The following is a 56,952-nucleotide window of genomic DNA, read 5'->3' as shown; positions in this document are numbered from 1 at the left end:
GCTCTTCCCGGCACTCGAGCACCAGGCGGTCTGCCCAAGAACTGACATCCTTGATACCCGATGCATAATCATTGCGGAGAGTGGGCAGGAGAACGTTATGCAATTCATTGATGTCGTATCCTATGTCGTCAAGCGATACATCGCGCCAATCCCTCCGGCTCATGCCTCCATTTACGACAAAGGCCAGACGCAGCTTGTCGGCAACAAGGGATAGGGCTCTTGGCAACCCATGGCAATCGAAGAGGTCACGGGCCGCCCTGCGCGACAGCAGGGCAACGGCTTTACCCGCCATAAGCTCATGTTTGTCCAGTACAGCGATGCCACCTACTTGATGATCGCCTAGGGCTTGAGAATCAATAGTATTTGGATCCCAAAGAGGGATTCTCATAAGGAAGTTGATGTCGAGTTCGAGAGAGCCTCCTCTCCCCAGCGTGCTATCAAACCTCAATAACCACTTACCTCCCGCATGATCGCTTGGTATGCGCCTCACCCGGAATCCCTCGCGGCCGCAGATAGCCTGGAGGGTGCGTTCGACCAGGGGCCGTTCCTCCAGCATGACCCCCCTTTCCGGAGAGCCGATGTAATTGAGGTCGATGTCCACGGAAAGGCGGGGCAGTTCCATGATAAAGAGGTTCAGTGCCGTTCCTCCCTTTAAAACCAATCTCGATCTCAGGAACGGATTATCCTTGATCGCCTCCAGGAGATACAGCAACCTGATGCTCTTCTCCAGGTAATCCTCGCGGAAGCCGCTCGAGGCCACCGCCCGCGCAAGCCCTTCCCGGGAAAGGATCATGTGACCTCCTCCCATACCTTTTCGTAAACTGGCCTGGGAACTGCCAGGTTCCAAGCGGATACGAATTTGCCGGGCTGGCTTCCTGTGCGCTCCATTTTGCGGGGGGAAAGGGGCATCTTTTTCCTCAGGCGATCGAGATGCGAGTCATCCACCATCAGGCGTTCCTTGTTCTGCTCTAAGTAGAAGCCGACTTTTGCCACCGTCGTGGAGTTGTCGAGGAGCAGGGCGTACCTCACCACCTCTTCCAGTTTCAGATAGTCCACGAGGTCCAGGCTGCGCCATATCTCTTCCCAGCCGCCCCCGAGGTCGGGCCGGTCGAAAACGTCGACCATGGTGCGCTCCAAGCCCGTGACCTTCACTCCAAGACCCCTTCGGTCTTCTGCATTTATACCGAACGACTCTTTCCTCTTCTTGAGCAGGGCTCCCGGGAAGGGGACGCTTCTAAAAACGTATCCCCTCCAGGATAGTTCTTTTCTCTGAACCCCAGACAAGTATATGAAGCGATTGTGAACGGAATAGGCAGAACCGTAGAATTCCAGGGCCGTATGATATGAGAGCACTGCATCCTCCGCCATCTTGGCCGCAAGAAGGAATGGATCGGGAAGGAAGCTGTCCGGCTCCATGCCTAGGGGTACCACGGCGTAAAGCCCCCGCTTGACCCCGAGTATTCTCCCTTTCTTCTTGTAATATGCGAGGAGGTTTTGCTGCGTCCACTTGTTCACCGATGCGTTCTCATCCAGGAAAGCCTTGAACTCTGTAAGGGTGAACACCGGGTGCCGTTCCAGGAACTCATTGACAACCATCTCTTTCATCCTTTACGTATCATGCTTTTATAATTAATAATATTAGCTATAAAGACATGTTTTGTAAAGGTTCTTATCCGAATATCTTGGACACTCAGCAATTATCAGAAAATAGGCACAATCTGGACACAGCCGGGAATCGGGCGGTTTCCAAGCTCCTATGTATTTTGCAGCCTTTAGCCGAAAAAACGCCGCTTAAGATATACATAGGCGGAGAGCAAAGAACACCGTTCCGCCAGATATTTTGCCAAGCACAGCGCCTTTCGAGGCATGTGAGTCTTCTGATCTACTCGTCATAGAGAACCAGACAAGTCATTTATATCAGCCGGATATTGCATATAATTCCAGGTATCCACAATCCTCACAACGATATATCGAGATATCATGTCGATTGCTTGGAGCTCCCTTCATGGGGAAAGGAGCATCATCTGATGGAACCCACTGGTATGGAGAGGGACCATATAACGTTCGCTCTTTGAGCGACCCCGGGATCATAGCCCCGCCGCACTTGGGACAATTGCTTGATTCAGGCATCGCCGAACCTCCTTTTTCGGTTTTTAGGCAGCCACCGCATTGGCGTTTCCAACGAAATCCAAGTTCGTTCTACCAGTAACTATATTCATGCAGTTGCATTGGATTGCGTGAGAATTGTCAAGCTTCAATATCCCTTAGGATGGTGAGTATGTCGGCCTTGAGGGCAGGCAGATCCTTCTCCACGGTCGACCATACTTCATCGGCATCAACGTTGAAATAATCATGAACCAGGTCGTTGATCTCCATGCTTTCTTACCCATCGATTACTTTGCTCTCCGCTCTGCGATAATTATACCAATTCTATATGACTGTCAGGCCGGCCAGGTTGGCCATCGAAAATGGGCACGTTTTAAACACAGTGGGCAATCCCGTCATTTCAGGATGCTGACGACATCCAGCAGATCATCCTTGAATTACCAGCTCAAGAGCTGCATCTGACAAGAAGAGAGGCCACATGCAACAAGGGTACCCGTGAAGCACACCGCCTTTCGGGCAGGACGGGCCATATATAGCCACTGAAGCCAGACGCATAGATAAAGACGGTCCCACGGCATATAATCTATACGGCCTGCCGCCGCTTGCTCCACTTCATAGAGGATGTGGATGAGGGCATCCCCCTCCTTCAGGTGTTTCATATCTCGCTCCATACCTGTTTTACAAGAGGTTGGTTCGGCGCTTGCAGGACGTCCGCTCTACTGTCATCGCCCTTGAGATAGAGATCGAAAAAAGCCACTGAGTAATCCTTGTAAGCCTGGGCCTTCTCCTGGAAATTCTGCTTGAATTTGGGTAGCCGGAATCTAGCAAGGATAACGCGGGATTTCAGCCACATGTCGCAGATCACATAGTGATCGGTGTCCCGGATGACCACGAAATGTTTGGGGCCTGGCGCGCTGTCGTACACCTCTTTCTGGCGGTAGAAAGTGGCTTCCCATCTCTTATCATCGCCGGTAAGGAACATCAACGGTACCTTGATCTCCCTTGCGTTATCCGGCGCATCGTGGTGGAAGATCGGCGAAGCCATGGGGAGTATCGCCTTGATCCTTTCGTCCCGCAGCGCGTAGGGGCTCTCAAGGGATCTGGCGGACCGGGTGCAGACGGGGTCATGATCGGCGATGCACCCACTGTTGATATCGGAGTCGCCGGCACATAAGCTCTCGTCGTACTTGAGGGACATGCCCCCGAGTAGGAGGGTGGTCCACGCCCCGAGGGAATGACCGGTCATGCCTATTGTATCGAGGTCGATCATGCCGTACAGCGGCGATGAGGCGTCCCCGTTCCATATAGCGGCATTGTCGATCGCCAGCCTCGCCTCATGCGGCCGGTATTTCAGCCCGAACTCGGTACTGCGAAAATGGCCGCTGAACATCACGAGGACCGTTACGCTCGGATCGCCGGTGACGAACTCTTTGAACATCCTCGGAAAGTATCGGAGGAGGTTTTTCCAGTTCCCGTCCCGGACGACCAGGTCCAAGTGGTTTGCATCCAGGTGATCGACGGCGGCGACGACATAGCCGTGGCTAGCCAGGTTCTGGGTATAGAATACCGAGGCGTCCGCGGGAGCGGTCAGGGCCGGCGAGTAGAGTATCATGGGGTAGGGCGCGCCCGACCTGTCGGGCGGGGCCTCCAGCACCGCCGACCCTCTCACCGCGGATCCCAGATCATCGCTCCGGAATACATGGGGCTCGGCTTTCTCCACCTCCCGGGCGGGATACCAGATGACCACGCGCAGGTCGCGTCCCTCGAACTCCAGCCACTCGGTCCTTACCCCTACCTTGAAGGGGCCGTCCGGGGTGGAAGTATTGACTATCTCGGTCTCCCTCACGGGCTATCCTCTCCTTTCCGTCGGTTGCAGGCGGGGGAATAGAGATAGAGCGTTCTCGCCATAGACCGCTCTCAGTTCCCGCTCGTCGAACCCGTCGTAGTCCTCCAGGCCTGAGATGGTGATCGCGGTCGCCAGCTCGGGAGCGAAAGGATAATCGCTACCAAAGACTATACGAGAGCTATCCACCAGCTCCTGCAGCGAACGGAGGGCGGCGGGTGACGCCGAAAGGGCGGTGTCGTAGTAAAGGCGGCCGAGATAGGCCGCGACTCCCTCAGGCACTTTCTCCTGCAGGCCGGGAAGAAACTGCCCCAGGGACAGCCTGAACACCAGGTAGGGAACAGTCCCACCGGCATGAGCCACGATGAAGCGTATGTCCGCGCATCTCTCCATGGTTCCGCCGAAAAGGAGGTTGGCTATTGCCCGGGTGGTATCGAAGACGAACTCCACGAGAAAATATGGCAGGTCCAACTCCGGGACATCGCTTCCCGGCGGGACGCTGGGGTGTATGAACACCACGGCCCTCCGCCTGTTCAGCTCGGCGAATATTTCATCGAAGCAGGGGTCGCCAAGATATCGCCTGCCGATGCTCGCGAGCAGGGAGACGCCGTCGAGCTGCAGGGTATCGAGCGCATACTCGAGCTCCGCCATCGCGGCATCCAGGTCAGGCAGCGGGAGCACGGCGAAGGCTCCCCATCGCTTGTCTTCTCCGCGACAAAGCTCCGCGGCATATTCGTTGCACATGCGGGCGAGGTCCCTGGCAAGCCCCATGTCCCCGAAATATACTCCCGGGCATGAAACCGATGTTATAGCGGCCTCTATACCATGCCGGTCCATGAGCGAGAGGGAGACCTCCGGGCTCCACTCGGGAAAGGGACGGCCCGCGAACTCGGTTATGCCTCTCTTGTTCAGGGCGGACAGGTACTCCGGGGGGAGAAGATGGTGATGAACATCCAGTCGGCGCTCTTGCCTCATCACGTCTTGATCCTGCGCTTCGATGCGTCCACCCCCAGCAGGCCGGCCAGGTTGAGCCCGAAGATCTTGGCGCGGTCCTCGTCGGTGAGGGCGGGATAGCCGTAATCCTCCTGCATGTCCTCGGGGAACTGGAACTCGCGCAGGCCCATCACCGCCGTCTTTATCTGCACGCCGAAGCCGGCATAGTCGCATCCCCAGATGATGCGGTCCGGGCCCACGAAGCGCATGGCCTCCCCCAGGATCTTGGCGAACTTGCGCGGCGCCCCTATCGCCCAGGGGATGAGCAGGCTGAGGCAGGGGTAGACGTTGGGGTGCCCCATGGCCACCATGTTGAGGTCGTCGCAGTAGGGGTAGCCCATGTGGAAGGCGACGAGCTTTAAGTCGGGGAAGTCCCGGGCCACGTCGTCCAGCTGCAGGGGCAGGGCGTACTTGCTCTTTCCGGGGGGCACCCAGCAGAAGCCGGTGTGGATGTCGAGCACGATCTGGAGCTCCTCCGCCTTCTCGTAGAAGGGCCAGAGGTCGGGGTCGTTGATGTAGGTATCCTCGGGGGGATAGAACTTGAATATCTTCGCCCCCCGCTCCTTCACCCAGTACTCCAGCTCCCAGATGGTGTTCTTCACGCCCTTGAACTTGATGGGGCTGATGTTGGGCTGGTACATGAAGCGGTCGGGGTGGGCGTCCACCACCCTGGCCATGGCCCCGTTCGACATCCAGCGGCTGGTGTAGCCGGTGGTGTCCATCATGGACTCGGGCAGGCAGCAGGCGATGTCCACCCCGTACTTGTCCATGTACTCCAGCAGGGCTTCGGGGTCCTCGTCCTTGTTCAACTCCTTCGGTTCCAATCCCTCGAATACGGGGGGCTTCAAGCCCAACAACAAGGGACGCCTGATGCTCTCTATCGCCCGCCACCACATCTGCACCCCGGGGAAGTGGTTGATGGGCTCCATCTCCCCCAGCAGGTGAGCCTCGGGGTCGATCTTGAAGAAACCGTCCTTCTCGAATCCGTCGCTCATGATCTACTCCTTTTATCCTGAGGCGATTAACAGCCCCCGACTCTTGCCGGTATCCTCCCTATCTCTTGCCCGGGCCGCGGAAAGGTCTCCAGGCCTTCTCGATAACCGGATATTCCGGCTTCCACCAGGGCCGGTCCAAGGCCGGCATGTCACCGGCGAGCATGCCGCGCGGGATGATGATCTCGTGTTCCGCGCGTGGTCCGATCATGTACTCCGGGTTGGCGTACTCACGGCCCAGTTCCGGGTTGTACGGACATGCGATACCGGCCCCGGCCAGGGATATGCCAAGACAGGTGTGGCAGTAACGGCACCTGTTGATATCATCGGGGCGGTTCTCCGTTACCTTGTTGGGGTACTCGGGGTCGATGAACAGCTGGCGTCCCAGGGCCGAGAGATCGAACATCCCGTCCCCGATATCCTTGTCCGCCTTGACCGGGTCGTGCTGGGAGGCGACCATCACCGGGATCTTGATGGCCTTCTTGAAGTCCCTGCCGTGTTCAGGAATATGCTTGGCCCGGTCTTTGTCGGGGACGAGGTGCCCGCCCTCCTCGTATCCGCCGCCGTCGGAGAGGCTCAGGTAATCGATACCGCGTTCCTCGAGGTCTCTACCGACGTCGATCATCTCCTCGCGGGTAAGACCTCCCTCCATGTGCTCCTCGGCACTGATGCGCACCCCCAGGGCGACGCCCGAGCCTACCGCATAACGTACCTGTTCGGTGACCTCGTTCAGGAAGCGCTTGCGGTTTCTCCATTCCCCCCCGTACATGTCCGTCCGCTTGTTGGAGAAGGGCGACAGGAACTGGTGCTCGAGGTATCCGTGCGGCGCGTGGATCTCGATGGCATCGAACCCGGCGATGACCAGCAACTGGCAGCTGCGGGCGAACTCCTTCTGTTCGCTGTGGATCTCGTCGATGGTCATCTCCCGGGTCATCTGGCCCACCAGGAAGGAGCGGGGATGCTCGATGTTCCTCCAGGAGATCTCGATGGCCTTGGGGCCTTTTTCGAGCGCTATCTCATAAGGAAGGCCCCCGGTGGCAGCGGGAGCGAGCTCGTGGTGGTCGGCGGAATGTCCCTGGCGTCCGAACCCGATGGTGATCTGGGCGCAGGCGTTCGAACCGAAATAATGGATGCGGTCGGTCAGCAGCTTCAGCCCCTGGATGTGCCCGGGATGGAAACAGTACAGGTTGCGCCCCCATACGAATTGCGATGCCAGTTTTGTCCCCATGATCGCGCCGGTGATGACCATTGCCGCCCCGCCCTTAGCCCGCGCGGCGTAATAGGAGATCATCTGCTCAGTCGCCTCGCCATTGTGGCCGGACAGGGTGTCGTTCATTGGAGCCAGCACCATACGGTGCTTGAGCTCGACCGGACCGATCTTGATCGGCTTGAGCAGGTTTTTGAAGGGATTGTCTTTCTTAGCCATGATAACCTCCTGAATCCTTATCCGATTTTCTTTTCCTGGTCGCCCCAGAAAGCTTTCTTTATATCCTTTCTGACGATCTTTCCGATCGGGGTCTTGGGAAGGGAATCCCATATCTGCACGGCTTTAGGGCATTTATAACCGGCGAGACCCTTCTTGCAGTGAGCGATGAGCTCCTCCTCGCTGGCGGAGGCCCCCTCCTTCAGGGCGACCACCGCCTGGACCTTCTCTCCCCACCTCTCGTCCGGCGCGGACACCACCGCGGCTTCCAGTACCGCCGGGTGCTCGTAGAGCACGTCCTCGACCTCCTTGGGATAGACGTTCTCGCCGCCGGTGATGATCATGTCCGCCTTGCGGTCCATGAGGTATATGTATCCGTCCTCGTCGACCGTGCCCATGTCGCCGGTATGCAGCCAGCCGCCCCTGAGCACCTGCGCCGTGAGCTCGGGGTTCTTCCAGTAGCCCATCATGATGTTCCTGCCGCGGGCCACGATCTCTCCGATCTCGCCCACCTTGACCGGCTCGTCGTTCTCATCCACCACCCTGGCCTCCACCACGTGGGCCTCCTTGCCGGCGCTGGTAAGCCGCCTGGTAAGCCTTTCATCCCCCTCGAGCACGTGGTCCTCGGGTATGAGAAATGAAACCACCGGCGCCGCCTCGGTCAGCCCGTACCCCTGCGCGAAGATGTTGCCGAACTTGTTGATGCACCGCTTGAGCACATCGGGCGGGAAGGGGCTCCCGGCATAGGTCATGATCCTCAGGCTGGAGAGGTCGTACTCATCGACCTGGGGGAGGTTCAGGAGCCAGCCGTAGATGGTGGGTACGAGGTTGATATGCGTGCACTTCTCGTCCTGGATCAGCCGCAATATCTCCACCAGGTCTGGCCGGGGCATTATGACCACCTTGCCCCCCATCATGAGCAGGCACAGGGCAGGCCACAGGGAGATATGGAACAGGGGCAGGACGAAGCAGGTGGCGTCGTCGGCATCGAAGCCCGACACCAGGATGCAGCCGTAGGCCGCGGTCATCAGGTTGCGGTGGGAGAGCATGACCCCCTTGGGGAGCCCGGTGGTGCCCCCCGTGTACATGAGTATCGCCATCTCGTCCTCGTCCACATCGATCCAGGGATCGTCGGGTGAGGCACCGGAAAGGAGGTCCTCGTAGTAGAGGTAGCCTTCGCTTTCCTTGTCCAGCGATATCCATCCCCTGATCTTCTCGAGCTCCTTCTTCAAGCCGAGCGACCGCTCCTCATACCCTTCGCCTGCCAGATGGAGGACAGCCTCGCTGTCGTTGACGATATGGACGATCTCCCCGTCGGAAAGGCGGAAGTTCAGTGGGGTGACGCTCATCCCGGCTTTACCTGCCGCGAAATAGACCTCCATGTATTTGAAAGTGTTCTCTGCGAGTATGGTCAGGCGGTCGCCCTTCTTGAATCCGAGGCCCAGGATGGCATTGGTGAGGCGGTTCACCCGTTCCTCCATCTGCGCGTAGGTGATCCTGACATCCCCGAAGACCATCGCCTCCTTGTGTGGATAGAGCGTATTCCCTTTTCTTGGCACATCCCCTAATGTATACATCCAGGTCCCCTCCTTTTTCCCTCAGCAGTCTCAATATGATTTAGGCAGGCCGCAGCTCTGAGCGATATAGTTCATGCTCATCTCGTCGGAGATGGGGCTGAACATCATCTGCTTGTAGTCCCGGAAGTGCCGCTGCATATCGTATTCCATGGTGAAACCGTACCCGCCGAATATCTCCATGCCGTGGAGGGCCGCCTTCTCCGAGGCGCGGCAGGCCACGATCTTGGCCATGGTGGCCTCCACGTCGAAGCGTTCCCCCGCGTCGCAGAGCCACGCGCACTTGTAGATGAGGTTGCGGGCGTTCTCGATCTCGATGGCGATATCCGCCAGGTAATACTGGATGATCTGGAACTGCCCGATGGGCTTGCCGAAGGCCGTGCGCTCCTTGGCGTACTGCAGGGCGTCGTCGAAGGCCGCCTTGGCGATACCCAGCGAGAGCATGGAGGTCCCGATACGTTCCGGGTTCAGGGTCCCCAGGATGTGGTACCAGCCCATGTTCTCGGTCCCCAGCAGGTTGGCCGCCGGGACCCTCACGTCCTCGAAGAATATCTCCGTGGTGCCGCAGGCGTGTATGCCGACCTTGCGGACGAGGTTGATGGTGATGCCTGGGCTGCGGGCATCGACGATGAAGACGGAGAGGCCCTTCGAGCGTTTGACTTCCTTGTCGGTGATGGCGACCAGCAGTATCCAGTCCGCCACGTGGGCACCGGAGATGAACATCTTCGCGCCGTTCACCACGTATTCGTCCCCGTCCCTTTCAGCGGTGGTGGCGATGGCGCCCAGGATATCGGTTCCCCCGGCGGGCTCCGTCAGGGCCATGCACCACTTCTCCTTCCCCTCGGCGATCGGCGGGAGGTACGTCCGCTTCTGCTCCTCCGTGCCGAGCTCGGCAACGGGCCTGCCGCCGAAGGCGGGCGTGAGCCCCATGGATATGGCCATGGCGACGCTCGCCGTGGCCAGCTCCTCCAGGGCCACGCAGAGGTCGAACATGCCCGCGCCCGCTCCTCCATATTCTTCAGGGATGGAGATACCGAAGAACCCGAGGTCCGCAATCTTCTCGACCATGTCCTGGGGGGGGAAGTCGCAGTTCTCGTCCAGCCACCGCACATACTCCTTGGTGATCTCTTTCCGGCAGAACTCACGGAACGTTTCCCGGAGCATCTTCTGTTCCTCCGTCAGCAAGAAGTCCATATACGCTCCCTTCTCAGTCCTTCTTCTCCATGTCCTGCATCATGCGGATGGCCGGCTCCAGGTACTTGCGCGTCTCCTCCGCGCCGACCAGGGTCATGATGGTGCCACGCTCCAGGGCCAGGGCGGCGTCTATGGAGGCACATGCCAGCGAGTTGTTGACGATGTTCATCCCGGCGCGTACGGCCGCCTTTGACTTGGAGGCGACGCTGCGCGCCATGTTCATGGCCTCTTCCTCCACCTTTTCCACCGCGACCACCTTGTTCAGCAATCCCAGGCGGTACGCCTCCTGGGCGTCGATCATGGCCCCGGTGAGGAGAAGCTCCTTGGCCTTGCGCACCGGTATAGCCCTGGGCAGGCGCACGGTACCTCCCCACCCGGGAAGCAGCCCGATGTTTATCTCAAGCACGCCGAACAAGGAGTTCTCGCCCGCCACGATCATGTCGCAGCACAAGGCCAGCTCCAATCCGCCCGCCACGCAGGCACCCTTCACCGCCGCTATCCACGGAAACTCCGCCGTCTCCAGGGCACGGGTGATGGTCCCGCCGTCGTTGCGAAGGTACGCGTAGGCCTTCTCGACCTCCTGCAGGGTGTCGAAGATGGGGAGGTCCGCGCCGGCGCAGAATGCTTTCTCGCCGGCGCCGGTGATGATGGCGCAGCGTACCTCGGGCTCCGCGTTCATGCGCGGCACCGCGTCCTTGAGCTCGGCGATGAGCTCCGCGTTGAGGGCGTTGCGCTTCTTGGGTCGGTTCAGGGTTATCTTCCCGATATCCTCTTCTATCTCGTAGATGAGGTATTGATAATCTTGCATACCCGCTCCTTTCTCGCGCCGTCTACTTTTTGGCCGGCTTCCATTTGGGCAAGGTGATATCGCCGGAAACTTCCTCGAAGACCACCTCCAGCTCCATGCCGTTTACGAGCTTTTCGAGGTCGCACTCAACGATGTTGGAGATCATGCGCACACCTTCCGGGAGGTCGACCATGGCCAGGACATACGGCATATCATCCCAGAAGGGGAAGGGCACCCCGAAGTGGTTCACGGCATATGAGTAGAGGGTCGCCTTGCCCGAAGCCTCGATCCATTCATGCTCGTCCGCCTGGCAGGCAGTGCAGTACAGGTAGGGCGGGTGGTCGATATTGCCGCACGCGGAGCATTTCTTGAGGACAAGACGGTGCTCCTTCGCCGCGTCCCAGAAGGGCTGCGACCACTTGGTCGGGACGGGCAGCGGCTTCCGCATCTCCTCGTCGGAAAGGCCCAGCAGGTCCTTGATGCTCACCTTTTCTTCGCTCATCTCACGATCCTCCTAATATCTTCAGATCAACACGTTCTTGCCGCCGCCTCCTGCTCAACCAGGTATCTCGCTGCCCAGGACGGTGAAGTGGCAGTCCATGAAGGCGCCGCCGCCGGTGTTCTCGATGAGGAACTTCGCCCCCTCCACCTGGGCCTTGCCCGCTTTGCCCTGGAGCTGCCGCACCGACTCGGCCAGGAGGGCGATGCCCACCCCGGTCCCTGTATGCCCGAAGGAGAGAGCCTCCCCGTTGGTGGTCACCGGGTACTTGCCGCCGGGCGAGGTCTCGCCGGATTCCACCAGGGCGCCCGACTTCCCCGGCTCGCAGATGCCCAGGGCGTCCATGACGATGAGTTGCAGGGTGGGGTAAGAACCGTAGACCTGGTAGATGTCCATGTCCTCAGGCCCCAGGCCGGCTCTCTCGTAGGCGGCGTTGGCAACCGGTGCCATGTTCTCGCCCATCTTGCCCAGGTCCCTGGACTTCGACCTCGTGATGGTGCGGTGGGAATAGCTGGAGGAATCGCTGAGGATATATACCGGACGGTCGGAAACCATTCTAGCCTTCTCAGCCGTGGTCATGACGAAGGCGGTGCCCCCGTCCCCCAGCACGTTGCACATGAAGGCGGTGAGTGGATAGGCCACCATGCGGCTGGAGAGCACCTTCTCCACCGTGATCTCCTTCTGGTTGAACATGGCGTTGGGCTGCAGCATGGCCCATTTGCGGTTGGCCACGCACACCGCGGCCACCTGCTCCATAGTGGTGCCCGTGTAGGCCATGTATCCCTGGGTGACCATAGCCGCCAGCGCGTTGTAGGTCATCCCGTATGGGACCTCCCACTCCACATCCGAACCGGCGATTGAGAAATACTTGGCCTGCTCGTTGGGGGTGAAGGTCGAGAAGCGCTGAGCGTGCACCACGAGCACCGTGTCCGTCTCTCCAGAGCTGAGTATGCCCTCCGCGGTCTTCCTGAGCGAGAAGCTGGATGCGCCCCCCGACGAGGTCATGCAGGTTATCTTGCAGCCCCTGGCGCCGATGGCCTCGGGGAGGCGCCCGAAGACCATCTCCGTGTTGTAGTCGTTGTCGGGATTGGACATGATGTGCTGCGCGCAGACCACCGCCCCTATCTCGTCCTTGTCGATCCCCGCATCGCGGATGGCATCCCGGGCCACGGTGTACGCGATCTCGAACTCCGAGCGCGCGGGGTAGTTGCCGCAGGGCACCTCGCCGGTGCCGATGATAGCGAATTCGCCCTTTTCCATGTGGGCCTCCTTCCCTCCGGCGTGAAACCTTCGAAAATAACCGGCAATTTCGGGTAATTCCATGTACTATAAATAGTACGGTACGGTACATTACTGTAGTTTATAAGAGCTTTGGCTATATGTCAAGGGCATTGTTTACTGCTTTTAAACCCCATTCTATATGGTAATTTACTTACTTTCCCATCTGTCTAGATAGTATTTAGCGCTTGACTTTACAGTGCATATAGCTCTTAAATAAGTATAGTCATTGTCTGTTGTGAGGAGTCGAATTGGAAAAGCATAAATACCTGACCATAAGCGAGCTCGAGAAATCGACGGGCATCCCCAAATCCACCATAAGGTATTACGTAAGGGAGGGCCTGATAGCCCCCCATGTGCGGACCGGAAAGACCATGGCCTATTACACCGAGGAGGAGGTGAAGAGGCTCGAGCTTATAAGGAAACTGCGGGAAGAGGAGAAGATGCCGATAAGGTTCATCAAGGATGAGCTGGCTCGTTTTGAGGCGGAGAAATCGCAGCCGGAAAACAAGGGCAAATCTATCGACAGGAGGCAAGAGATAATACATACAACGGCGAAGCTCTTCACGCAGAAGGGTTACGATAAGGTCAGCATCCAGGATATCGTCGGCGAGTTACAGATGAGCAAGTCCACGTTCTACACGTATTTCAACAATAAGGAGGAGTTGTTCCTGGAATGCACGGACTATATATTCCACCAGATGTTCAACGAGGTATGGGATGGGATCAGGCAGGAAAAGGAGGCAGTCCCCCGACTGCTCAAGAGGGGGGATGCTTTCATCGACGCCTATCCCAAATGGCGGGACATGATGAACCAACTGAGAGGGATAGCCGTTTCCGACAACCAGACCTTTGTGGAGAAGTATAAGGAGAGCCTCAACTATATCGTGCAGCCGGTCATATGGGATATCAGACAAGCAGTGGAACAGGGGGAGATAAAGGAAGATGCCAACCCCGAGATCCTGGGTTTCGCATTCATGGGAATAGGGGAATACATGGCCGAGTTATATCACATGTTCGGCAACTACGATAAGCAGGAATGCCTGGATCAGATAGAGCAGATCTTGAAAGGCCTTAAGAGAACCGACTTGTAACGGTTGCGCAGCTTTCAATGGCGATGAAGGCAATTCCCACTCTCCGGAAATGGGCACAAGTTGGACACAGCCGCAAGATCGGCCTTTCTCGGGTAGCTCCAGGCATATTCTATTCCAAAAGGCATATTTCCAGTAAAACAGTGTCTTAGCAAAGGGAGCCGAGTTAAGACCCAGGGGGCTTGCGGCAAAGCACACCGCCTTTCGGGCAGGACGGGCCCTGACCCTGATCATCGCGACCAGCATTTTGTCTTTATGAAAATGGCAGGCGAAGAAATAGCCGAAGATTCCGTGGCTTCAGTGGTGCTGGATCAACGCTATCTGGGCCCCGTTCGGGTCTTCCAGGAAAGCAAGGGTCCCAACGGTTATCGGTATGGGTTCCATGGTGATCTTGGCCCCTTTAGATCTGAGTTCCTCCACTGTGGCGCGTATGTCTTCGACTTCCATTCCCACCGAAAACAGGCCTGTTTCTCGGGGATTCTCGGTATCCTCTATGAGTTCTATCATCGCATCCCCTTCCCCCTTCAATAACGTGATCGTCAACCCAGGGCGGGGATTGTGCCGGCTTTCTACTTCAAGTCCCAAGACTTCCGTGTAGAACCTGGTCGACTCATCCATGTCCGCAACAGCCATGGTGGCATATCTGATCTTCATGGTCGATCACCCTTTCTATTAAATGCACACACGATATTATTCCCTCAGCAGGCGGTATAATATATGCGTTCCCAAGGTCCACGCAGTCAACCCGATATCATGACCCAGTACGTTATTCGGTACGCCGCGACACGGTAACAGGTTAAAGGAGGGGGAGATGCCGGAGTTTTCTGAAGAACTGGTCATACGCCTGTACAAGACCATGTACACCATCCGCGGCTTCGAGGAGAAGGTGAGCGAATACGCCCGTACGGGCATGGTGCCGGGTTTCATGATCCACCTCTCCGTGGGCCAGGAGGCCGTGCCGGCCGGGGTATGCGCCGCCCTGCGCGAGGACGACTATATCGTCAGCACCCACCGCGGGCACGGACATCTCATCGCCAAGGGGGCCCGCACGGACAGGATGATGGCCGAATTGAAGGGCAAGGAGGCCGGGTACTGCCGGGGGCGCGGAGGTTCCATGCACATCACCTCGGTGGAGGTGGGCGGGCTGGGGGCCAACGGTATCGTGGGGGCCGGTCTGGTGATAGCCCCGGGTGCCGCCCTGTCGGCCAGGATGCGGGGGACCGACCAGGTGGCGGTCTGTTTCTTCGGGGACGGGGCCTCAAACCAGGGCACCTTCCACGAGGGCCTGAACCTGGCCGCCACCTGGAAGCTCCCGGTAGTCTTCGTGTGTGAGAACAACGGATACGGTTTTTCGACTCCCCAGAGGGCGCACCAGTCCATAGGGCGCATCTCCAGGCGGGCGGAAGCTTACGAAATGCCGGGCATCACCGTGAACGGCGACGACGTCATGGAGGTCTTTCTCGCCGCGTCCTGGGCGGTGGAGCGCGCTCGGAGCGGAGGAGGCCCGACGCTGCTGGAGGCCACCACCTGCCGCTGGCACGGCCACTTCGAGGACGACGATGATGATTACCGCAGCGCGGAGGAGAAGGCCACGTTCCCCGCCCATGACCCCATAGCGCTCTTGGAGCGCCGCTGCATAGAAGAGGGGCTGTCTTCCACCGCACAACTTGAGCGCATCCGCTCGGAGGTGGAGGAGGAGATCGCGCGGGCCTGCGCCTTCGCCGAGGAGAGCGAGGAGCCCTCCCCCGAGGACGACGCGGGCCTCGTCTTCGCGGGGGGTGAGCGGTGATGGCGGAGACCATGGCTGCCGAGACCGAGTTCCTCACCTACTTCCAGGCCGTCAGGCTGGCCCTGAAGGAGGAGATGGAGCTGGACCCGTCCGTCTTCCTCATGGGGGAGGACATCCGCTTCAGCATCTTCGGCCCCACCAAGGACCTCCACCTCGAGGTGGGCGAGTCGCGGGTGCTGGACACTCCCATCACCGAGAGCGCCTTCGTGGGGGCGGCGGTGGGCGCGGCCATCACCGGCATGCGCCCGGTGGTGGAGATCATGTTCGCCGACTTCATGACCGTGTGCATGGACCAGATCATAAACCAGGCCGCCAAGATCCGCTTCATGACCGGCGGGCAGGTGAAAGTGCCCCTGGTCATCCGGGCCCCGGGGGGCATGCTCACCTCCTCCGCGGCCCAGCACTCGCAGTGCCTGGAGGCCTTGTTCATGCACATCCCCGGGCTGAAGATATGCGTGCCCTCGGGTCCGGTGGACGCCAAGGGGCTGCTCAAGTCGGCCATCAGGGACGACGACCCGGTCCTCTTCTTCGAGCACAAAGCCCTCTACTTCGCATCGGAGGAAGTGCCTACGGACCCCCAGTTCACCGTCCCCATGGGCCAGGCCGCGGTACTGCGGGAGGGCGAGGACGTGACCGTCTTCGCGGTGTCGGGCATGGTCTCCTCGGCCGTGAGCGCCGCCAACTCCCTGGCCAGGGACGGCATCAGTGCGGAGGTCATAGACCCGCGCACCCTGGTACCGCTGGACAAGCAGGCACTGCTCGCTTCCGTGCGCAAGACGGGCCGGCTGGTCACCGTGGAGGAGGGGTGCCTAACCGGCGGGGTGGGGGCGGAGATCTCCGCGCTGGTCACCGCGGAAGCCTGGAGCGACCTCAAGGGGCCGGTGGTGCGGGTGGCGGCCAAGGACCAGCCCGTTCCCTTCTCCCCGGTGCTGGAGGCGGCCTGCGCGCCCACCGCGCAGACCATCGCCGCCGCGGTGCGGGAGTGCGTGGAGAAGAACAGGTAGGACCTCGTATATAATATGGGACGTTGACCGCGTAGAGAGGGAGGCCATGCCGTCCATATCCATACGGGGATTGAAGAAATACTACGGCGACATCAAGGCCGTGGACGGGATAGACCTGGAGATCGAGGAGAAGGAGATCTTCGGCATCCTGGGGCCCAACGGCGCCGGCAAGACCACCACCCTGGAGATGGTCGAGACCCTGCGCGAACCCGACTCCGGGCAGATCGAGGTCATGGGCCTGGACGTGCGCGCCGACCCCCGGGCGGTGAAGGAGATCATCGGCGTACAGCTCCAGACCACCGTCTTCTTCGACGAGCTGACGGTGCGCGAGACCATCGACCTCTTCGGCGCCTTCTACCCCCGCACCCTTCCCGTGGACGAACTCATCGCCCTGGCCGAACTGCGGGATAAAGCGGACGCGCGGGTCAACTCGCTGTCGGGGGGACAGCACAAGCGCCTGTCCATAGCCCTGGCCCTGGTCAACGACCCCGGCATCGTCTTCCTCGACGAGCCCACCACCGGCCTCGACCCCCAGGCGCGGCGCCGCATCTGGGAGATGGTGGAGCACCTGCGGGAGCAGGACAAGACGGTGGTCATCACCACCCACTACATCGAGGAGGCCGAGTACCTCTGCGACCGCGTGGCGGTGATGGACCAAGGACACATCATCGCCCGGGGCACCCCCGACGAGCTAATCAACGCGTACGTGTCCGACAGCATCATCACCTTCCGCCTCACCCCGCCGGTGGAGGAGGAGGTAGTGCGGGGACTTCACGGCGTCATCGGCGTGGATGCGGACGGCGGGGATTACAGGGTCACCACCGCCGTGCCCCAGGAGACCCTCATCGGCATCGTGGCCATGGCCCACGAGCTGGGGGTGCAGGCGGACGACATCAACATGAAGCGGGCCACCCTGGAGGACGTCTTCCTCAAGATAACGGGCAGGAGGATCCGGGAGTGAGCAAGTTCTTCAAGATCTTCGGTTACAACGTGAAGATGACCCTGCGCCAGCGCGAGGCCCTCTTCTGGCTCTTCCTCTTCCCCGTCCTGCTCATGGTCATCCTGGGTTTCGTCTTCGGCTCCAGCGGGGAGGTGAAGCTGAAGGTCGGGATTGTGGACCTGGACGGTTCGCTTCAGAGCCAGATCGTCATGGGCGCCTTCACCGGAGATGATCCCCGCATCAAGGAGGGATTGGTGGTGGAGACGGGCAGCGAGGAGGAGGAAAGGGCCGCCATCAAGGACGGCGACCGTAACGCCGTCGTCATCATACCAGAGGGGTTCGGGGAGAAAGTCGCGGCGGGAGAGCAGGCGGAGGTGACGATCATCGTCAACCAGTCCGAGGTCTCCACCGCCCAGATAACCACGGCCACGCTCAACGGTATCCTCTCCTCCCTCAGCGGGGTCCTGTACAACCTCGACGAGGCGATGTCCGGGTCCCTGCAGATGATAGCGGTCAACGAGGAGGCGGCCCAGGACGTCAAGGACTTCGAGTACATCGATTTCATGGTCCCCGGCATCCTGGCCATGGTGCTCATGTTCGGGGGGCTGGCGGGCTACAGCCTGGAGATAGCCTCCTACCGCGAGAAGGGCATCCTGCGCCGCATCAAGGTGTCGCCCCTCTCCCTGGCCACCTACCTCTCCAGCGGCATACTATCGGTGCTCATCTTCACCCTGGTCCAGTCCGTACTGCTGCTACTGGTGGGGGTCTTCGCCTTCAACCTGCACATCAACGGCAGCTATCTCTACATTTTCGTGCTGGTGATCATCGGCGCCCTTTCCTTCCTGGCCCTGGGCTTCCTCATCGCCTCCCTGACCAAGAACATGCGCAGCGCCGGCCTGGCTTCCCAGGCCATCGCCATGCCCATGATGTTCCTCTCCGGCATATTCTTCTCGGTGGAATGGGTGCCCGCTCCCCTCAAGGTCATCGCCCAGTGCCTGCCCCTCTATTACCTGGGCGACGCCCTGCGCCAGGTGATGATCGACTCGGCAAGCCTGATGGACGTGTGGGTGGACATATTGGTGCTGGTGGCCATGGGCATCATCGCCCTCCTTGCGTCGATCAAGTTCTTCCGCTGGGAGTGAGGGGGCGGCATGCCGTGAAGCCCAACGCGCTCATCATCATCGAAGCCGACAACGTGGCGGTGACCCTGGAGGACGTCGCGAAGGGCGGGAAGGTTTGCCTCCCCGACGGGCGGGAGATAACGGCCGCGGACGGCATCCCTTACAGCCACAAGGTCGCCCTGCGGCATTTCGAGCGCGGCGAGGACATCATCAAGTACGGCGAGGTCATCGGGCAGGCCAGCCGGGACATCCCCGAGGGGGACTGGGTGCACACCCACAACCTGGTGGTCGAGGATTGAGGGCGGCGGGTGACAGAGATGGACGTGGACGGCTTCGAGGGATATGCCAGGCCGGACGGCTCCGCCGGGGTGAGGAACCACGTCGCGGTCATCCCCTCCGTGGCCTGCGCCAACGGGGTCGTCGCCGCCATCGCCAGGGAGCTGCCGGGGGCGGTACCGCTGCCCCACGGCCACGGCTGCGGCCGGGGCGGCGAGGACCTGGGGCTCCACTTCAAGACCCTGGCCAACCTGGCACGCAACCCCAACGTCTATAGCGTCCTCGTGGTGGGCCTGGGGTGCGAGGTGATCAAGGCGGAGTACCTGGCGGAGCGGATGTCCCACACCGGCAAGCCGGTGGAGTACTTCAACATCCAGGACGTGGGGGGCTCGCGGCGGGCGGCGGCAAAGGGAGTCGAGATAGCGCGTGGCATGCTGGACGCGGCGGCGAAGCAGGAGAGGGAAACCTTCCCCTTGAGCGCCGTGGTCCTGGGCCTGGAGTGCGGCGGCTCCGACGCCTTCTCCGGCGTCACCGCCAACCCCAGCGTAGGGCTGGTCGCAGACTGGCTGGTGGAACGCGGCGGCACGGCCATCTTCAGCGAGACCACGGAGATGATCGGCACCAGCCACATCCTGGAGCGCCGCTCCCGCAACGAGGATGTGGCGCGCGAGATCGCCTCTCGAATAGCGGCGGCGGAGCGCCGCGCCCACGAGATCCTTGGCCCCCTGGCCAGCCAGGTCATCGCGCCCGGGAACATTGACGGGGGCATGAGCTCCATCCGCGAGAAGTCCCTGGGATGCATCCTCAAAGGTGGCAGCTCGACCATCAACGAGGTGGTGGATTACGCCGAACCTCCCCGCGAGAAGGGCCTGGTGATCATGGACGGTCCCGGTTACGACACGGAGAACATCGCCGGCCTGGCGGCGTCGGGATGCCAGCTCATGATCTTCACCACCGGACGCGGCAACCCCATCGGGTTCCCCCTGCTGCCGGTGATCAAGGTGGCCAGCAACGGCCGCCTCTACCGCGCCATGGAGGACGATATGGACGTGAACGCCGGCGCGGTGCTGGAGGGGAAGACCCTGGGGGACGTAGCGGAGGAGATAATAGGCCTCGTCGTGCGGGTACTGGGCGGTGAGCTGACCAAAGCGGAGATCAACCGCCAGGACGGCATCCTCTGCCTCTACACCGTCACCCCTTCCTTCTGAGGGGTCTCCTATGGGGTCAGCCCCAGACATGTGACATGCCAAGCATACTCGAAGCTCTGGTTGCAGTAACGCAGCACAATGTCACTTGTCAGGGGCTGACCCCCTCCGATACATAGGGGGACCCCGCCCCTTATAAGTGAGGGGATACTCGGGGGTGGGACGGGGTCAAGGACTTCCTCTAGCGCGTCTTCTTGTCAGGCTCGCCGTGAAAGGAACGGATGTTCCCGGTCTCGGCACGCCTGGAGAGCAACACGGGCAGCATCGATCTTAGCGCACGGGATCGGCGCAGGCTGGGGTTTATGTAAACCTCTTGTTCTCTGCTCTTGTTCATGGCCTTCTGAAACCTCCTTCTGCCCCTTATGACGCGCCAGAACAAAAAAGGTTCATTCCCGGGGAATGATAAAGATCATTTGTGAGAAGGCCCAGTATCACCAGGGATTTGGGTGTTTGGAGACCGCCCATGGGGGGAGCTGCAGTCGGCGTGCCAGGGGGGAAGATTATGCGTAACGGCGCTTCACGGCCTCCTCCGGCCTGTCCGGGGGGTCGGGTGTCCAGCCGTGTGGCCGCCACTCCTTCTTCCAGTGTGGTCGGGAGCTACAGGCTGACCACTTTTCGCATGGGGGACTTATCGTTCTCGCCCTTGCACTCCGCCATTCCCGTGGACAGGAAAGCGCAGTCTCCGTGCGTGTTCGGTCCGTCCCCAGACACGTCCTGGGCTTGCTTGTGCCTGTGCCTCTGCAGCAGGGTCTTGAGGAGCCCCGTCCGCCTGCAGGAAGAGTCGATGAAGAGGTCTCTTGCCGGTTTCCTTTGCATCCTCACACCTTCTTTGCAGTCCGCACGATCATACATACAGACAACGAATGTATCGGCAGTGGGGTCCCCGTTCTTTAGCGTTTTCATACAGTCGTAACATCTTTTATACATAATGGTAACACGCCTGTCACAAGCCCGTTGAGAAAGCGTTTTGCCTGGCAGATGCCTTCCTGATGCCCGCCATTTCCCATACGGGTGCCCGTTTTTCACGTAGGAGACAGGATTCCACGGCCGTTGCTAGAAGACATGTACAAAAAGACCGCGATGATATAGTATTGCCGCGATTTATCCGGAGATGCCGCATCGTGAGCGGGTGATGATATGAGAAAGCAAGCGCTGCCGTTGGTGGCGACCTTCCTGGCGCTGACCATGGTCCTGGCGGTGCCCCTGCCGGCGGACCGGGCCGCCGAAGCCGCCGTGACCCCCAGAGCCCTCCTGGTCCTCGCCTTCGCACCGGGGGAGAGCCTGAGGTCCAGCTGCGTCTCCGACCTGCAGGAGACGGTGAGGACGCTGTGGGAGTTCGGCTTCGACGTTGAGATACTCGACGCCTACAACGAGAGCGGCGGCATCATCCCGTGTCCGCATTACCAGTTGCACCAGCGAGTGGACGGCAAGAGCTACAACCTCCTCATCTACTACGGTCACGGCGACGCGAGCCGATGGGCTTTCCACCTGCCCCAGGACGCGGCATGGGCAGGTCAGACAGGCACTCCGCAGGGATGGGACGAGGCCAGGTTGTTCGGGGACTACCGCAACCACTGGGCGGAGGAGATACGCCTGGCGCCAGGTGCCATGGTGGTCATGCGGCATACCTGTTTCTCCACCGGGGTCGAGGCCCTCGACTTGAACAGCGGCGCGGGACTGCTGCCGCAGAGCGAGGTCATGCGCAGGATAAACGAGTACTCGTACACCTTCCTGCACCCCTCGACCGCGATAGGGTCCTACACGGCCACGGCGATCGTCGGCGGCACTCCCGCCTACCTGAGAAACCTCTTCAAGAACTACGCGACCCCCATCGCCGAACTCACGGTGCCCGACCTCTCCACCTCCTTCGCGGCCGGCAGTGGCTACCAGTTCATCACCGGCGCCCATTATTATCTGGGCGGTTACGGCATCACCTATCGCAAGAACCGTTTCCCCGGCAGCACCAACCGGGACGTCTGGAGCCAGCCCGCCTGGGCGGGCGACCCCGGGCTTACCGCAAAGGAAGTCTTCGGGGTGGCACCGGGGGACAAGAACGGCGACGGAGACAATACCGACCTGGGAGAGCCCTGCTTTCCCCACGACAGCCGCGACGTCTTCAAGGCCGAGGACACCTCCTACAACTTCTTTCCCTTCGTCTGCATCGCCAATCCGAATGACGCGTCCACCTGGGCCGAGGTGACCTTCTGCGACGAGCAGGGAGAGTACCTGACCATCTACCGCGAGGTCCCGGGAGACGCGCGCATCACCATCGACTGCAACGCCAACCGTTACCTGCGGGACAGGAACCTGTCGGTGAGGGTGCGTTCCGTCGACGGGACGCCCCTGCTGGCCGAGCGTCCCATGTACTTCCGCTACTGCGGGTGGATGGACGGAGGTTCCGACGCCTTCGGGTCGCGGCAGTCCAACACGACCTGGTACTTCGCCGAGGGCTATACGTCCGATGCCGGCCCCTTCCAGGAATATATCTGCCTGGGCAACTTCGGCACGCGGACGGCCAGTGGGACCATGACCCTCATGCCGCTCTCCGGCGACCCGGTAGAGGTCGACCTGAGCGTCGCGGCGGGGGCCCGCCGGACCTACTGCATCAACTCGTATGTCAAGGGCGAGGTGGCGGTGAAGGTGGAGACGGACCAGCCCGTGGTCGCCGAACGCTCCGTCTACTTCCGCTATGCGGCCATGAACGGGGGGTTCATCGCGGACGGCGGCCACACCAAGCCCGGCATCAGCGCCCTCTCCTCCCAGTGGTACTTCGCCGAGGGCCATGTGAGCGAGGACTTCGAGGAATGGATATCCCTGGCCAACCCGGCACCGGAGGCGGCGGAAGCGACGGTCACCTTCGTCACGCCGGCGGGGAAGCGCGGGTCGCGGCGGGTCGTGCTGCCGCCCCGGTCGCGACGGAGCGTCCTGGTGAACGAGAGCTTCGCCACGGCCAGCGACGTCTCGGTGGTGGTTGACAGCGACCGCCCCATCGCCTGCGAGAGGGTGATGTACTTCGACTACAACGGCGGCTGGGACGACGGGCACGTCTCTCCCGGCAACACCAGGCCCGCCCGGAAGTGGATGTTCGCCGAGGGGAGCGTGTACCCCGGCATCCACGAGTACGTCCTCCTGGTGAACCCGGGAGACGAGGTCGCCACGGTCAGGGCTACCTACATGCTGGGGCCGGGCGAGGGCACCCACGCCGAGGTGTACACCGTAGGTGCGCGCTCGCGCGCGACGGTGAGCGTCAATTCCGAGCTGGCGGCTTTTGGGAGTCCCTCCCAGGTGGCCCTGGAGCTGACTTCGGACCAGCCCATCGCATGCGAGAGGGTCATGTATTTCGACATGGGCAGGGGGAGCCGCGGCCGGGAGCCCATCCAGGGCGGCCATGTCTCCATGGGGGTGAGCAGCGCGTCAGTGCGCTGGTTCTTTGCCGAGATGTACACCGGCAGGTAGCGCCCTCAGGGGATGACGATGCTGAATATGGAACCGCCGCCGTCGCGGGGTTCGTACCAGATGCGGCCGTCATGCGCCCTTACGATCTCCCAGGCGATGTAAAGGCCCAGCCCCATGCCGGTGGCTGAATGGTGCCGGGAGTCCTCCAGCTGGTAGAAACGCTCGAAGATGCTCTCGCGGTCCTTCTCCGGGACCCCCGCTCCGCGGTCCAGCACCGAGAGACAGATGCCCTCCTCGCAAGGCCCGGCCTCGATGCGTATGTTCGATGAGGGCGGAGAGTAGTGTGCGGCGTTGTCCAGGAGGATGAGCAGGGCATCGACGATCTGCTCCGGGTCCATCTCCCACTCCCCCAGTCCGTCGGAGAACTCCACCTCGAACACGTTGGGTGCGCCCTTCTCCTGCATCTGCCTGACCGCGCTGCGCACCAGGGGCTCGACCTCCACCAGCATCTTCTCGGCCACGAAGTGGCCCCGCTCGATGCGCGAGAGGTCGAGAAGGTCGTTGATGGTCTTGGCCATCTTGTCCGCTTTACTGTTGATGATACGTATCTTCTCCAGTTGGAAATCGTTGAGCTCCATGAGGTCGCCGAACTGGAAGGCGTCGGCGTAGCCCTTGATGATGGACAGGGGAGTGCGCAGCTCGTGGGAGGCGATGTCCACGAAATGGCGGATGCTCTCCTCGTGGGCGAGCCGCTCCTCCTCGATGGTCAGGGCGCGTGAGAGCATGCCCATGAGGTTGACGTCGTCACGGTTGAACGACCCCGGTTCGGTGGAGAAGAGGCAGAGCGAGCCGGCTATCTTGCCCCTCAAATGGGTGGGGTAGGCGAGGAAGGAGCGGAAACCTCCGGCGGTCGCGAAGGGGTCGCCCTCGTACGGCGTTCCCGCGATCTGCTCCACGCTCAAGGACGATTCGAGGCCCGCATTGATGAGGCCGTAACAGAGATAGCGCTCGGGGTCCTCGCAGACGATGAAGTCCCCCGCGGTTTCGGCGGAGTACACCAGCAGGCGGCCTTTGTCCATCCTCGCGTATATGAGGCCGAATCCCTCCAGGACCTCTGAGCCGGTGAGGACTATCTTCCTGATGTTCTCCAGGGGGTCCGGTCCGAGTTCGAGCAGGCACTGGTTGAACCTCTCCAGCCGCAGTTCCATATTCCGGTTCTCGGTGATGTCCCGCGCCACGTTGGTGAAGGCGATGATCAGCCCTTCATGGTTATAGAGGGGAGCGCCGGTGACGTCCCCGATGGCGACGCTGCCGTCCTTTCTGATGAAGCGCAGCTCGTCCCTGACCACTTCGCCCGCATACAGCCTCTGGATGTCCCGCATGGTCCGCTCGTAGTCGTCCGGATGCAGGATGTTCAGCTCCAGCATGTTGCGTCCTAGTATCTCGTGTTCCTCGTAGCCGATGAGCTCGCACGCCTTCTTGTTGACCCCGATGACCACGAAGTCCGTGTCGTAGGTGTAGATGGCCTCCCCGGTGAAATCGTAGATGAGGCGGTACTTCTCCTCTGACTCGCGCAGTGCCCCCTCCCATCTCTTGCGCTCGGTAATGTCGCGGGCATGCACGATCACGCCGTGCATGGATGGGTTGTCGAGGGCGTTTATCCCAAATGCCTCGTGGATGTGCCAGGTCCCATCCTTGTGCATCCAGCGGTATTCGGCGCGGGCCGCGGGAGCGCTTTCCCGGACGCCTTCGGTGAAGATGCTCATGGTATTGGCGATGTCATCGGGATGGATCAAGTCGAAGGCGCGTTGACCGATTATCTCCTCCGCCTCGTAGCCGGTGATGTTCTTGATGGAGGGGCTTACGTAGCGCAGCACGCCGTCCGCGTCGAGCACAGAGATAATGTCGTGGGTGTTCTCGGTGATGTAACGGAAGTACTCCTCGCTCCTGCGCAGGTCCTCTTCCAGGAGGCGGCGCTCGGTGATGTCGCGCGCGCTGATCACGATGCCCCTGACGCCGGGGTCGTGGAGGAGGTTATTGCCGACGGCCTCCAGCTCGCGCCAGGAGCCGTCGCGGTGCCGCACGCGCAGGGTGATGAGGCGGGAGAAGGTCTTGCTGTCCGTATGGGTGTAGTAGAAGCCGCGGGCGCGCTCGAGGTCATCGGGGTGGATGAACTCGAAGATGGTGGAGCCGGTGACCTCGGAGGGCGGGTAACCGAGGATGCGCTCGGCGGAGGGGCTGACGTAGTTGATGCTGCCGTCCCGTCCGACTAGCAGGATGAGGTCGAAGGAGTACTCCAGCAGGGACAGGGCGAAGCGTTCGCCGGGCTCGGGGCCGCCCTTCCGCCCGGGTGGCCGTGATCCGCCCGAGCCCGGCTGTGCCGGACCCGCGGTTCCGGCTGCCGGCTCGCCGGACCTCTTACCGCCCCTCTTAGAACGCTTCATACTCTACCCCGGGAACCAGCGCACGCCTGCTTCCGCCTGTCGTTGTATCGGACCTTGTCCGGCGGTCCTGATCCCTGTGCGATCTCCGCCGTGCATCATCGGTACTCGTACCACGAGGGAGGCTCGATGCCGGTGCCGAAGTCCACCGCGCTCCAGCCGGACGCCGTCTTCTCCATGACCACCAGGGGCGATTCCAGTTTCTCGCTTGTGCACACGGCTATACCCGCCGCCTGGTTGCCGTGGATGACGATGTTCTCGATCCTGAATTCCATGCCGGGCGCCGAGTTCTGTCTGACGAAGGCGAGCATGGCCGCCTCCACCTCGGCCAGCTCCCCTCCCGCGTCCTCCGCTTCCGCGACGGCATCCGCGTGCCCGTCCTCGTAGCCCTCTACCCAGCCCTGCTTATAGCCCGCCGCGTAGTCCTCGTCCAGGTCCGACGGCACCTCCACCCCGGGATCGTAGACGCCTTGCTTGCCGTCGGAAAAGCCCCGTTCGTATCCTCGTGCCTGCCCTTCCGAGATGCCCCTCTCGTACTCGGCGAGATCGACCTCCCCGCCGGTATGGCCGCCGTTTTCCTGGTCGCCTTCCTGCGATCCGCCACAGCCGCCCCCGAGGATCGTGAGGGAGAGCGACACCAGCAGGATGAGAAAGACAACAGTCCGTTTCACGGCGCCCTCCTTACGGCTCCGGGCCGTCGCTCGGACAAAACCGGCCATAACAGTATTCTACACCCCCTGGGACCCGGCCGATGGCTCGGGACCGCGGCCCATAGTGTCACAGCTGCATATACAACCTGGCCATACCGGGGCTTCCGAATATACCCATGAACTCCTCGTCGGTGTTCTCCTCCACGATGAAGAAACCGGCTTTCTCGTAAGCCCCCAGGGCGGGCGTGTTGCCGATGAGCATATTCAGCTCGGCGCTCGCAAAACCGCGTTCGCGTCCCCGCTCGAGTATCTCCCGCAGCAGGTCGCAGACGATCCCCCTGCCCCGGAATTCCGGGAAGACGGCGACGTGTTCGACCACCCAGGAGTCCTCGTAATGCTTGGGGTTCACGCGGTGGAAGGGTTGCAGGCGCGCGAACATGGCCTTGCCCTCGGCGCGGTCCGTGCCGATCTCGATATATGCTTCCTGCATCTTCCTGCCCCCTGACTCCAGCTCGTTGAAGCCGCACAGGCAGCCCGCGATGAGTCCGTCCGACTCGCTCACCAGGTAGTGGGAGTAGTGATACCACGACCGGGTCTGGGCGGTGAAGAGCGCGGCGAGCTTCGAGAGCCTGTCCTCCATGCTCCCCGGGAAAGTGAGGTCGTAGATGGAGGTCTCTACATGGCTCTTGCCCGCCAGGTACATGAGCCTGGCCACCGCGGAAGCGTCCTCGGGCCCCGCCGGCCGTATATGGTGTTCCATCCTGTTGACCTCCCCCGGCCCGTCCGTGGGGCCATTTGCGACCGGTCTTCCGCCATTCATTCTATCGTATAGAATGATGAGGTATAAGGAATCACGTCAGGCACGCCGGACTCACAGGTCGATCTTCACCAGCGCGGCGGCGGCGGTGAAGTAGAGGAAGGCCTCCCTCACCGGCTCGCCGGTGCACTTCTCCCACGCTTCGGAGTAGAGGCGCACCTGCGCCGCGTATCTTCTTGCCACCGCTTCCAGGCCCCCGCTCCCCGGGAGGTCGGTCTTGTAGTCGACCAGCACCCAACCCCCGTCCTCGCGGAAGACCAAGTCGATGGCCCCGCGCAGGATGGTGGGCACGGCCATGCCCTCCACCCACTGCGCCTGCAGCGGCACCTCCACGAACCGGGTCTCGCTCCGCAGGGCCCGGCGCCATATCTCGGAGTCGGTCACGGAGCGCGCGAGCGCCGCGGCCTGTGGCGCCAGGGATATCCCCAACCCCCCCTCGGCCAGGGCCGCCTCCGCCAACCGCACCAGGTCGGCCCCGGGCTCGGACATGGCCGTCTGCAGCAGCAGGTGGATGACCCCTCCCCATTCCACTCCGTGCTCCCCCCCAGGGATCGGCCGCGGCGTCTCGCCGTCCACGGCGGACTCAACCGGAACAGCATCCACTGGCAGGGAGAGGGAATGCTCCTTGAGGGGAAGGGCGTTGTAAGTCGGCGCGCACACGGCTCGCAGCCGGGAAGTGATCGCCGCCCCCGCTTCCGCTATCTCCTGCGGCGCCAGGGGCACCGTCTTTCTTACGGGTGCGGCCTGGGGGCCGGGGTCGGGGAGGTCGCGGCACTCATCCAGGAAAGGACCGAAATGGCACCAGGGGTTTCTCTCGTTGCCCTTGACCCGCTGGGAGACGATCATGGCCGACGCTGCGCGGGTAGCGGCCACGTAGCGCAGACGCAGGGCTTCTGCCCTCTCGAACGCCGCCTCTCTCTCCGCCAGGCGTTCCCAGTCAACCGGATGCGCCAGCAACTTCCCTCCCCGACGCCCCCTAGCCTCACCCGAGATGGAGAGATAGCCCGTGATCGTGTCCCCTGAGCGGTCGATATGCCTGTCCACCGGGAACTCGTTCTCCCCGGACGTATCGGCCAGAAAGACGACGGGGGCCTCCAGGCCCTTCACCTTATGCAGGTTCATGACGCGGACCGCGGGAAGGACACCAGAGAGGGCCGAGATGCCATCATGTTTCTCGGTGCTCTCCACCAGCGTGTCCAGGTACTCTACGAGCTGGGCCGCGCTCCACTGCTCCGTGCGCATGCCGCGCAACAGCTCCAGGGCCTTGCCGAGGCTCCCCGCCTGCATGTCCCCGCCGGGACGGGCGGCCGCCAGGGCGGGCAGGCCCAGGTCGGAGGCGATCCTCTCGCAGGCGCTCGCGTAGGGCAGGCGGGAGAGCCAGAGCGAATAGCGGGTCAGGCGCTTGAAGGCGTCCACGAAGGCCTCCACGTTCCGCGGCGCCAGGTCCGCGGGCAATGGGGAGCGGTAAGAGAAGACGCCCCCCGATTTCTTGAAGGCGTAGAGGTCGCTGTCGCTCAGGCCGAAGAGCTCGCTGCGCAGGGCCGCAACCAGGGCGACCGGATCGTCGGGGTGGACCACAGCCTGCAGGCAGGCCTTGAAGAGCCGCAACTCATCCAGCTCGTTGAGGGCGGTGCCGCCGGTCACCTGGTGGGGAATGCCGTAAAGCTGCAGGGCACGCGCGTAGGTACCCAGGAAGCCGGTGTTGCGGGTCACGACCATGAAATCACCCGGTCCCACTTCCATGCGCTGGCCGTCCTCGAGCTGCCTGCGGGCGCGCGGCACGGTCATGGCGCTGTCCAGGGCATGGCGGATGAAGCGCGCGATGAGATCCGCCTCAAACGCCGCGGCGGTCTCCTTGTTGGTGAATTCCTCCGGGACCTGCAGGCGGTAGAGGCCGCTAAGCATGCCGGTTGCGCCCTCCTCCCTGCCGGGACTGAGGCGCTCGTAACGGGGCGACTCCTCCGAATCGCTGGCGGGAAAACGCAGCATGGCCCCTCCCGGCGCATCGCATGTCCGCTCTCCCGGCTCGAAGACGCCGTTCACCCAGGCGATGAGGTCCGGGGCGGCGCGGAAGTTGGCGGACAGCCTGGCTTCCAGGCCCCCGCCCGCGAGGATGATCCTCTTGGCGTCGTTGTAGGTGGCGATATCGGCGCGGCGGAAACGGTAGATGGACTGCTTGGGGTCTCCCACCAGGAAGAGGGAGCCGGGCCGGGGGACGCAGGCCCGCCAGTCGGTCTCATCGGGATCGCTGGAGCAGAGCAGCATGATGACCTCGGCCTGGATGGGGTCGGTATCCTGGAACTCGTCCACCAGCAGGTGGGTGAAGCGGGACTGGAAGTAACGCCTGACGGCAGGGTTCTCCCTCAGCAGGGCGGCGGCCTTCATGAGCAGGTCCTGGAAATTGAGCTGGCCGCGTTCGCCGCGTAACTCGACATAGACGGCGCGGGCCGCGTGCAGGACAGGCATGACCGCGCCATACCGGAGTTCGCGCCAGGCCCTCAAGGCCGGCATGGCCACATCATCGCGGAAACGGTCCCAGCGTTCCATCTCGCCGAGGGCCTCCTCCTTCGAAAAGCCGCCGTTTTTGACCCACAAGGTATATCTGATCTGTGGCTTGGAATCGAAGAACTCCAGTGCCTCCATGAGCTGGTCGGGGCGGTCCAGGTCCTCGAAATGGGAGATGATGCGGGGCATGCGCAGGAGGGTGGGGACCAGGGTGTCGGTGCCGCACTCGAAGGAGAGCCGGGGCGCCAGTTCGGACATATGGGCGGTATAAATCCGGAGCTCGTCCCGTACACGTGCGAACTCCGGCTCCACCTTGTCTTCGGGTACCGGCCAGTCCTCCACATCCGGGAAGTCGGCGAAGCTTTCGAAAGCGGGGCGCAGTTCGGAGACCCCCAGGCCCAGTCCGCCCAATGCGTCGAGAAGACCGCGGGGGTCGCCGGCGATAAGCTCGGCCAGGAAGGCGTCCCACGCCTCCGCGCGCAGGCGCTTGTCTTCGTCCTCGTCGATCTCCTCGAAAGCGAGGTCAACGCCCGCTTCCACCGGCCGCTCCCGCAGCAGGCGGGCGCAGAAGGAATGGATAGTGCCGATGAAGCACTGCTCGATGTGGGTGAGCGCGGCCTCCAGGCGCTCTTTCTCCTCGTCCGCGGCTTCACGCACCGCCCTCTCCAGGGCCACCTGGAAGCGGGAGCGCAGCTCGGCGGCGGCCTTGCGGGTGAAGGTGACCGCGGCCATGGTGCGGACGCTCTCGCATCTGCCGGTGCGCAGCAGGGCCAGCATCCTCTCCATCATGCTCGTGGTCTTGCCGGTCCCCGCGGCGGCCTCCACGATGATATTGCGTTCGAGCTCGCTGACGATGAGTCCGCGCTGCTCTTGATCGGGGGGAAGCGGCGGGCCGGCCGCGCGGGCGATGCCCATCATCCGCCCCCCTTCTTCATGCTGCGCAGTTCCCGGAAGGGCGAGAGGGCAACGTTCTGCGCGTTGGCCAGTTTACGCTTCGTCTGTTCCAGCGTCCGCGGGATGTATCCGAAGGCGGCCCGGTAGTCGCTGTACCTCACGTCTTTTTCTTCATCCGTGAAGGAAAAACATCCCAGGGAGAGCATCTCGCAGAGGCGGTCGAGGATGTGTATGCCGTCGGCCAGGGCGGTGGCCGCCCATGCGATGCGCCTGCCGTGTTCCCGGGTGTTTGGGAAGAAGTATTGGAACGACTCGATCTCGGCGCCGGGGAAATCCTTTGACAGCAGGTACTGCGCCTGCATCAGATAGAGGAGGTTCTGTATGCATCGCCCCTGCTGGAAGGGATTGCCCTGGCTGTAGGGGTAACTGGAACCGGTCTTGTAATCGCACACGGAGAAGCGCGGGCTGCCGGCTCCCTCCAGCTCGTCGATGCGGTCGATATAGCCGCGCGTTCGGATCGTCTTTCCGCTCGGCAGCGCGATCTCTACCGGCTGCGGGGAATCGATGCGGTTTTCCCGTTCCTCCACGTCAAACCCTACCGCCACCTCGAAGAACCGCGGGCGCCATTCGCGGCAGTACCCCTCTTCTTCCTGCAGGAAGATACGGGCGGTGCGGCGCAGGTCCTCGATCTCCCTCTCGTGGACCTCGCGGTTGGGGGGCGGTTTGCGCCGAGTCCATGCACGGATCTCATCGTCGAGGAGCTTCCGCAGCAGGCCCCAGTCTTTCTCCAGCACGGGGCGGCGCTCCTCCTCGCATAAGCGCAGGAGGAATGCGTGAAACACGGCGTGGAGCAGCCCGCCTTTTTCGGTCGGCTCCAGCCAGGCGGTAGGGTCTAAGGGATATTCCTCGGGTGGCTCTATCCCCAGGACGTAGGAGAAGAAATATTCCAGGGGGCAGCTGCCCAATGTCTGCAGTCGGCTCGCCGAGAGCACAGGACCGCCGGGCGCAGCCGGGTCCAGGTCCTGGCCCGCCTCGGGCACGTAGCCGTCGTAGGCGGTAAAGAGGTCGCTCTCCCTGGCCCGCCGCGCCTCCATGCCCCGGCCCAGGTGGGGGAAGGCCAGGGCGACGGTCCCCTCGGGGTCCTGCGGAGCGGGTTCGCCGCACAGGCGGCAGAGCCACCACTCCGAGCTGTTCAGGCAGTCGACGGGGTCCCGGGGGGCGAAGGACGCGGGTTCGGGGAGCCAGGCCAGAAGGTCGTCCTGCACGCCCTCGCGGTTGCCGCTGACGATGCGGTAGGCCGCGAGGAGCACCGGGCTGGGGAACATATCGCTGTCATCCCCGAGATCGCGGCAGCTGTAGCTCAGGGTAACGGAGCCCCGCAATCCGGCCGCCAGGCGAGCGAAGTCATCCAGGCTGGCCGCGAGTCGCTCCGCCGCGGTTGAGAGGTCCGGGGAGATGGCCGCCCGTTCCGTGTCCAGGAGGAGGGGGTCCTGCAGGCCGGTCCCGGGAAAGCGCCCGTCGTCGAGGCCGACGATGAAGGTGTGCGGGCGCCCGGAGTGGCCTCCACCCGCCAGGGGGGCCACGTAAAGACAACCTGGCCGCGGTCCCTTGCCCTCCACGCGGGCCGAGCGGGCCAGGTCCTCGAGCCAGCCGTTGATATCCTGCGGGGGAGCGGTCACGCCCTCCGTCCGCAGGAGTGAAGCGAGCTCCCTGATCCCGTCGAGCAGCCGCAGCCGGCTGTAATCGTCCATCTCGCTGACCACGCGCGCACGCGCGACCAGGAAATCCTCGGCCGCGCGCAGCAGGCCGGACCCGGCCTGCGCGGCCGCGGGGATGCCGTCCAGCAGCCCCTCCACCATCCCGCGCAGCACGCCCAGCATCTTCTCGCGCCGCTCCAGGTGTTCCGGGCGCTCCACGTCCTCTTCGCCGTCTTCCTCGAGGGCGCGATGTGCTCTCCGCCACACGAGCGATTCAAGCTCGGCATCGATGGCCGCCAGGTAGCGCTCGCGTCCCTTGCCGATGGGCAGGGCGCGCAGAATGCCCCCCAGCCGGGAGAAGCTCCAGCCATCCGGGAGGTCCTCGCCGGGGGAGAGGAGCCCTTCCTGTACCATCCTCACCAGGGTAGGTTGGGGAAAACCATCCTCGATCCATGAGAGCCAGGCGGCGAGGGCGCGCCCCGGGCGCGAGTAGAGCACGGGTATGCCCTCGGCGAAGGTGACGGGCAGCAGGTCCCCGTCTTCCCCGCTGACGGCGGAGCAGATCTCGTGGAAGAGCGGCACGTAGGTGGCGGTGTCGGTATGCAGCACCTCGACCCGGTCATAGGGGATACCCCGGGCGCCGCAGCGCCGCAGCACCTCGCGCACCTCGTTTGCCTCTCCCACGGCCCGGAACATCCTGACGCTGCCGTCATCTCCGGCGGCCGGTGCCTCGCGTGGGGCGGGGATCCAGGCGAGCAGGGCCGCGTTGCCGCTTTCGCCGCCTCGTTCCTCGCATGGGCGGTCAGAGGGGATCACGAGGCGTTTCTCCTCCGGGACCGCCTCCCACATGCGGCGCTCCAGGCCGCGCAGCTCATCCACCAGGTCCCGGGAAGCGGCCACCAGGCAGTGCGCAGGCAGGGCCGCCGAGTCGGTCTCGAGGCGCTGTGCCGCCAGGCGTATGGCCCCGGCCAGGTCTATGAGACCGCGGGTGGACAGCTCCTCTTCGTAGGCGGTGAGAAGCGAGATGATCTCCATCCCTTTCTGCGCGACCTCGAAGTGACGGATGGAGAGGTCGCTTGCCTCGAGCCCGCAGCGGCGCAGGGCGCCCAGGGTGGAGACGGCGGCACGGACCAGCCCGGGGCTGGCCTCCAGGTGTGCCAGATAGCCGCCGCCACGGCGCAAGCGAACGAGGAGGCCGGCGGCGAGCAACTCCATCCTCATCCCACCGAGCAGGGTCAGGCCTTGCCGCTCCATCTCCGGGGCCGCTAGCTCCAGGGCCATGGCGGATGTGGTTTTCACGCGCACGTTGAGTGCGGGCTGGCCGCACCGCGACACCGTATCCAGCCACTGGTACCCCGTGCGCAAGGAGGGGGCCAGCAGCCATTTCTCCTCGTAGACGCGGGACGCGCACAGCTCCCGCAGACCCTCCGCCAGGCGGTTGATCCCGTGCTCCAACATGTATCCTTCCTGGTAGAACCCATATGCTTTCGGGAAGGCCGGGCCTTCCCCCGATCTCAAGAATACTACGCGGCAGCGACATCCCGTGCGTGGTGGTGATGCGGCCGCGGGCGTGGCATAATGCAGGGGACGGGATTCGCGCTGCGGGTCTTTCGTCCCGGTAGGAGGGGTGCCGGTCAGGGGAGGGCAGCATGCGGAAAAAAGAGGCACTCATCTACGGCGCGGGCATGAGCGGCATGGTCGCCGCCATCAACCTGGCGCGGGAAGACTACCGGGTGGTGATCCGGGAGACCGAGGACTCCTACGGCGGCACCAAGGCCTACAATCCCTCCACCCACGTCACCCCCATCGATATCGAAAAGACATCGCGGTACATCGGCATCGACGTGGGCCCCGTCTTCCACGCCCTGCTGCGCTGCCCCGCCTACCTGCACGATACCGCGTTCCAGTTCCCTGTCTACGAGGTCTTCGGGGTGGAGAGGGGTGACCGTCCGGGCAGCCTGGACACCCTGCTCTACCGGGAGTGCCTGGAGCTGGGGGTGGAGTTCGAGTTCTCGTCGCCGCTGCGGGAGGAGGACGTGCCCAGGCTCAAGCCCGGCACCATCATCGCCTGCGGCCTCGTGCCCAAGGCGTACAAGATGCTGGACGTCCCTTTCCTGCCGGTTCATATGTGGCTGTCGCGGGGAGAGATCGGCTTCACCGACCTGGCCTGGTTGTGGTTCGACGAGAGCATCACCGAGTACGGCTACCTGTCTGCGGTGAACAACTACTACTTCGACCTGCTCTTCTCGTTCGGGAAGCGGGTGGACGAGAGGGGCCTGGAGAGGTACAAGGACTTCATGGTGCGCAACGAGGGCGTGGAGCACGACGAGTGGGAATACCAGACGTCCGCCGTCCCCCTGGCGAGGGCGGACAATTACCGGCTCTTCCGCGACGGGTTGATCATGTGCGGCACCATGTCCGGGGCCATCGACCCCTTCATGGGCTTCGGGATCAGCGGGGCACTGGTCACCGGCAAAGTGGCCGCCATGGCCGTGTCGGACCCGGCCGCCGCCCAGGCGGAGTTCGACCGCTTCCTGGCGGGGTTCCGCCGCAGCTTCTACCTGAAGGAGCTGTGGAAGCGCTTCGTCCGCCCCAACGTGCGGCGCATGGAGAGGCACGTCCAGTTCGTCGGCGCGGAGCGGATGGACCGCATCGTGAAGCTCACCGAGCGCGAGAAGCCGCTGCTGCCGCTGCCCTTCGGCACACCCGGCTTCGGCCACGCCAACATCTATAAGGGATGAGGCCCGGGCGGTTGCGTAACCGCCTGCCCGGTTCTCTCATCGACGGTACCGGCTTGAGAAGCGGTGCTCCCGAGGGGTTCCCTACGCGATGAGCTGGGCCGACAGCACCAGCCGCTGTATCTGGTTGGTCCCCTCCACGATCTGCAGGATCTTGGCGTCGCGGAAGAACTTCTCCACCAGGTACTCCTTCATGTATCCGTAGCCGCCGTGGATCTGCACCGCGTCCGTGCACACCTCCATGGCCACGTCGGTGCCGACGTACTTGGCCATGGACGACTCCTTGATGGCGTCCATCTTGTTGTCCAGCATCCAGGCGGCGCGGTGGCAGAGCAGGCGGGCGTAGTCCACCTTGGTGGCCATGTCCGCGAGCATGAAGGCGATGGACTGCTGGCGGCAGATGGGTTTGCCGAACTGCACCCGCTGCTTTGAGTAGGCCAGGGCCTCCTCGAAGGCGGCGCGCGCCAGGCCCACGCCGATGGCCCCAACGCCGGGGCGGGAGGTGTCAAGGGTCTCCATGGCCACGTAGAAGCCCTGCCCCTCGCCGCGCAGGATGTTGGCGGCCGGTACCCGCACGTCCTCCAGGACGAGCTCAGCGGTCTGGGAGGCGCGCATGCCCATCTTGTGCTCGATCTTGCCGATGGAGAAGCCGGGGGTGTCGGCATCCACGATGAAGGCGGTGATGCCCTGGTATTTCCGCTCCGGGTCCACGGTGGCGAAGATGGTGTAGAAGTCCGAGATGCCGCCGTTGGTGATGAAGCACTTCCCGCCGTTTATAACGTAGTCGTCGCCGTCGCGCACCGCCCGGGTCTTGAGGGAGGCGGCGTCGGAGCCGGCCTCCGGCTCGGTCAGGCCGAAAGCGCACAGGCGCGGGTTGTCCGGGTCGGTGAGGCGGGGAAGGTACGTCTTCTTCTGCTCCTCGCTGCCGGCCAGGAGGACGGGGAGGATGGCGATCTGGTTGAGGGCGATGGCCGACGCGATGCCGACGCAACCCCATCCCAGTTCCTCGATGACGATGGTATTGTCCAACATGCCGAGGCCGGGACCGCCGTACTCCTCGGGCACGCCGGAATAGGTCAGCTCCAGTATGGCCGCCTTGCGCACCACGTCCCAGGCGAATTCGCCCGATTCGTCATGCTGCATGGAGACCGGCCTGATCTCGTTGGCCGCGAACTCGTGCACCGTCTGCTTCAGGGCTTTCTGTTCGTCATTGAGCGTGAAGTCCATCTCCTACCTCCTTGGTCAAGCTCCGGGCATGCGGCATGATCGTTTCCGTTGGATTTCCTCGTCGAACCGAGGCGGCAACGCGGCCTCTCAAAGAAACTTTCGACGTAGGCGGTCAGGCATCCAGCGAGGCCGTTACAATTATCGTCCAGGCCGCGGCGCCGTTCAACTTACCTGTGTTAAAGCCGCACCACGACTAAAGATTTTCAACTGCTGATCTCGATGTGGTAGGTCTTGCGCGAGAGTAGCTGCGGGAAGGCCTTCACCGCCACGTTGCCCAGCATGCGCAGGGTGCGTTTCGGCGCGGGTAGACAGGGCGCCTCCCCCATAGCCTCCTGCAGGTACTCCAGCAGGTGCCGCACCGGCTGGCGGGTGGGGTAGAGCCAGCGCATCATCGCCAGGGTGAGGTGGCAGCCCGTGCAGTAAGTGGCCAGCTCGTCCGCGCCGGTCTTCGCCGCCGCGTGAAGCTCCTTCACCGCCGCGAAGTACATATCGTCGGGGCGGTAGCGGTTGCACCCCGCCGCCATGCCGCAACACAGGCCCTCGTCGGGGTTGCGCACCATCTCGCGCGTCTCCAGCCCCATGAGCTCGTAGAGCCGGCGCGCCGAGGCCGTTATCTCCCCGCCCAGGATGCGCCCGTGGCAGGAGTCGTGCACGGCCACGGAACGGCCCAGGCTCCGCTTGATCTCGATCTCGCCCGCCTCCACCTTCTCCAGCAGGTATTCGCCGAGGAACTTCGTCTGGAAGGGCAGCTCCGCTCCGAAGGAGCCCGGCAGGACGTTGCGGAACATGTTGAGCCCGGCGGGGCAGACGAAGAGCATGGTGCCGATGTCCCGGCCGCGGTAGTGGGCGGTGAGCTTCTCGGCCACCTTCTCCACCACGTCGAAGAGGCCCATGCGGAAGTACATCTCGCCGCAGCAGAGGTCGTAGTCGCCGGAAACCGTCACGCCTTCCATGTATGGGCCCTTGAGGAGGTGGGGCATGGTGAGGGCGTTGCAGCCGGGGTAGAGCACCAGCTCGCCCTCGGGAGGGGTGCCCTGCCACTCGCGCAGCAGCGCCTGCTCCCACGGCTGCATTGTCCTGATCATGTCGGTGCGGAAGTTGGGGATGGAGGCGGGCATGAGGTAGGAGGCCCGCACCGGCAGGCCCCGCTCGCGGTAGCGCCGGTGCCAGCTCGAGGTGATGAGCTCGTAGGGGCGGCAGTCGTTGCGGCAGAAGGCGTCGCAGGCGTAACAACTGATGCACTTGCGGTGCACCACGCGGGTGGGCTCACCCGCCCGCATGCGCTTCATCTCCTCGACGGCCTCGGCCCTGCCCAGGTTCATGTAGCGGCAGCGCGAGAGGCAGTCGCCGCAGAGGTCGCAGTCGTCGTAACGGAAGAAATCGTACCTGTCATCATCCGCCATGTCACACCCCCCTTGTTCCAATGGCACTTCCGGGGTCAGCTCTTATCCATGCCGCAAGCCGTTCAATGGGGCGCGGGCCGGGGTTGACCCCAAACGTGCCGCCGCGCCGTACGCCGCCACCGCCGCCTTGAAGCCGAGGGAGACGGTCTTCCGCGTGGCCCGGTTCTGGACCACCGGGCTACGGTAGAGGGCTGTCAGGGCCCGCATGCGAAGGCGGTCCCAGCGCGGCAGCCCGGGCAGCGGCTGCATCTCGGGAGAGATGCGGGCGGGTTGGAAGCTCCCGCGGTGGCCCGGGAAGAGGGCGTACTTGAGCAGGTGGTTGCTGATCACCGCCATCATCTCCCAGGCCCTCTCCTCGTGGCGGCGCGCCGGCTCTCCGCCCGCGGCCATCTCCACCAGCTCCGCGGGGTGGTAGAAGGGCATCTCGGCCCCGGCCATCTCCTTGATCACCGAGAGGATGAAGAGGCAGGCGGGGCAGTAGACGACCGCCGCGTCCGCCCCCGTGGCCTCGATCTCCTTCAGCCTGCGGTAGCCCGAGGACATGATGTCCATGACCCGGAAACGGGAGGCCGCCGCGCCGAAGCCGCAGCACAGGGAGTTCTTGCGGTTGTGCCGCATCTCCACGATATCGCAGCCGGTGCGCCGCACGATCTCGCGGTTGACCTCCTGCAGCCTCCCGCCCTCCATCTTGGAGAGGCAGTTGTCGTGCACGGTCACGCGCATGCCCAGCTCTCTCACGGGGACGATCTCCCCGGCCCGAAGCCTTTCCAGCAGCCAGTCGTCCAGGGCCACCACCTCGAAGCCGAAGCGGGCCCCGAACCGCTCGGGCAGGATATGTTTGAGCACCATCCCCTCGGCGCTCATGGAGCAGACCACTTTCTTAACGCCCATCTCCCCGAAGACCTTCTCCAGGCGGCGCGCTATCTGCTCCACCATGTCGAAGCGCCCCGTCTTGTAGATGTCCCCCGCGCAGCCGAAGAGGGCCTCCGAGCCGGCCACCCTGGGCAGGTCCGCGAGGACCTCCGCCTGCAGGATGTACGGCACCACGCTGGTGTAGAAGCCGGTGAGGCAGATCTCGTCGCGGGGGCTGAAGTCGTCCCAGGAGCGCAGCAGCGCCAGCTCTTCCTCGGGCATCACCGCCTTGAGGGAGGACCAGATGTTGCACGGCTCGGACGGGGTCACCAGGCGGGCGGTGGTGGGCAGGCCCCCCCGGCGCCTCTCGCTCCAGCGCTCCAGCACCAGTTCGTAGGGGTCGGCTCCGTTGGGGCAAACGGCGTCGCAGGTGTGGCAGGTGTTGCACGCGTCGAGGGCGAGCGATTCGCCCTCCTCGATGAGCCTGGTGATCTCCCGCTTCGCCGCCTCTTGCGGCAGCTCCAGGTAGGGACAGGCGGCGAAGCAGTCGCCGCAGCGGTCGCAGAGGTCCTCGCGGAAGAAGCGGAATCGCCGTTCATGCATCTCTTCTACCCCCATATGCCTTCCTGCGTTCAACCGGTTCCAGGCCTGCCGGCCGGGGATCACCTGGAGGATCAGCCATCCACTGCCGGCGGCACCTCCGGTATCTCCGGGATGCGGTACCTCTTCCGGGACAGGGTGATGGGTCCCTGGTTGCGCAGGGTGCCCGCAAGGAAAGCCCGGGCACGCCATTTCATGGGATGCCGGGGTTCCTCCCCCAGGGCCATGGAGAGCATCTCCAGGACGTGATAGACGGGCCCGCCCAGGGGCATGAGCACCCGGCCGGTGGAGAGCATCTGCAGGCAGCCCGCGCAGTAACCCACGGTGTAATCGGCCCCGGTGCCCCGCGCCTGCAGCAGGCTCTTCAGGGTGGCCAGGGTGATGTCCATGATGTGGTAGCCTGAGGTTGGCGGGAATCCCCCCGCGATGCCGCAGCAGAGCGCACAGTCCCCCCGCTTCTTCTCCTCCACCACCTCCATGCCGGTCAGCTCTAGGATACGACGCGGGACGTCCATGTATTCATCCCCCAGCTGCTTGCCGTAGCAGGACTCCTGGATGGTGGCGGTGCCCTCGAGCTTCTTCACGATCTCCAGTTCTCCCGACTCCAGCTTCGCGAGGATCACCGGAAGGTAGGGCCGCACCTCGAAGTCGAAGTCGACGCCGTAGGCTGGGAGCACGTTCATGAACATGTTGCATCCCGCGGTGCACAGGATATTCACGCGCTTTACACCCAGGGTCTTGAAGTATCTCTCCAGGCGGCGGGCCACCTTCTGCACCTCGTCGAAGAGGCCCATGCGGTAGTAGGTCTCGCCGCAGCAGTAGTCGAGGGTGCCGCGGATGTCCAGCCCCTCCAGGGCCCTGGTGCGGGTGAGGAAGGGGGCGGTGATGATGTTGCACCCGGGGTAGAGGACCTCCTCGGTCGGGGAGTGGTCGGCCCACTTGCGCAGCAGCTCCCGCTCGTCCGCGGGCATCCTGGCCACCACGTAGGTGCGGAAGTTCAGCTCCTCGTGGGGGGAGTAGTACCTGGCCCGGACCGGGAGGCCTTCGCGCAGGTAATGCTCGTGCCAGCGCTGCAGCACCAGTTCCGTGGGGTTGCACCCCTCGGGGCAGATATGGTCGCAGGCGAAGCAGCTGGCGCACTTGCGCAGCACATGCCGCGTGGGCTCCCCGGCGATGAGGCGCGCGATCTCCTCCCGCGCCGTCTTCACCGGCAGGCCCATCACCGGGCACTCGCCGAAGCACAGGCCGCAGCGGGTGCATGCCTCCTCGTCGAACTGCTTTGCTGGCTTGAGCGTCTCCATCCGAAACCTCCCTGGCAATGGAAAAGACCCACTGAGGCACGACGCGGTTTGCGGGAAAGCGGGCTTCGCAGGCCTCTATATATTAGCAAATCGAGTAGGGAGGGGTCTCGGCGGCATCGAAGAAGACCGCCTAGAAGGTCGGGCCGGTTGGCGTAAACCCGCCTCACGAGGATATTCTCAACCCGCCCTTGCAGCCCGGAAACCACGAAAGCCTGAGAGCCCGAGGGCGGAGAGAGCAGAAGAAGAGTCCCGGCCTCCCCTAAGCAGATGCCAGGCGGCCGCGGCCTAGCTGCGCGGCTTCTCGTAGACGGGCTTTCCGTCCACGAAGGTCATGTCCACGAAGCCCTCGAGCTTTCCCAGTTCCATCTCGTGGGTGAGCATGAACCACCAGGAGCTGACCTTGAGGGGGCTGGTGTTCCAGAGCACGAAGTCGGCGCGCTTGCCAGGCTCGAGCGAACCGATCTTTTCTTCCATCTTCAGCGCGCGCGCGGAGTCGATGGTCCAGTGCCTGACGGCGTCCTCTATGTCGATCTTCTCCTCCGGCGCCCAGTCGGTCTTGCCCTTGTAGTTCATCCTGGTGGTGGCGAGGAGGAGGCCGTAAAAGGGGTTAAGGGGGCTGTTGCACCAGTCGCTCCCGAAGGAGACCGGCACCCCCGCCTTCTCCAGGCTGCGCCAGGGGTGCCAGCCCTGCATCCTCTCGTGCCCCAGGAGCCGCTCTACGACCTCGTCGCCGAAGGAATGCGCAGGCTGCATGGCGGCTTGCATGCCGAGGCGGGCCATCCTCTCCCGGTCCGGCGGGGTGGGGAACTCGCAGTGCTCGATGCGGTGGCGCGAGTCCCAGGCGCCGTTGAGCCCACGCGCCCGCTCGATGGAGTTGATAACGCGGCGGATGCCGGCGTCGCCGCAGGCGTGGGTGCAGGCCTGCAGTCCCATGGCGTCGACGATCTCGATGACGCGGTCGAAATCCTCCTGGGTCCAGTCCGGCCTGCCGTAGTAGCCGGGATCGTCCGTATAGGGTTCGAGCTGGAACGAGGTGCGGTTGCCCACGGTGCCGTCGATGTAGAACTTCACGGAGCGGCCGAGGGCCAGGCGCCCGTCCGATTCTCCGCCCATGTCCATCCACCAGGCCAGGTCCTCACGCAGCCTGCCCTCGTCCTCGAGGTCGTGGGGGTCCACGTAGAGGGAGCCGCGCAGGCGCACCTTGTCGAAGATGCCGCGCTCCCGGTACGCGAGCACGTAAGGCACGAAGGGGCGGTAGAACTGTACGTCGTCCATGGCGGTCACCCCCACCGAGACCGCCTCGTCCATCACCGCGGCGATAGCCTCCGGCACGGCGGATTCGAAGACGGGGGCTATCTCCTCCTCGCCGAAGAAATCGAGCGGGGAGAAGGAGTGGAAGTGGTCCAGGGCTCCGGTGCAGGTCCCGGAAGCATCGAGCCTGGGCGCCAGACGCCGCAGCGCCTGGGGATTGCGCTCCCCGAGCAGCTCGGCGGCGCGGGTGTTGAGCCACCCGCACTGGCCGCAGATGGACATGAGCAGTACCGGCCGGTCCGTGACCACCCTGTCCAGGACCGCGCGGTCGGGAGATCCGCCCGGGGCGTATTCGAACCTCCAGCCCACGCCGGACACGAAGGGGAGGTCGGGATGGGCGCGGGACTGCTCGAGGACCATCTCGAGCATCTCGTCCAGGTTCTCGGCTTCCATGAGACGCTTGGTCATAAAGGCCATCATGCCGCCGATCCACACCACGTGGCAGTGGTTGTCGATGAACCCCGGGGTGAGGACCCTGCCCCTGCCGTCGATTACCCGCGTGTCCGGTCCCACGTGTACCGCCGCCCCGCGGGCATCGCCCACATAGACGATACTCCCGTCCCTCACTGCCACGGCGCCCGCCCGCGGATTGGCGCGGTCGCAGGTGAAGACGTCCGCGTTTGCGACCACGAGGTCGGCGGGATCGGAGCCGTCACGCTTGAAAGGAGACCCGAATATCGACCACGAAAAGCGATCCAGAAACATCTCGCACCTCCTGGTTGGGCACCGCTGCAGAGTCCGGGATGGACCAGCGTCCACCCTTCTTCTTGTCTTCGGTGCCGGAGGAGATGCCCTTGAGACGTGGCCCATTTGGGGTCCGGCCCGTGCCGCAAGCGAGCGGACCCTGGCACCATGCGGGCCTGACCCCGGGCGTGCCGCGATGGAGATGGGAACGGAAGCTCAGGTCCTGCAGAAGCAACGGACGGGCTTAGACGCGATCATGGATGCGAAACATCCGTTGCAGGAGGTGCAGGACGCCTCCTCCTTCCCCGCCTCGAACCTTCTGGCCAGGTCGGGTTCCCGGATGAAAGGGCGGGAGAGGGAGATGAGGTCGGCGCTCCCGTCCTCCAGCACCTCTTCCAGAACCTCCATCACCTCGCCGTTCTCCGCGGCCATGGATTCCGTAGTGGCGGAATGGACGAAGCGGTTCCTTATCTCCAGGTTCCCTATTTGCAAGGGCGAGAGGAGTACCGACATAAGGACCCCCTCTATTATTCTCCCGCAATCTGGTTATAGTCCCAGGCCGGGTAGGTGGGGCGGCGATGGGGAATGAGGGTAACGAAAAGGAAACGGGCCGCCCCGTCCCGTATATGGTAGTGGAACGGTTTGAGGCAGGGGAGAGAGACACCGCGGCGGCTCGGAACATGGAGGGCGGTATGGCGGACGTGGTCATCAGGACGGCGGGTCTCACCAAGTTCTACGGCAAGAGCCGTGGCGTCATCGACGTGGACGTGGAGGTGCGCGCGGGCGAGGTCTTCGGCTTCCTCGGCCCCAACGGGGCCGGCAAGACCACCACCATACGCCTGTTGCTCGATTTCATCCGCCCAAGCGGAGGCAGCGCCAGCGTCTTCGGGCTGGACAGCCGCAGCGGCAGCGTGGCCATCCGCGGCCGCACCGGTTACCTCCCGGGCGAGCTGGCCCTCTACGAGAAGATGACCGGGGCCGACCTCGCACGCTTCTTCGCCAATCTGCGCGGCGGGGTGGACTGGTCCTACGTGGAGGAGCTAGCGCAGCGCCTGGACAGCGACCTGTCGGTGCCCATCCGCTCTCTCTCCCGCGGCAACAAGCAGAAGGTCGGACTGATCCAGGCACTGATGCACCGGCCGGAACTGCTCATCCTGGATGAGCCCACCGCCGGCCTCGACCCCCTGGTGCAGCAGGAGTTCTACCACATCATAGAGGCCTGCCGGGAGGAGGGGCGTACCGCCTTCGTCTCCTCCCACAACCTGCACGAGGTGGAGCGCCTGTGCGACCGCGTGGGCATCATCCGCGAAGGACGCCTCGTGGACGTGGAGCAGATATCCACCATCAAGCAGCGCGCCCTGCACCACCTCGAGATACATTTCGCCATGGCTCCGCCCCTGGATGACTTCTCCGGCATACCCGGCCTGCGTGACCTGCGTGCGGAGGGAGACACCCTCTACTGCACGGTGCAGGGGAGCATGGACTCACTGGTCAAGGCCATCGCCCGCTACGAGGTATCGAATATATTGAGCTATGAGACCCCCCTGGAGGACATCTTCCTCGCCTACTACGGGGAGGGTGATGAAGATGCTCAATAACGTCTTTCTCAAGGGCCTGCGCGACCGGCGCGTCTCCCTCATCTGGTGGGCCGTGGGCTTGACCCTCTTCGTGACCATGACCATCGCCGTCTACCCCTCGATGAGGGACAACCAGGGTATCCAGGAATACGCGGACACCTCGGCCGACCTGATGACGGCCATCGCGGGTTCCGCCGACATCTCTTCACCCGTCGGCTACCTCAACAGCCAGCTCTTCTTCATCATGCTCCCGATCATCCTCTCCATCCTGGCCATCTCCATGGGGAGCGATGCCCTGGCGGGAGAGGAAGGGCGGGGGACTATGGACCTGCTCCTCTCGGCGCCGCTGCCCCGCCGCCGCCTGGTATTGGAGAAGTTCGCGACCATGGTGCTGGCGGTAACACTGGAGGCGGTGGTCCTCTATGCGGGGATGGCCCTGCTGGCGCTGGCCGTCGATATGGGAATCGACTACCTGAACATGGCTGCGGCGACCTTCAGCCTGGTCCTGCTGGCCCTGGCGTTCGGTACCTTCGCGCTCGTGCTGGGAGCGGCCAGCGGCAGCAAGGGCCTTGCCATCGGCATCGCCGCCGCCCTCGGGCTGGGGACCATGGTCCTCAACTCCCTGGGGCTGATCGTCGCGGCACTGGAGCCCTGGCGAAAGATCTCACCCATCTACTATTACAACGCCAACAATCCCCTGGCCAACGGCCTGGACTGGTTACACGTACTGGTGCTCGCCGTCATCACGGCGGTCCTGCTGGCGACCAGCCTGCTCTTCTTCGAGCGCCGCGACATAAACGTCTAGGGGGCCAGGTCTTGTTTTTTGGATACCGGGGTATCTTCAGAGAAATGCGTCCAAAACCCGCCTATTATGCTGCAAGTTTACATAGTATCCCATATTTTGGAATCCAACAAACAAGACCTGACCCCCTAAATGGATAAGGGGGTACAAGATGCGAAGGCTGACTCACGGTGGAGGCGGGCTGCTTCTCCCGTTCCTGCTGGCGGTTCTCCTCGCGCTCACCGCGTCTTCCTGTGGGCGGGGGGCGGATGGCGCAAAGCCGTTCGGCCCCGAGACGGTGGATGAGATCGATGCGGTCGTGGCCGGCCTGATGGAGAGGAGCGGCGCCCCCGGAGCGTTGGTAGGCATATGGATGGAGGACGGGACCGTGCTGGTCAAGGCCTATGGGCTGGCGGACACGGCGACGGAGGAGGCCATGCGGGAGGACCTGAGCTTCCGCATCGGCAGCATCACCAAGACCTTCACCGGCAACGTCGTCCTGCAACTGGTGGACGAGGGAGAGCTGTCCCTCGACGACCCCGTCTCGAAGTTCGTGGGCGGCATCCCGGACGGGGAGACCATCACCGTGCGCATGCTCCTCAACCACTCCTCGGGCATCTTCAACTACGGGCTGGACACGGGGTTGAACGAGACCATCGTGGCGGACCCCCACAAGGTCTGGACCCCCCGGGAGCTGGTGGACGTGGGCATATCCAGCCCTCCCTATTTCCCGCCGGGTGAGGGCTGCATGTATTCCAACACCAACTATATCCTGCTGGGGATGATCGTGGAGGAGGTGACAGGCCGTAGTTTCGAGGAGGAGCTGGCGGACCGCATCACCGGCCCCCTCGGCCTGGACGGCACCTACATGGCAGAGGGACCCGGACTGGGCGGCGATCACGCGCACGGCTACCAGGTGGACGTGGAAGGCGGGGAGAGTTACGACCTCACCGACTACCTCGACCCCTCGATATCCTGGACGGCCGGCGGCATGGTATCCACCCTCGAGGACCTGCGCGTCTGGGGCCGGGCCCTGGCCGAAGGGCAGCTGCTGTCGCCGGGACTCAGGGAGGAGATGACCTCCGGCATGCTCGAGATGCCCGGAATAGCCGAGTTCTTCGGCCACGGTATGCTCTACGGCCTGGCTGTCATCGACTTCGGCGGGTGGCTGGGACACGGCGGCATGCAGCCGGGTTACACGTCCGCCGTCTACTTTTTACCGCAGAAGGAAGCGACCGTCGTGACCATGGTCAACATCTCGGACGCCGACGAACAGGGTACGCGCCTGTTCATGCAGGTGACCGAGGTCGTCTTTCCGGGGGAGACGCCCTGGTAGGGCGGCTTTCTAATCGACGTCAACCGCGCTGCCGCAGCTACGGCAGCGCTTGGCGCCGCGGAAGAGGGCATAGCCGCACTCGGGGCAGTGGTAGCGCTCCTCCTCCGCTCCCACCCAGGCCTCGGTCCCCAGTTCCCTCCAGGCGGGGATTGCGCGCATGATCACCTTCTTGCCCACGGGGAGGGGGAAGGCGTCGATGGTCTCGCAAGGCCAGTCGTCGCACTGGTGGCAGCCCTCTATTCCTTTGCCGGCGCAGCAGTCGCGGATGGGGCAGACCTGGCAATAGAAGAAGAGGTCGTCCGAGAGACAGCCGCCGCAGCGTATATCGTCCGGCGAGCTAACGCCATAAACCGAGACCAGCTTCTCCTTGAACTTCTCGTTGCCGCCCGCGTGGGCGATGCGCACCGCGCACACGCCGCAGTACAGCCCGCAGGGGGCCAGCAGCTCCCTCTCAACCGTCATCCTCGCCCACCCCTTTCCCCTCGCTCTCAAGGCCTAGTTCCTCCAGGCGGGGGGCGAGGAACTGGGCCATCTCCGGCTGCCTGGCGATGGTCTCCCTTATCGTCTTCACCGGGTCCAGGGAGATGTAGAACCCGGCGTCGCTGACGTCGTCGGGGTCAAAGGACTGCTTCACCTCGCGCAGGCGGTGGTGGTAGCCGCCGATGATGGGGCCGAAGAGCTCGGCCCCGATGTTGCCCAGGGCGAAGCCCAGGCCCGGTCCCAGGTTGTGGCCGACCGTGGCCATGAAGGTACCGGCCAGGTACTCGGTGGCGCTGGCCATCATGGCGGGGTCGCGCGGGTCGTAGAGGTAGAGCTCCTCCTGGTGGCCGAAGCAGGTACTGCCCTCGTAGATGCCCCCCCAGGCGTTGTCGGCCAGGTCGTCGATGAGCTTTCCCTGGTCGATGAAGCTCTGTTTCAGCTCCGCCGCTATCTTCGCCTGCAAAACTGGGTGGTCCCAGGCCTCCAGCGCCCCGAAAGAGGTGCCGAAACTGCCTCCCCGCCGGAAGATGAGGGGCGGGAGGGACGCCCGGACAAACCCCCACCACATGGCGGCATGCATGGAGGGCATGGCACGGAGGTCGAGGCATATCCCCCCGGTCTCCGCCACGGCCTGTTTCAGTACCTTCTCCTGGTAGTCGAACTCCTCGCGGGAGTACGCGTTGATGAGAAAGACGAACATGTGCTGCTGCGTGAGCAGGGCCGCTTTCATGGCGGGATACGCCACTATCCTGCCCATGAGCCGGGGCACCATGGTGGAGAGAAAAGCGCCGACGGCGACCTTGCAGTGCATGTACCCGACCTCGGCGTTGCCCAGCCGGTACGCCGCCTCACTATAGGACTCGAAGGATGGAAAGGCACAGATGAACATGGCACCGGTGCCTGGGACCTCGGTGAAGGAGTCCAGCAGGGTGCCCTTAACCGCGGGCTCCGGTGGCCCGGGCCACGGGAAGAGCTTGATCGCGCAGGCGGTGAAGACGCCCAGGCCGCCGCAGTTGCCGATATATCCCCTGGCGATGCCGCGCAGGCTTGGCCCCGGGCCGTCGCCGCAGGACCACGCGAGATCGGACCCCACCGTCCCTATCCGCAACAGCTCGCCGTCGGGGAGCACCCACTCGGTGGCCAGCAGGGTGCGGGCGCTGTAGGAGGTGGTCAGTCCCGACCACCCGTAGCCGCACAGCGAGGTGGCGCTGGCCAGGGGCGAGGTGCCGGAGCCGGCCCCGATTATATGGCAGTTGAGCCCCAGCTTCATCGCCTCGGCCTGCAGCTGCGCGCCGATGGCGTAGGGCTCCACCACCGCGTACATGTTCTTCTCGTCTATCTCGAGGATGCGGTCCATGCGGCGCAGGTCCAGCTGGACCACGTCCTTGCCGCCGACCATGTTCCAGACGCCCCAACCCGTGCACATGGCCTTGAACTGCAGGCCGTGCCTGCCGCAGATGCGCACCACCTCCTGCACCTCGGCGGTGCTGCCGGGAAGCGCGACGGCGGCGGGGCGGTTGGGGGTCCAGCCGCTGGTCTCGCCCACCACCTCGGTGAAGGCCTGCCAGGCGTAGGTGTCGAGCACGGCGGGCTCGCGCGAGACGTTCTCGGGGCCGAGGGCCTCCTCGAGTTCCTGATAAGCGCCTTCCGAGATCATGTGTTTCCCCCCGTGTCGAGCGTACCCGGCTGCAAGACAATTATATAACTACGGGAGATCGCTTGCTTTCCGGCCCCGTTGGAAGTCGCTCGAGAACGGCAAGGAAGTCAGTCCGACCGCCCGTTGGTTTGGACCGGAGCGCCTGCGCCCCGCCTACCCGTTGTCTCGGCCGCCTTGTCCCACCACTGCCAGAGGCCGAACCAGCTCATCCACTGGCCCGGGGTCTCGCGGATGGGCCTCTCGCCGGCCTTGACCACTTCGGCCATGATCGTCTCGAGGTCGCTGGCGCGGTCGCCGCTGAGTTCGTACTCCAGAGGCTCGTAGATCCTCATGCGGTGCCCGAACACCCCGTCCCCGCGCTGCAGGGAGAAGGGCACGATGGCGGCGCCGGTATTGAGGGCGAAGTGCGCGGCGCCGCTGGCCATGGCGGCGGGCTTGCCCATGAAGTCCACGATAAAACCGCCGTCCACGTCGAAATTGAGGGAGACCTTTCCTCCCCGGGACAGGTGTTCCTCGATGCGCTTCACCGTGTCCTCCCCCGCGAAGATAACGGGGTTGTGCATGGGATCGTACCCCAGGGAACTGCCGTATTCCGCCATGGTCCTGACGTAACGCGGTACGGGTGAACTGTCGGGGTTGTACATCACGGGCGCGTACGGCTTTCCCAACCGCATCATCACCGCCAGCCGCAGCGTGAAGGCCCCCAGGTGAGAACCGAGCAGCAGCACTCCCTTGCCGCGGGATTCCGCCCGCTCGAGGTTGTCCATGCCCTCGACCCGCAGCGCCCGCATGAAGTCCTCCTCGTTGGTGCCGAAGAGGAATAGGTCGTAGATGGGGCGCAGGGCCGAGGAGCAGACCTCCCTGCCGATGCGCTCCAGTTCACGCTGGTCCGTTATCTCCGGCAGGGCGGCGGACAGTTTAGCCAGGAGGCGGCGCTTCATCCCCGGCCGGGCGTGGAAGAGCATGGCGCCCAGGGCGGAAAAGACCGCGTCAATCACTCGGGGTGGCAGGTAGCGGAAGAGGAGGCCGGTGAAGCGGAATACGCAAAGCAGAAAGAACTCAGCGGCACGGAAGAAAAAGTCGGACCTTACTGTTGTATCCCCGTCCATGCTGCCCCCCACGGCAGATCTTGAAACGATGTAAGGGTATGGTCGCCGGCACCGGCACCCCCTCTTGTTTGCGGAATTTATTTTAAAACGGATTTCCACTCGAGGTCGAATATTTTGGCGACCGATGTTCGTTATGCCATTTGAAACAGGTATGCAAGGGCGTTTTTACAGGCACGGGACGCGCGGTTAGAGGTGGGCGAGATAAAAAGGCGGTGGCTTGATAGAATCGAGTCATAAAGGATCAACCTGGGAGGTCTGCTATGGCGGATTTGAAGGCCGATGTGGTGATCGTAGGTGCGGGGACCTCCGGGACCTACCTGGCGTGGAGGCTGGCCGAGGCGGGATACAGCTGCCTGGTCCTGGAGAGGGACAGGCTGGAGGACCTGGGGAAGAGCATCGGACCTTTCCACATGGAGGAGGAGGCCTTCGAGAGGTTCGGTATCCCGCTGCCACAGGGGGATGAGTTGCTGCACCGCCTGGAGACCCTTACCATGTGGTCGCCCAACCAGAGCGTGAGCGTTGCGGCCCCCCTGGTCACCCTGGACATGGACAAGCCCCTCTTCATGCGCCGCCTCCATTCCTATGCCCGGGAAGCGGGAGCGGAGATCGTGGAGGGAGTCGAGGCAGACGGCCTCTTGTCGGAGCGGGGCTTTCCCTGCGGCCTCACTTGCACGGGAGAAGAAGGAAGGTTCGAGGCGCGGGGGCGCCTGCTCGTGGACGCCTCCGGCATCGGCGGGGCGCTGCGCACCCTGGTGCCCGCGAGCCCCTGGTTCGAGAGTGACCCCATCTCGGACATGGATACCCTCATCGTGTATATGGAGTCGTGGAAAGACCTGCGGGGGGACATCGGCCCCGACATCAACTCCTATCTCCATTTCCAGGGGTGGTACGCGCCCAGCTACGGGGACGAGAAGATCGTGGGGGTGGGCATGCCGGCCAGCCCCGAGGGGGCCCGGGCAAGGCAGCGGGCCTTCGCGGCGACCCTTCCTTTCACGGGCGAGGTGGCGACGGCTACCGGGGGGAGGGTGCCCTACCGCCGCCCCCCGTATTCGCTCGTGGACAACGGGCTGATGGTGGTGGGCGACGCGGCCTTCATGAACAAACCCTTCAACGGAGAGGGCGTGGCCTCCGCCTTCACCGCCTGCGCCATCGCGGCCGAGGTGGCCGCGGAGGCCCTGGCCCGCGACGACCTCACCCGGGAAGCCCTGTGGCCCTGCAACGTAAGGTATTTCCGCGGCCAGGGGGCCAAGTTCGCCTTTCTCACCGCGGTCATGCCGGCGGTGGTGTCCCTGTCGGAGGAGGAGATCGATTTCCTCTTCACCGTTCCCGGCATCATCACCCCGGAGGGGACACGGGCCCTCAACCTGGAATACGAGGTAAAGTCCGACCCCGCCGCGGGCATGCGGTCCCTACCCGCCTTGCTCAAGGGCATCGCCACGGCAAAGCTGCGCCCGGCCTCCATCACCTCCATGGTTAAAGCAGGCCTTAACGCCATCGCGATCGGGAAGTTCTACGAGCGTTATCCGGAGCACCCCTCCGGGTTCGGCGAATGGAGGGACAGGGTAGAGCCCTATTGGGCCAGGGCCGACCGGGCCAGGCGTGCATTCTTCGAAAAACTGCTGAGGCAGTGGGCTTGAGGGCTGGGTATAACGAGGGAGGAGTGGAAGATGGCCGGGTATGACGAGGGAGGAGCGGAAGATGGCCGCCGATAACGTCAAGATGACCGCCTACTGCGGGCTGTACTGCGGGGACTGCGCTTTCAACACCGGGACCATCCCCGACCTGGCGCGGGACCTGCGCAAGGAACTGCGCCGGGTCAGGTTTGACAAGATCGCCGAGGTCATCCCCTTCTTCGACGCGGAGAAGTACCGGGAGACCTACGAGTACCTCGGCAATATGGTCAAGCTGAGGTGTAAGGGCTGCAAGGTGAGCAGCCGCTCCCGGTTCTGCCATATCGCCCAGTGCGCTTCCAAAAAGGGTTACGAGGGATGCTGGGAATGCGGAGATTTCGCGGCCTGCTCCAAGCTGGATTTCCTGGTTCCCGTCCACGGCGACGCCCACGTCAAGAACCTGAGGAAGATAAGGAAGGTGGGCGTGGACGAGTGGGTCGCGGGCGGGCCACTGAACTACAGCGCGCCCAGGAAGATCAAGGTGGAGAAGGGCGGCTGAACCCGGGTCTCGAGCCCCGCTTCAACCGCCTCCTCCGCCTGCCCGTTTAGACGGCGGGCATCAGGCGGCCTGGATCACGGGAACCCCCTGCCGCACTGTGAGCAGAAGACGGCGCCGTCCTCGCGCGGCGCTCCGCAGTGTTTGCAGAAGCGTACGGCCGGGGGCTCCTGGGGCGCGGGCACCCCTTCCCACGCGATATCGGAGGCAGGACGGTAGAGGAACTCGGGGGGCTCCCCGGGCTCCTGGCCCGTATCCGTCACGCGATACCAGTTGCCGTTATGCGGGGAGATATACCAGCAGGCACCCCCGGAGTCGCAATAGACCAGCCTGGAGAGCTCTTTCACATAGCGGTCCACATCCAACTCGCCGGCCAGCCACAGCTCGGTTAAATAGTTGAACCTCTGGCGTATGACCACGATGGAATCCCTGATGGCCAGGGTCTCACCGGTGATGCCCCCGCCTGGTCCTCCACCTTCCGCCCGCCTTTCTACGGCGCCCTCGCTCATGCCCGCTCATCCTCCTTCTCAGTGGACTTTCTCCTGTACTCGAAGACCGCCTCCTTGAGCCTGAGGTCTCTTCTCAGGGCCAGGTACTCCAGGTATTCCTTGGCGGCTTCGTCCGCCTGTCCCAGGACCTCGCCGCCGATGCCCCCGGCACCGTGGTCCTGGACCCCGCTCTCGAGGCGGCCTCGCAGCGCCTCCTCCACACCTGCCCTTCCCGCGGCGGCATCGAGCTTGGCCATGCTGCGCTCCGTCTGGGAGAGAGCCTGCCTTGTCTCGGACAGCTCGCGGTCGACGTGCGTTTCGGGGACCTCCAGCATCTCGAGGCTCTGGGCGAAGACCGGCGCTGCCTGGCGGTCCCGCTGCGGCGGCTCCTCGTCCGCGGAGATCCTGGAAGCGATGCGGTCGAGGAGAGCGCGGGTCCCGCTCCCGATGGCCACCGCCTCCACGCCGCCCATCTTCACGAGACCGGACCGGCCGGTGCCGTCTCCGGTGTTTCCGCGCTCTCCCGCCTCCGCGCCCTCGAGCGATCTTTTTACGGCATCATCCATATATGCGGCGGCCTTGCCGGCCTTCGCCTCGTCCCACCCCCGAATCCCCGCCGGGCCTTCCGGCCCCTGTGCTGGCGGTACGCCTGCCGGCGGTGGCGCGGGAGATGGCGGCAAGGAAAGGCCCGGGTAGGATGCGTCCGCCCGCTCCGCGCCGCCCGTCGCCGATGCTGGCACAGTAGGAGCCACCGGAAAAGCGGGGGCCGCACTGCCCCGGGGGCCTGCCTGGTTCAGGATCAGGGCGATGCCCAGCCCGATGAGGCCGGGGAGCAGGATCCCCACGGCCGCCTGGGTCCAGGTGCAAGGTTCCGGCAGCGAGCCCATGTCCTTTGCAGGCCCCGGCGGCTGCTCGGGTTCGCAGGGAGGTATATAACCGTACCCGCCGCGGGAGGTCTCTGCATCGCCGCCGGCCGGCTCGGCACGGCAGGTCTCACCGCAGGAGAAGACGATGGCCAGGATCACGGCCAGCAGGCAGAGAAACAGAAGGCCCCAGGCCGTGATGGCCGCCGCCGTACGCGCTGGTATCTTCACGCCATCACCCCACCACCGCCTGGGCCGCGGCACAGAACAGCAGCCACGCCAGGGAAAACGAGAACGCACCCAGGATAGGCACGATGAAACGCGAGGTGCGGTTGTCGCTGAGCTTCACGATCTCCAGTCCGGCCAGGGTGCCGGCGGTCATGATCCCGGCCTGGGTGAAGACCAGGGCGATGCTCCAGTCCAGGAGGACCTCTCCCGCGAGGGCGAGGACGGCAAAAGGGAGAAGCATCACGAAGCTGCGGGCGTAGAGATCGAGGACGGAGCGGTAATCGCAGGTCGCGCGCAGGCGGGGATTGGTGGCATAGGACAGGGCGGCAAGACCGCAAACCAGCAGACATGCGAGCGCCATGCCCAGCAGGGTGAAGACGGCGACGAAGCCCGCCGCGGTATCGATGGACCGCCCGCTCAGTAAAGAGAGGGCCGTGAAGGAGAGCAGGTACGCCGCGGGATACAGCAACCTCGTGAGTCCCGCGCTGCCGGTCATCCGTGAAGTCGTCTCCATGACGTCACCTCAGATTGCGAGAATGGCCCAGCCGAAGAGCAGCAGCCCACCACAGACCGTCGCCAGCAATACGCTGAGCCCAAGCCTTCCGCCCAGTATCTCTCGGCCCGTGGACATCAGGGGGCTCATGGACCACAGCAGCCCCGTCACCCCGAAGGTGGCCGCGGTGTTCCAGCCGAATGCCGCGTTGAAGAAGAGGCCGCAGGCGGCATAGATGAGGCTGGGCGTATATCCAATCCCGAAGGCCCGCAGCGTCCATCCCAGGGAGCAGTCGCTCCCCAACGCCCGCGCGGCGGCCCAGGCGGCCGCCGCCACCAGGGCGATACCGGCCAGGCCGTAGAGGGTGCCCAGGAAGGTTAAGCCGACCACGCCCGCGGAGCTCCTCACGCCGGCGCGGTGCATGTCCAGGCCGGCCTGCAGGAACAGGAGCGTGAAGGCCAGGGCGGGTATGCAGAGGGAGAACGCGGCGGGCACGCCGGCGAGCATCTCTCCCACTACCCCGCCGGGGTCGAGCATGACCTGGAATGCCGCCTTCGTCGAACTCCAGGTTTTCGCTGCGGTCAGTTCCATATCGTTTCCTCGGGTCTGCCGGCGCCGGACACGAAGGGCCGGTCCGTGGATTCAAAGGCAACGGTGGCGAGGAACCTCTCCCGCGGGGTCATCTCCATGGGCGCACCTCCTGACGACTGCAGTGCCTGGATTATATCCCATGCGGACCGGCGGCGGTATGCGAAGGGGAGCTTTTCCAGTCCCGCATGGCCTGAACTGCATGGCAAGGCGGCCGGCTCGAGGTGCTATAATACTGACGTTATGTCAGATTCGGAAGGGGAGGTCTCATGAGGGTAGAGCCGGTGATCGATGAGTGGTCGGGTCCGGGGGAGAAGGACGGCACCATCGTCCCCGTCACCGCCAGGGAGAACGCCGTCAACCGCGAGGCCAGCAGGAGCAAGTTCTACGGCGAGTGGTGGTATTTCGACGCGCGCCTGGAGGACGGCCACGTGGTGGTGGGTTTCCTGCAGGCCTCGGAGCTGATGACGCGCAAGCCGGGGATAGAGATACATGTTTACAGGCCGTCGGGGGAGAAGCTCTCGGTGGTCAAGAAGTTCGACGCCGCGGAGTTGCGCGCCTCGGAGGAGAAGTGCGACGTGTGGGTGGGCAAGAACCACTGCTGGGTGGACTGGCCGGAAGAGGGCGACCTGCCGACGCACCATCTATATATATCCGAGGACGGCATGGAGCTGGACCTGACCTTCGTGAGCGAGGTGCCGGGCTGGAAGCCTGGCAAGGGAAAGACCAGGTACGGCGACCGCGGCTACTTCAGCTGGGTGGTCCCCATCCCCCGGGCCAGGGTGGAGGGTACGGTCAAGTTCGCGGGCCAGACCCTGCAGGCGAAGGGCATCGGGTACCACGACCACAACGTGATCACCACCGACGCCAGGCGCATCATCTCCTGGTGGTACTGGGGCCGCCTCTACACCGACGATTTCACCCTGCTCTACGCATACGTGCGCACCCAGAAGCGCTTCGGCAACGTGGCCTCCAAGCCCCTCATGCTGGCCCTGAAGGACAAGGTCATCGTCTCCTCGGGCGAGATGGAGCTCAGGGAGGACAAGGCCACCTTCAACGCCGTCGCCAACCGCACCTATCCCGCCGTGCTGGAGATGGAGATACCCGGCCAGGTGTACCTGCGCTTCGACGTGAAGAGGATCATCGACGCCAACGACCTGCTCAAGGAGATGAACCCCATCATCATGAACGCGGCCGTGCGCTGGCTGGTCAACAGGTTCATGCGCCCGGGCTGGTTCCGCTTCGAGTCGGACTTCACCCTGCGCGTGCAGCACGAGGGCCGCAGCTTCGAGGAGACCGGCACCACCCTGCACGAGATGGTCGCGCTGCAGTAGAGGCTCCCAGGCATCGGGCCGTGGCGCAGCGCGCCCGGGCACATCGCGGACCGCCCGCCCCCGCAGCGGGCGGTTTTCCGTCCGGGTTCCCGGGACGCCGGAATTATTCCTCCTGAATATATATTGACAAATTGTGAATATTAAACTATATTGCATATTGTCAGGATGTAAGCAAACCGGAAGGAGGAGGCGATGGGCAAACAGAGAGCCGGGAAACCGGGCCCCAGGGAGGACGGGGCCACCGCGTCCGAGAGGCGCCAGATGCCGAGGCGCTTCCTTCTCCCCAGCATCATGCTGCTCCTGGCCGAGGAGCCGTCTCACGGCTACGCGCTGGTGCAAAAGCTGGTGGCGATGGGCGCGGCCGAGAAACGCCTGCCCCTCGCCGTGGTCTACCGGGAGCTGCTCCACCTGGAGAGCAGGAGGATGGCGGGGTTCGATTTCGCCAAACCGGAGGGGAGGGGTCCCGCCCGCAAGGTCTATCACCTGACGGAAAAGGGCAGGAAGGAGCTCTCCTCCTGGGCGGTGAGCATGCAGGAGGTAAGGAACTTCATCGATGCTTTCCAGGTGAGATACACAGCAGTGGAGAAGGGGGTGAGGTCCTGACGTCGAACGGCTGCAGGCGCGCGCTTTTTCGATAGGGTTGAAGCTGAAAAAGAACGACAAGAGACAAGCAGAGGCGAAACTGGGAGGTTGTAAGAATGTTAGAGAGACTGATGGTCAGCGAGAAGGAAGTGGAGGCGGGGGATTTCCCGCCAGAGGTAGTGCGTTACGTCGAGGCGGGGCCGGTGGGGGATTTCATCGCCCTCATCTCCAGCCTGACGGCGGGGATACTCTGCTTCGCGGATTTCTTCAACGGCTGGGCGGGATACCAGACCGTCTATGGGGTGTTGATGCTCGTGGCGTCCGCGGGCATCGCCGCCTTTTCGGCCTATCTGCTCACGGCCCGTTTCACCCTGCGCAGGGTGCCGGGCCTGAGGTCGCCGGCCTGGGCATACTTTCTGGGCGGCACCTGCCTGGTGGTCCTCAACATCATGGCGCTGGTCTTCGGGTGGCAGGGCGCGGCCCCGAGCGCCGCGTTCTTCTTCACCTTCATGAGCGGTGTGATGATGTTCATCGCCGGCATGGTCTCCTACTGAAGACACCGGAGACGCGAAGTTTCAGGGGCGGTCCCCGACCGGACCGCCCCCTATCTTGCCCGGCACTCCCTTCATCCGCAGACCT

The 56,952-nt window shown here is 63.6% G+C and carries 52 protein-coding genes (2 of these 52 running past the window's edge); 17 read left to right on the top strand and 35 right to left on the bottom strand.

All coding sequences use genetic code 11. From position 1 onward, the window contains the following. The 13 genes from AB1384_08705 to AB1384_08645 form a co-directional block, all read right to left on the bottom strand. On the bottom strand, positions 1–793 hold the 5' portion of the coding sequence (locus AB1384_08705) for a nucleotidyl transferase AbiEii/AbiGii toxin family protein (GenBank protein ID MEW6554350.1). The gene continues 176 nt to the left of window position 1, outside the view; only the first 793 of its 969 coding nucleotides appear in the window; it begins with the start codon at positions 791–793; its stop codon lies beyond the left edge, outside the window. Next, on the bottom strand, positions 790–1,605 hold the full coding sequence (locus tag AB1384_08700) for a transcriptional regulator (GenBank protein ID MEW6554349.1): 816 nt from the start codon (positions 1,603–1,605) through the stop codon (positions 790–792). Before AB1384_08700 ends, AB1384_08705 begins: the two co-directional genes overlap by 4 nt. Before the next feature lie 312 nt (positions 1,606–1,917). Then, positions 1,918–2,130 carry a PF20097 family protein gene (locus AB1384_08695; GenBank protein ID MEW6554348.1) on the bottom strand — a complete coding sequence of 71 codons (213 nt, stop codon included), beginning with the start codon at positions 2,128–2,130 and terminating at the stop codon, positions 1,918–1,920. 117 nt (positions 2,131–2,247) lie between these two features. Next, entirely contained in the window at positions 2,248–2,376 is a 129-nt protein-coding gene (locus tag AB1384_08690) for a HepT-like ribonuclease domain-containing protein (GenBank protein ID MEW6554347.1), read from the bottom strand. Between the two features lie 385 nt (positions 2,377–2,761). Continuing rightward, positions 2,762–3,952, bottom strand: a complete 1,191-nt coding sequence (locus tag AB1384_08685) for a hypothetical protein (GenBank protein ID MEW6554346.1) — start codon at positions 3,950–3,952, stop codon at positions 2,762–2,764. A 3-nt stretch (positions 3,953–3,955) separates the two neighbouring features. Continuing rightward, complete coding sequence (locus AB1384_08680) at positions 3,956–4,924, bottom strand: amidohydrolase family protein (protein ID MEW6554345.1); 969 nt, start codon at positions 4,922–4,924, stop codon at positions 3,956–3,958. Then, positions 4,924–5,937, bottom strand: coding sequence for an amidohydrolase family protein (locus AB1384_08675; GenBank protein MEW6554344.1), 1,014 nt, complete (start codon positions 5,935–5,937; stop codon positions 4,924–4,926). Before AB1384_08675 ends, AB1384_08680 begins: the two co-directional genes overlap by 1 nt. 58 nt (positions 5,938–5,995) lie before the next feature. Beyond that, positions 5,996–7,360 (bottom strand): NADH:flavin oxidoreductase, encoded by a 1,365-nt coding sequence (locus tag AB1384_08670; GenBank protein MEW6554343.1) that lies wholly within the window; start codon positions 7,358–7,360, stop codon positions 5,996–5,998. Positions 7,361–7,377: 17 nt separating this feature from the next. Next, complete coding sequence (locus AB1384_08665; GenBank protein MEW6554342.1) at positions 7,378–8,934, bottom strand: long-chain-fatty-acid--CoA ligase; 1,557 nt, start codon at positions 8,932–8,934, stop codon at positions 7,378–7,380. 30 nt (positions 8,935–8,964) lie between these two features. Continuing rightward, complete coding sequence (locus AB1384_08660; protein MEW6554341.1) at positions 8,965–10,125, bottom strand: acyl-CoA dehydrogenase family protein; 1,161 nt, start codon at positions 10,123–10,125, stop codon at positions 8,965–8,967. A gap of 13 nt (positions 10,126–10,138) precedes the next feature. Continuing rightward, positions 10,139–10,933 (bottom strand): enoyl-CoA hydratase/isomerase family protein, encoded by a 795-nt coding sequence (locus AB1384_08655; protein MEW6554340.1) that lies wholly within the window; start codon positions 10,931–10,933, stop codon positions 10,139–10,141. A 22-nt stretch (positions 10,934–10,955) separates the two neighbouring features. Then, a complete protein-coding gene (locus AB1384_08650) occupies positions 10,956–11,414 on the bottom strand; it encodes a Zn-ribbon domain-containing OB-fold protein (GenBank protein ID MEW6554339.1) in 459 nt (152 codons plus the stop codon). A 54-nt stretch (positions 11,415–11,468) separates the two neighbouring features. Continuing rightward, the gene (locus AB1384_08645; GenBank protein MEW6554338.1) at positions 11,469–12,671 is read right to left on the bottom strand and encodes a thiolase family protein; all 1,203 of its coding nucleotides are present in this window, start codon (positions 12,669–12,671) and stop codon (positions 11,469–11,471) included. 269 nt (positions 12,672–12,940) lie between these two features. Between AB1384_08645 and AB1384_08640 the strand changes: the two genes are divergently transcribed. After that, positions 12,941–13,783, top strand: a complete 843-nt coding sequence (locus AB1384_08640; GenBank protein MEW6554337.1) for a MerR family transcriptional regulator — start codon at positions 12,941–12,943, stop codon at positions 13,781–13,783. Positions 13,784–14,077: 294 nt separating this feature from the next. Here AB1384_08640 and AB1384_08635 read toward each other — a convergent pair whose 3' ends face one another. Next, positions 14,078–14,434: a VOC family protein gene (locus tag AB1384_08635; GenBank protein MEW6554336.1), complete on the bottom strand. Its 357-nt coding sequence runs from the start codon at positions 14,432–14,434 to the stop codon at positions 14,078–14,080. A 157-nt stretch (positions 14,435–14,591) separates the two neighbouring features. Between AB1384_08635 and AB1384_08630 the strand changes: the two genes are divergently transcribed. The 6 genes from AB1384_08630 to AB1384_08605 are packed head-to-tail and all read left to right on the top strand — an operon-like array spanning position 14,592 to position 20,118. Continuing rightward, complete coding sequence (locus AB1384_08630) at positions 14,592–15,569, top strand: thiamine pyrophosphate-dependent dehydrogenase E1 component subunit alpha (GenBank protein MEW6554335.1); 978 nt, start codon at positions 14,592–14,594, stop codon at positions 15,567–15,569. Then, entirely contained in the window at positions 15,569–16,573 is a 1,005-nt protein-coding gene (locus tag AB1384_08625; GenBank protein MEW6554334.1) for an alpha-ketoacid dehydrogenase subunit beta, read from the top strand. The genes AB1384_08630 and AB1384_08625 overlap by 1 nt, the downstream gene beginning before the upstream one ends. A gap of 46 nt (positions 16,574–16,619) precedes the next feature. Then, a complete protein-coding gene (locus tag AB1384_08620; GenBank protein ID MEW6554333.1) occupies positions 16,620–17,534 on the top strand; it encodes an ABC transporter ATP-binding protein in 915 nt (304 codons plus the stop codon). Next, on the top strand, positions 17,531–18,655 hold the full coding sequence (locus AB1384_08615; protein MEW6554332.1) for an ABC transporter permease: 1,125 nt from the start codon (positions 17,531–17,533) through the stop codon (positions 18,653–18,655). The genes AB1384_08620 and AB1384_08615 overlap by 4 nt, the downstream gene beginning before the upstream one ends. Positions 18,656–18,669: 14 nt before the next feature. Then, a complete protein-coding gene (locus tag AB1384_08610; protein ID MEW6554331.1) occupies positions 18,670–18,933 on the top strand; it encodes a UxaA family hydrolase in 264 nt (87 codons plus the stop codon). 18 nt (positions 18,934–18,951) lie between these two features. Further along, entirely contained in the window at positions 18,952–20,118 is a 1,167-nt protein-coding gene (locus AB1384_08605; GenBank protein MEW6554330.1) for a UxaA family hydrolase, read from the top strand. Positions 20,119–20,296: 178 nt separating this feature from the next. On the opposite strand, the gene AB1384_08600 is transcribed toward AB1384_08605, so the two are convergent. Together AB1384_08600 and AB1384_08595 are read right to left on the bottom strand one after the other, a co-directional pair. Next, positions 20,297–20,449: a hypothetical protein gene (locus AB1384_08600; GenBank protein ID MEW6554329.1), complete on the bottom strand. Its 153-nt coding sequence runs from the start codon at positions 20,447–20,449 to the stop codon at positions 20,297–20,299. A gap of 263 nt (positions 20,450–20,712) precedes the next feature. Further along, on the bottom strand, positions 20,713–20,931 hold the full coding sequence (locus tag AB1384_08595) for a hypothetical protein (GenBank protein ID MEW6554328.1): 219 nt from the start codon (positions 20,929–20,931) through the stop codon (positions 20,713–20,715). A gap of 321 nt (positions 20,932–21,252) precedes the next feature. On the opposite strand from AB1384_08595, the gene AB1384_08590 reads away from it, so the two are divergent. Further along, complete coding sequence (locus AB1384_08590; protein ID MEW6554327.1) at positions 21,253–23,571, top strand: hypothetical protein; 2,319 nt, start codon at positions 21,253–21,255, stop codon at positions 23,569–23,571. Between the two features lie 5 nt (positions 23,572–23,576). Here AB1384_08590 and AB1384_08585 read toward each other — a convergent pair whose 3' ends face one another. The 5 genes from AB1384_08585 to AB1384_08565 form a co-directional block, all read right to left on the bottom strand. Then, on the bottom strand, positions 23,577–25,955 hold the full coding sequence (locus tag AB1384_08585) for a PAS domain S-box protein (protein MEW6554326.1): 2,379 nt from the start codon (positions 25,953–25,955) through the stop codon (positions 23,577–23,579). Positions 25,956–26,050: 95 nt separating this feature from the next. Then, on the bottom strand, positions 26,051–26,623 hold the full coding sequence (locus AB1384_08580; protein MEW6554325.1) for a hypothetical protein: 573 nt from the start codon (positions 26,621–26,623) through the stop codon (positions 26,051–26,053). 106 nt (positions 26,624–26,729) lie between these two features. Further along, positions 26,730–27,362, bottom strand: coding sequence for a GNAT family N-acetyltransferase (locus AB1384_08575; protein ID MEW6554324.1), 633 nt, complete (start codon positions 27,360–27,362; stop codon positions 26,730–26,732). A gap of 111 nt (positions 27,363–27,473) precedes the next feature. Beyond that, entirely contained in the window at positions 27,474–30,842 is a 3,369-nt protein-coding gene (locus AB1384_08570) for a UvrD-helicase domain-containing protein (GenBank protein MEW6554323.1), read from the bottom strand. Continuing rightward, positions 30,839–33,973, bottom strand: coding sequence for a PD-(D/E)XK nuclease family protein (locus AB1384_08565; protein ID MEW6554322.1), 3,135 nt, complete (start codon positions 33,971–33,973; stop codon positions 30,839–30,841). The genes AB1384_08570 and AB1384_08565 overlap by 4 nt, the downstream gene beginning before the upstream one ends. Positions 33,974–34,164: 191 nt before the next feature. Here AB1384_08565 and AB1384_08560 point away from each other — a divergent pair, with 191 nt between their 5' ends. Next, a complete protein-coding gene (locus AB1384_08560; GenBank protein ID MEW6554321.1) occupies positions 34,165–35,256 on the top strand; it encodes an NAD(P)-binding protein in 1,092 nt (363 codons plus the stop codon). An 81-nt stretch (positions 35,257–35,337) separates the two neighbouring features. Here the strand turns inward: AB1384_08560 and AB1384_08555 are convergent, their stop codons facing one another. From AB1384_08555 to AB1384_08530, 6 genes are all read right to left on the bottom strand, one after another. Next, on the bottom strand, positions 35,338–36,480 hold the full coding sequence (locus AB1384_08555; GenBank protein ID MEW6554320.1) for an acyl-CoA dehydrogenase family protein: 1,143 nt from the start codon (positions 36,478–36,480) through the stop codon (positions 35,338–35,340). 203 nt (positions 36,481–36,683) lie between these two features. Then, a complete protein-coding gene (locus tag AB1384_08550) occupies positions 36,684–37,883 on the bottom strand; it encodes a (Fe-S)-binding protein (protein MEW6554319.1) in 1,200 nt (399 codons plus the stop codon). 42 nt (positions 37,884–37,925) lie between these two features. After that, positions 37,926–39,353, bottom strand: a complete 1,428-nt coding sequence (locus AB1384_08545) for a (Fe-S)-binding protein (protein ID MEW6554318.1) — start codon at positions 39,351–39,353, stop codon at positions 37,926–37,928. A gap of 56 nt (positions 39,354–39,409) precedes the next feature. Continuing rightward, the gene (locus tag AB1384_08540) at positions 39,410–40,636 is read right to left on the bottom strand and encodes a (Fe-S)-binding protein (protein MEW6554317.1); all 1,227 of its coding nucleotides are present in this window, start codon (positions 40,634–40,636) and stop codon (positions 39,410–39,412) included. Positions 40,637–40,921: 285 nt separating this feature from the next. Beyond that, a complete protein-coding gene (locus AB1384_08535; protein ID MEW6554316.1) occupies positions 40,922–42,652 on the bottom strand; it encodes an amidohydrolase family protein in 1,731 nt (576 codons plus the stop codon). A 195-nt stretch (positions 42,653–42,847) separates the two neighbouring features. Beyond that, a complete protein-coding gene (locus tag AB1384_08530; protein MEW6554315.1) occupies positions 42,848–43,144 on the bottom strand; it encodes a hypothetical protein in 297 nt (98 codons plus the stop codon). A 179-nt stretch (positions 43,145–43,323) separates the two neighbouring features. Here AB1384_08530 and AB1384_08525 point away from each other — a divergent pair, with 179 nt between their 5' ends. The 3 genes from AB1384_08525 to AB1384_08515 all read left to right on the top strand — a co-directional run bounded on the left by AB1384_08525 (position 43,324) and on the right by AB1384_08515 (position 46,325). Further along, positions 43,324–44,229, top strand: a complete 906-nt coding sequence (locus tag AB1384_08525) for an ABC transporter ATP-binding protein (protein MEW6554314.1) — start codon at positions 43,324–43,326, stop codon at positions 44,227–44,229. Then, positions 44,213–45,013, top strand: a complete 801-nt coding sequence (locus AB1384_08520; GenBank protein MEW6554313.1) for an ABC transporter permease subunit — start codon at positions 44,213–44,215, stop codon at positions 45,011–45,013. Before AB1384_08525 ends, AB1384_08520 begins: the two co-directional genes overlap by 17 nt. A 148-nt stretch (positions 45,014–45,161) precedes the next feature. Next, entirely contained in the window at positions 45,162–46,325 is a 1,164-nt protein-coding gene (locus AB1384_08515; protein MEW6554312.1) for a serine hydrolase domain-containing protein, read from the top strand. Positions 46,326–46,334: 9 nt separating this feature from the next. On the opposite strand, the gene AB1384_08510 is transcribed toward AB1384_08515, so the two are convergent. The 3 genes from AB1384_08510 to AB1384_08500 all read right to left on the bottom strand — a co-directional run bounded on the left by AB1384_08510 (position 46,335) and on the right by AB1384_08500 (position 49,571). Continuing rightward, positions 46,335–46,787: a DUF3795 domain-containing protein gene (locus tag AB1384_08510; GenBank protein ID MEW6554311.1), complete on the bottom strand. Its 453-nt coding sequence runs from the start codon at positions 46,785–46,787 to the stop codon at positions 46,335–46,337. Further along, positions 46,777–48,462, bottom strand: coding sequence for an FAD-binding oxidoreductase (locus AB1384_08505; GenBank protein ID MEW6554310.1), 1,686 nt, complete (start codon positions 48,460–48,462; stop codon positions 46,777–46,779). Before AB1384_08505 ends, AB1384_08510 begins: the two co-directional genes overlap by 11 nt. Before the next feature lie 107 nt (positions 48,463–48,569). After that, positions 48,570–49,571 carry a lysophospholipid acyltransferase family protein gene (locus tag AB1384_08500; protein ID MEW6554309.1) on the bottom strand — a complete coding sequence of 334 codons (1,002 nt, stop codon included), beginning with the start codon at positions 49,569–49,571 and terminating at the stop codon, positions 48,570–48,572. A 260-nt stretch (positions 49,572–49,831) separates the two neighbouring features. On the opposite strand from AB1384_08500, the gene AB1384_08495 reads away from it, so the two are divergent. Continuing rightward, positions 49,832–51,208, top strand: coding sequence for an NAD(P)/FAD-dependent oxidoreductase (locus AB1384_08495; protein ID MEW6554308.1), 1,377 nt, complete (start codon positions 49,832–49,834; stop codon positions 51,206–51,208). Positions 51,209–51,269: 61 nt separating this feature from the next. Beyond that, the gene (locus AB1384_08490; GenBank protein MEW6554307.1) at positions 51,270–51,740 is read left to right on the top strand and encodes a DUF3795 domain-containing protein; all 471 of its coding nucleotides are present in this window, start codon (positions 51,270–51,272) and stop codon (positions 51,738–51,740) included. A gap of 74 nt (positions 51,741–51,814) precedes the next feature. Here AB1384_08490 and AB1384_08485 read toward each other — a convergent pair whose 3' ends face one another. From AB1384_08485 to AB1384_08470, 4 genes are read right to left on the bottom strand one after another with little or no spacing between them, the layout of a single operon-like run. After that, positions 51,815–52,246 (bottom strand): zinc ribbon domain-containing protein, encoded by a 432-nt coding sequence (locus AB1384_08485; protein MEW6554306.1) that lies wholly within the window; start codon positions 52,244–52,246, stop codon positions 51,815–51,817. Continuing rightward, entirely contained in the window at positions 52,243–53,319 is a 1,077-nt protein-coding gene (locus AB1384_08480; GenBank protein ID MEW6554305.1) for a hypothetical protein, read from the bottom strand. Before AB1384_08480 ends, AB1384_08485 begins: the two co-directional genes overlap by 4 nt. Before the next feature lie 4 nt (positions 53,320–53,323). Beyond that, positions 53,324–53,830 (bottom strand): hypothetical protein, encoded by a 507-nt coding sequence (locus AB1384_08475; protein ID MEW6554304.1) that lies wholly within the window; start codon positions 53,828–53,830, stop codon positions 53,324–53,326. Positions 53,831–53,839: 9 nt separating this feature from the next. Continuing rightward, positions 53,840–54,400 carry a hypothetical protein gene (locus AB1384_08470; protein ID MEW6554303.1) on the bottom strand — a complete coding sequence of 187 codons (561 nt, stop codon included), beginning with the start codon at positions 54,398–54,400 and terminating at the stop codon, positions 53,840–53,842. Positions 54,401–54,666: 266 nt separating this feature from the next. On the opposite strand from AB1384_08470, the gene AB1384_08465 reads away from it, so the two are divergent. From AB1384_08465 to AB1384_08455, 3 genes are all read left to right on the top strand, one after another. After that, positions 54,667–55,731, top strand: a complete 1,065-nt coding sequence (locus AB1384_08465) for a lipocalin-like domain-containing protein (protein ID MEW6554302.1) — start codon at positions 54,667–54,669, stop codon at positions 55,729–55,731. Between the two features lie 192 nt (positions 55,732–55,923). Continuing rightward, positions 55,924–56,334 carry a helix-turn-helix transcriptional regulator gene (locus AB1384_08460; GenBank protein MEW6554301.1) on the top strand — a complete coding sequence of 137 codons (411 nt, stop codon included), beginning with the start codon at positions 55,924–55,926 and terminating at the stop codon, positions 56,332–56,334. Between the two features lie 95 nt (positions 56,335–56,429). After that, positions 56,430–56,867 (top strand): hypothetical protein, encoded by a 438-nt coding sequence (locus AB1384_08455; GenBank protein MEW6554300.1) that lies wholly within the window; start codon positions 56,430–56,432, stop codon positions 56,865–56,867. Between the two features lie 71 nt (positions 56,868–56,938). Here AB1384_08455 and AB1384_08450 read toward each other — a convergent pair whose 3' ends face one another. After that, a protein-coding gene (locus tag AB1384_08450) for a M20/M25/M40 family metallo-hydrolase (protein MEW6554299.1) crosses the window boundary here: on the bottom strand, positions 56,939–56,952 show its 3' portion. The gene runs 1,306 nt beyond the window's last position; the window shows 14 of its 1,320 coding nt (coding positions 1,307–1,320); its start codon lies off the right edge, out of view — the gene reads right to left on this strand; it ends in the stop codon at positions 56,939–56,941.

This window comes from Actinomycetota bacterium, from assembly GCA_040757835.1.
Lineage (GTDB): Bacteria > Actinomycetota > Geothermincolia > Geothermincolales > RBG-13-55-18 > SURF-21.
This window is presented reverse-complemented; position numbering and strand designations above follow the sequence as displayed.

What these genes read in the sequence shown, in the direction of transcription:
- AB1384_08530 (MEW6554315.1), bottom strand. Translation starts at nt 43,144, where the DNA reads ATGTCGGTACTCCTCTCGCCCTTGCAAATAGGGAACCTGGAGATAAGG.
- AB1384_08665 (MEW6554342.1), bottom strand. Translation starts at nt 8,934, where the DNA reads ATGTATACATTAGGGGATGTGCCAAGAAAAGGGAATACGCTCTATCCA.
- AB1384_08520 (MEW6554313.1), top strand. Translation starts at nt 44,213, where the DNA reads ATGAAGATGCTCAATAACGTCTTTCTCAAGGGCCTGCGCGACCGGCGC.
- AB1384_08500 (MEW6554309.1), bottom strand. Translation starts at nt 49,571, where the DNA reads ATGGACGGGGATACAACAGTAAGGTCCGACTTTTTCTTCCGTGCCGCT.
- AB1384_08525 (MEW6554314.1), top strand. Translation starts at nt 43,324, where the DNA reads ATGGCGGACGTGGTCATCAGGACGGCGGGTCTCACCAAGTTCTACGGC.
- AB1384_08670 (MEW6554343.1), bottom strand. Translation starts at nt 7,360, where the DNA reads ATGGCTAAGAAAGACAATCCCTTCAAAAACCTGCTCAAGCCGATCAAG.
- AB1384_08635 (MEW6554336.1), bottom strand. Translation starts at nt 14,434, where the DNA reads ATGAAGATCAGATATGCCACCATGGCTGTTGCGGACATGGATGAGTCG.
- AB1384_08575 (MEW6554324.1), bottom strand. Translation starts at nt 27,362, where the DNA reads ATGGAACACCATATACGGCCGGCGGGGCCCGAGGACGCTTCCGCGGTG.
- AB1384_08550 (MEW6554319.1), bottom strand. Translation starts at nt 37,883, where the DNA reads ATGGCGGATGATGACAGGTACGATTTCTTCCGTTACGACGACTGCGAC.
- AB1384_08675 (MEW6554344.1), bottom strand. Translation starts at nt 5,937, where the DNA reads ATGAGCGACGGATTCGAGAAGGACGGTTTCTTCAAGATCGACCCCGAG.
- AB1384_08535 (MEW6554316.1), bottom strand. Translation starts at nt 42,652, where the DNA reads ATGTTTCTGGATCGCTTTTCGTGGTCGATATTCGGGTCTCCTTTCAAG.
- AB1384_08540 (MEW6554317.1), bottom strand. Translation starts at nt 40,636, where the DNA reads ATGGAGACGCTCAAGCCAGCAAAGCAGTTCGACGAGGAGGCATGCACC.
- AB1384_08460 (MEW6554301.1), top strand. Translation starts at nt 55,924, where the DNA reads ATGGGCAAACAGAGAGCCGGGAAACCGGGCCCCAGGGAGGACGGGGCC.
- AB1384_08495 (MEW6554308.1), top strand. Translation starts at nt 49,832, where the DNA reads ATGGCGGATTTGAAGGCCGATGTGGTGATCGTAGGTGCGGGGACCTCC.
- AB1384_08490 (MEW6554307.1), top strand. Translation starts at nt 51,270, where the DNA reads ATGGCCGCCGATAACGTCAAGATGACCGCCTACTGCGGGCTGTACTGC.
- AB1384_08700 (MEW6554349.1), bottom strand. Translation starts at nt 1,605, where the DNA reads ATGAAAGAGATGGTTGTCAATGAGTTCCTGGAACGGCACCCGGTGTTC.
- AB1384_08570 (MEW6554323.1), bottom strand. Translation starts at nt 30,842, where the DNA reads ATGATGGGCATCGCCCGCGCGGCCGGCCCGCCGCTTCCCCCCGATCAA.
- AB1384_08485 (MEW6554306.1), bottom strand. Translation starts at nt 52,246, where the DNA reads ATGAGCGAGGGCGCCGTAGAAAGGCGGGCGGAAGGTGGAGGACCAGGC.
- AB1384_08510 (MEW6554311.1), bottom strand. Translation starts at nt 46,787, where the DNA reads ATGACGGTTGAGAGGGAGCTGCTGGCCCCCTGCGGGCTGTACTGCGGC.
- AB1384_08655 (MEW6554340.1), bottom strand. Translation starts at nt 10,933, where the DNA reads ATGCAAGATTATCAATACCTCATCTACGAGATAGAAGAGGATATCGGG.
- AB1384_08680 (MEW6554345.1), bottom strand. Translation starts at nt 4,924, where the DNA reads ATGAGGCAAGAGCGCCGACTGGATGTTCATCACCATCTTCTCCCCCCG.
- AB1384_08515 (MEW6554312.1), top strand. Translation starts at nt 45,162, where the DNA reads ATGCGAAGGCTGACTCACGGTGGAGGCGGGCTGCTTCTCCCGTTCCTG.
- AB1384_08505 (MEW6554310.1), bottom strand. Translation starts at nt 48,462, where the DNA reads ATGATCTCGGAAGGCGCTTATCAGGAACTCGAGGAGGCCCTCGGCCCC.
- AB1384_08625 (MEW6554334.1), top strand. Translation starts at nt 15,569, where the DNA reads ATGGCGGAGACCATGGCTGCCGAGACCGAGTTCCTCACCTACTTCCAG.
- AB1384_08560 (MEW6554321.1), top strand. Translation starts at nt 34,165, where the DNA reads ATGCGGAAAAAAGAGGCACTCATCTACGGCGCGGGCATGAGCGGCATG.
- AB1384_08690 (MEW6554347.1), bottom strand. Translation starts at nt 2,376, where the DNA reads ATGGAGATCAACGACCTGGTTCATGATTATTTCAACGTTGATGCCGAT.
- AB1384_08585 (MEW6554326.1), bottom strand. Translation starts at nt 25,955, where the DNA reads ATGAAGCGTTCTAAGAGGGGCGGTAAGAGGTCCGGCGAGCCGGCAGCC.
- AB1384_08600 (MEW6554329.1), bottom strand. Translation starts at nt 20,449, where the DNA reads ATGAACAAGAGCAGAGAACAAGAGGTTTACATAAACCCCAGCCTGCGC.
- AB1384_08470 (MEW6554303.1), bottom strand. Translation starts at nt 54,400, where the DNA reads ATGGAACTGACCGCAGCGAAAACCTGGAGTTCGACGAAGGCGGCATTC.
- AB1384_08590 (MEW6554327.1), top strand. Translation starts at nt 21,253, where the DNA reads ATGAGAAAGCAAGCGCTGCCGTTGGTGGCGACCTTCCTGGCGCTGACC.
- AB1384_08465 (MEW6554302.1), top strand. Translation starts at nt 54,667, where the DNA reads ATGAGGGTAGAGCCGGTGATCGATGAGTGGTCGGGTCCGGGGGAGAAG.
- AB1384_08605 (MEW6554330.1), top strand. Translation starts at nt 18,952, where the DNA reads ATGGACGTGGACGGCTTCGAGGGATATGCCAGGCCGGACGGCTCCGCC.
- AB1384_08455 (MEW6554300.1), top strand. Translation starts at nt 56,430, where the DNA reads ATGTTAGAGAGACTGATGGTCAGCGAGAAGGAAGTGGAGGCGGGGGAT.
- AB1384_08630 (MEW6554335.1), top strand. Translation starts at nt 14,592, where the DNA reads ATGCCGGAGTTTTCTGAAGAACTGGTCATACGCCTGTACAAGACCATG.
- AB1384_08545 (MEW6554318.1), bottom strand. Translation starts at nt 39,353, where the DNA reads ATGGGGGTAGAAGAGATGCATGAACGGCGATTCCGCTTCTTCCGCGAG.
- AB1384_08595 (MEW6554328.1), bottom strand. Translation starts at nt 20,931, where the DNA reads ATGCAAAGGAAACCGGCAAGAGACCTCTTCATCGACTCTTCCTGCAGG.
- AB1384_08660 (MEW6554341.1), bottom strand. Translation starts at nt 10,125, where the DNA reads ATGGACTTCTTGCTGACGGAGGAACAGAAGATGCTCCGGGAAACGTTC.
- AB1384_08695 (MEW6554348.1), bottom strand. Translation starts at nt 2,130, where the DNA reads ATGCCTGAATCAAGCAATTGTCCCAAGTGCGGCGGGGCTATGATCCCG.
- AB1384_08645 (MEW6554338.1), bottom strand. Translation starts at nt 12,671, where the DNA reads ATGGAAAAGGGCGAATTCGCTATCATCGGCACCGGCGAGGTGCCCTGC.
- AB1384_08555 (MEW6554320.1), bottom strand. Translation starts at nt 36,480, where the DNA reads ATGGACTTCACGCTCAATGACGAACAGAAAGCCCTGAAGCAGACGGTG.
- AB1384_08620 (MEW6554333.1), top strand. Translation starts at nt 16,620, where the DNA reads ATGCCGTCCATATCCATACGGGGATTGAAGAAATACTACGGCGACATC.
- AB1384_08650 (MEW6554339.1), bottom strand. Translation starts at nt 11,414, where the DNA reads ATGAGCGAAGAAAAGGTGAGCATCAAGGACCTGCTGGGCCTTTCCGAC.
- AB1384_08475 (MEW6554304.1), bottom strand. Translation starts at nt 53,830, where the DNA reads ATGGAGACGACTTCACGGATGACCGGCAGCGCGGGACTCACGAGGTTG.
- AB1384_08565 (MEW6554322.1), bottom strand. Translation starts at nt 33,973, where the DNA reads ATGTTGGAGCACGGGATCAACCGCCTGGCGGAGGGTCTGCGGGAGCTG.